The 47,570-nt window shown below is 45.2% G+C and carries 41 protein-coding genes (1 of these 41 only partly in view); 11 read left to right on the top strand and 30 right to left on the bottom strand.

What is annotated here, in order from left to right; translation table 11 throughout:
* Positions 1–43: 43 nt before the first annotated feature.
* From GMES_RS07705 to rimK, 8 genes are all read right to left on the bottom strand, one after another.
* Positions 44–733 (bottom strand): hypothetical protein, encoded by a 690-nt coding sequence (locus tag GMES_RS07705; RefSeq protein ID WP_006992071.1) that lies wholly within the window; start codon positions 731–733, stop codon positions 44–46.
* 617 nt (positions 734–1,350) lie between these two features.
* Positions 1,351–1,536 carry a hypothetical protein gene (locus GMES_RS07700; protein WP_006992070.1) on the bottom strand — a complete coding sequence of 62 codons (186 nt, stop codon included), beginning with the start codon at positions 1,534–1,536 and terminating at the stop codon, positions 1,351–1,353.
* Between the two features lie 360 nt (positions 1,537–1,896).
* Positions 1,897–2,160, bottom strand: a complete 264-nt coding sequence (locus tag GMES_RS07695; RefSeq protein WP_006992069.1) for a hypothetical protein — start codon at positions 2,158–2,160, stop codon at positions 1,897–1,899.
* Between the two features lie 870 nt (positions 2,161–3,030).
* Complete coding sequence (locus GMES_RS07685) at positions 3,031–4,260, bottom strand: ABC transporter permease (protein WP_006992067.1); 1,230 nt, start codon at positions 4,258–4,260, stop codon at positions 3,031–3,033.
* Entirely contained in the window at positions 4,257–4,979 is a 723-nt protein-coding gene (locus tag GMES_RS07680) for an ABC transporter ATP-binding protein (protein ID WP_006992066.1), read from the bottom strand. The genes GMES_RS07685 and GMES_RS07680 overlap by 4 nt, the downstream gene beginning before the upstream one ends.
* Positions 4,979–6,448: an efflux RND transporter periplasmic adaptor subunit gene (locus GMES_RS07675; protein ID WP_039986883.1), complete on the bottom strand. Its 1,470-nt coding sequence runs from the start codon at positions 6,446–6,448 to the stop codon at positions 4,979–4,981. Before GMES_RS07675 ends, GMES_RS07680 begins: the two co-directional genes overlap by 1 nt.
* Before the next feature lie 227 nt (positions 6,449–6,675).
* Positions 6,676–7,716, bottom strand: coding sequence for a succinylglutamate desuccinylase/aspartoacylase family protein (locus GMES_RS07670; protein WP_006992064.1), 1,041 nt, complete (start codon positions 7,714–7,716; stop codon positions 6,676–6,678).
* A 2-nt stretch (positions 7,717–7,718) separates the two neighbouring features.
* Positions 7,719–8,627: a 30S ribosomal protein S6--L-glutamate ligase gene (gene rimK / locus GMES_RS07665; RefSeq protein ID WP_006992063.1), complete on the bottom strand. Its 909-nt coding sequence runs from the start codon at positions 8,625–8,627 to the stop codon at positions 7,719–7,721.
* 153 nt (positions 8,628–8,780) lie between these two features.
* Here rimK and GMES_RS07660 point away from each other — a divergent pair, with 153 nt between their 5' ends.
* The gene (locus GMES_RS07660; protein WP_006992062.1) at positions 8,781–9,680 is read left to right on the top strand and encodes a hypothetical protein; all 900 of its coding nucleotides are present in this window, start codon (positions 8,781–8,783) and stop codon (positions 9,678–9,680) included.
* A gap of 4 nt (positions 9,681–9,684) precedes the next feature.
* On the opposite strand, the gene GMES_RS07655 is transcribed toward GMES_RS07660, so the two are convergent.
* Positions 9,685–11,301, bottom strand: coding sequence for a GMC family oxidoreductase (locus tag GMES_RS07655; RefSeq protein WP_006992061.1), 1,617 nt, complete (start codon positions 11,299–11,301; stop codon positions 9,685–9,687).
* 341 nt (positions 11,302–11,642) lie between these two features.
* On the opposite strand from GMES_RS07655, the gene GMES_RS07650 reads away from it, so the two are divergent.
* A complete protein-coding gene (locus GMES_RS07650) occupies positions 11,643–13,817 on the top strand; it encodes a prolyl oligopeptidase family serine peptidase (protein ID WP_006992060.1) in 2,175 nt (724 codons plus the stop codon).
* A 74-nt stretch (positions 13,818–13,891) separates the two neighbouring features.
* Here the strand turns inward: GMES_RS07650 and GMES_RS07645 are convergent, their stop codons facing one another.
* A complete protein-coding gene (locus GMES_RS07645) occupies positions 13,892–14,116 on the bottom strand; it encodes a hypothetical protein (protein WP_006992059.1) in 225 nt (74 codons plus the stop codon).
* Positions 14,117–14,253: 137 nt separating this feature from the next.
* Between GMES_RS07645 and GMES_RS07640 the strand changes: the two genes are divergently transcribed.
* On the top strand, positions 14,254–14,856 hold the full coding sequence (locus GMES_RS07640; RefSeq protein ID WP_006992058.1) for a DUF4202 domain-containing protein: 603 nt from the start codon (positions 14,254–14,256) through the stop codon (positions 14,854–14,856).
* 31 nt (positions 14,857–14,887) lie between these two features.
* Here GMES_RS07640 and GMES_RS07635 read toward each other — a convergent pair whose 3' ends face one another.
* Positions 14,888–15,826, bottom strand: coding sequence for an AEC family transporter (locus tag GMES_RS07635; protein ID WP_006992057.1), 939 nt, complete (start codon positions 15,824–15,826; stop codon positions 14,888–14,890).
* Positions 15,827–16,163: 337 nt separating this feature from the next.
* Between GMES_RS07635 and GMES_RS07630 the strand changes: the two genes are divergently transcribed.
* Positions 16,164–18,302, top strand: a complete 2,139-nt coding sequence (locus tag GMES_RS07630; RefSeq protein WP_006992056.1) for a M3 family metallopeptidase — start codon at positions 16,164–16,166, stop codon at positions 18,300–18,302.
* A gap of 183 nt (positions 18,303–18,485) precedes the next feature.
* Here the strand turns inward: GMES_RS07630 and GMES_RS07625 are convergent, their stop codons facing one another.
* Positions 18,486–19,814, bottom strand: coding sequence for an amidohydrolase (locus GMES_RS07625; RefSeq protein ID WP_006992055.1), 1,329 nt, complete (start codon positions 19,812–19,814; stop codon positions 18,486–18,488).
* 523 nt (positions 19,815–20,337) lie between these two features.
* On the opposite strand from GMES_RS07625, the gene GMES_RS07620 reads away from it, so the two are divergent.
* The 3 genes from GMES_RS07620 to dgcA all read left to right on the top strand — a co-directional run bounded on the left by GMES_RS07620 (position 20,338) and on the right by dgcA (position 23,497).
* Entirely contained in the window at positions 20,338–21,216 is an 879-nt protein-coding gene (locus tag GMES_RS07620; RefSeq protein ID WP_006992054.1) for a LysR family transcriptional regulator, read from the top strand.
* A gap of 179 nt (positions 21,217–21,395) precedes the next feature.
* Entirely contained in the window at positions 21,396–22,397 is a 1,002-nt protein-coding gene (gene dgcN / locus GMES_RS07615; protein ID WP_006992053.1) for an N-acetyltransferase DgcN, read from the top strand.
* Positions 22,398–22,477: 80 nt separating this feature from the next.
* Positions 22,478–23,497, top strand: coding sequence for an N-acetyl-D-Glu racemase DgcA (gene dgcA / locus GMES_RS07610; protein WP_006992052.1), 1,020 nt, complete (start codon positions 22,478–22,480; stop codon positions 23,495–23,497).
* A 196-nt stretch (positions 23,498–23,693) separates the two neighbouring features.
* Here the strand turns inward: dgcA and GMES_RS07605 are convergent, their stop codons facing one another.
* The 9 genes from GMES_RS07605 to fadR all read right to left on the bottom strand — a co-directional run bounded on the left by GMES_RS07605 (position 23,694) and on the right by fadR (position 35,183).
* The gene (locus GMES_RS07605; RefSeq protein WP_006992051.1) at positions 23,694–24,809 is read right to left on the bottom strand and encodes a HupE/UreJ family protein; all 1,116 of its coding nucleotides are present in this window, start codon (positions 24,807–24,809) and stop codon (positions 23,694–23,696) included.
* Between the two features lie 5 nt (positions 24,810–24,814).
* Positions 24,815–25,927 (bottom strand): tetratricopeptide repeat protein, encoded by a 1,113-nt coding sequence (locus GMES_RS07600; protein ID WP_006992050.1) that lies wholly within the window; start codon positions 25,925–25,927, stop codon positions 24,815–24,817.
* A gap of 73 nt (positions 25,928–26,000) precedes the next feature.
* On the bottom strand, positions 26,001–26,537 hold the full coding sequence (locus GMES_RS07595; RefSeq protein WP_006992049.1) for an Ig-like domain-containing protein: 537 nt from the start codon (positions 26,535–26,537) through the stop codon (positions 26,001–26,003).
* Between the two features lie 10 nt (positions 26,538–26,547).
* A complete protein-coding gene (locus GMES_RS07590; RefSeq protein ID WP_407636007.1) occupies positions 26,548–28,110 on the bottom strand; it encodes a DUF4331 domain-containing protein in 1,563 nt (520 codons plus the stop codon).
* Between the two features lie 251 nt (positions 28,111–28,361).
* Positions 28,362–29,102 carry an anti-sigma factor gene (locus GMES_RS07585; protein ID WP_006992047.1) on the bottom strand — a complete coding sequence of 247 codons (741 nt, stop codon included), beginning with the start codon at positions 29,100–29,102 and terminating at the stop codon, positions 28,362–28,364.
* On the bottom strand, positions 29,099–29,629 hold the full coding sequence (locus tag GMES_RS07580) for a sigma-70 family RNA polymerase sigma factor (protein ID WP_006992046.1): 531 nt from the start codon (positions 29,627–29,629) through the stop codon (positions 29,099–29,101). Before GMES_RS07580 ends, GMES_RS07585 begins: the two co-directional genes overlap by 4 nt.
* A gap of 243 nt (positions 29,630–29,872) precedes the next feature.
* Positions 29,873–31,798 (bottom strand): glucans biosynthesis glucosyltransferase MdoH, encoded by a 1,926-nt coding sequence (gene mdoH / locus GMES_RS07575; protein WP_083879589.1) that lies wholly within the window; start codon positions 31,796–31,798, stop codon positions 29,873–29,875.
* Positions 31,799–31,841: 43 nt separating this feature from the next.
* Entirely contained in the window at positions 31,842–33,584 is a 1,743-nt protein-coding gene (locus tag GMES_RS07570) for an OpgD/OpgG family glucan biosynthesis protein (RefSeq protein ID WP_039986880.1), read from the bottom strand.
* An 888-nt stretch (positions 33,585–34,472) separates the two neighbouring features.
* On the bottom strand, positions 34,473–35,183 hold the full coding sequence (fadR, locus tag GMES_RS07565) for a fatty acid metabolism transcriptional regulator FadR (protein ID WP_006992043.1): 711 nt from the start codon (positions 35,181–35,183) through the stop codon (positions 34,473–34,475).
* Between the two features lie 246 nt (positions 35,184–35,429).
* Here fadR and nhaB point away from each other — a divergent pair, with 246 nt between their 5' ends.
* Positions 35,430–37,010, top strand: a complete 1,581-nt coding sequence (gene nhaB, locus GMES_RS07560; protein ID WP_006992042.1) for a sodium/proton antiporter NhaB — start codon at positions 35,430–35,432, stop codon at positions 37,008–37,010.
* Between the two features lie 71 nt (positions 37,011–37,081).
* Positions 37,082–37,597, top strand: coding sequence for a disulfide bond formation protein DsbB (dsbB, locus tag GMES_RS07555; protein ID WP_006992041.1), 516 nt, complete (start codon positions 37,082–37,084; stop codon positions 37,595–37,597).
* 113 nt (positions 37,598–37,710) lie between these two features.
* On the opposite strand, the gene ctlX is transcribed toward dsbB, so the two are convergent.
* Complete coding sequence (gene ctlX, locus GMES_RS07550; RefSeq protein ID WP_006992040.1) at positions 37,711–38,655, bottom strand: citrulline utilization hydrolase CtlX; 945 nt, start codon at positions 38,653–38,655, stop codon at positions 37,711–37,713.
* 3 nt (positions 38,656–38,658) lie between these two features.
* Positions 38,659–39,750 carry an ornithine cyclodeaminase gene (locus tag GMES_RS07545; RefSeq protein ID WP_006992039.1) on the bottom strand — a complete coding sequence of 364 codons (1,092 nt, stop codon included), beginning with the start codon at positions 39,748–39,750 and terminating at the stop codon, positions 38,659–38,661.
* Between the two features lie 169 nt (positions 39,751–39,919).
* Here GMES_RS07545 and GMES_RS07540 point away from each other — a divergent pair, with 169 nt between their 5' ends.
* Positions 39,920–40,354 carry an Lrp/AsnC family transcriptional regulator gene (locus GMES_RS07540; protein WP_006992038.1) on the top strand — a complete coding sequence of 145 codons (435 nt, stop codon included), beginning with the start codon at positions 39,920–39,922 and terminating at the stop codon, positions 40,352–40,354.
* A gap of 108 nt (positions 40,355–40,462) precedes the next feature.
* The gene (locus GMES_RS07535; protein ID WP_006992037.1) at positions 40,463–41,953 is read left to right on the top strand and encodes a cryptochrome/photolyase family protein; all 1,491 of its coding nucleotides are present in this window, start codon (positions 40,463–40,465) and stop codon (positions 41,951–41,953) included.
* Positions 41,954–42,118: 165 nt separating this feature from the next.
* Here the strand turns inward: GMES_RS07535 and GMES_RS07530 are convergent, their stop codons facing one another.
* From GMES_RS07530 to fadD, 7 genes are all read right to left on the bottom strand, one after another.
* Positions 42,119–42,613 (bottom strand): YcgN family cysteine cluster protein, encoded by a 495-nt coding sequence (locus tag GMES_RS07530; protein WP_006992036.1) that lies wholly within the window; start codon positions 42,611–42,613, stop codon positions 42,119–42,121.
* The gene (locus GMES_RS07525; protein ID WP_006992035.1) at positions 42,603–42,992 is read right to left on the bottom strand and encodes a hypothetical protein; all 390 of its coding nucleotides are present in this window, start codon (positions 42,990–42,992) and stop codon (positions 42,603–42,605) included. Before GMES_RS07525 ends, GMES_RS07530 begins: the two co-directional genes overlap by 11 nt.
* Before the next feature lie 84 nt (positions 42,993–43,076).
* Positions 43,077–43,736 carry a fumarylacetoacetate hydrolase family protein gene (locus GMES_RS07520; RefSeq protein ID WP_006992034.1) on the bottom strand — a complete coding sequence of 220 codons (660 nt, stop codon included), beginning with the start codon at positions 43,734–43,736 and terminating at the stop codon, positions 43,077–43,079.
* Positions 43,737–44,732: a lytic murein transglycosylase gene (locus tag GMES_RS07515; RefSeq protein WP_006992033.1), complete on the bottom strand. Its 996-nt coding sequence runs from the start codon at positions 44,730–44,732 to the stop codon at positions 43,737–43,739.
* A gap of 63 nt (positions 44,733–44,795) precedes the next feature.
* Positions 44,796–45,083 (bottom strand): YcgL domain-containing protein, encoded by a 288-nt coding sequence (locus GMES_RS07510; protein WP_006992032.1) that lies wholly within the window; start codon positions 45,081–45,083, stop codon positions 44,796–44,798.
* Positions 45,076–46,248, bottom strand: a complete 1,173-nt coding sequence (rnd, locus tag GMES_RS07505; protein ID WP_006992031.1) for a ribonuclease D — start codon at positions 46,246–46,248, stop codon at positions 45,076–45,078. Before rnd ends, GMES_RS07510 begins: the two co-directional genes overlap by 8 nt.
* A gap of 78 nt (positions 46,249–46,326) precedes the next feature.
* On the bottom strand, positions 46,327–47,570 hold the 3' portion of the coding sequence (gene fadD, locus GMES_RS07500) for a long-chain-fatty-acid--CoA ligase FadD (RefSeq protein ID WP_006992030.1). Its footprint extends 415 nt past the window's final position; the window shows 1,244 of its 1,659 coding nt (coding positions 416–1,659); its start codon lies off the right edge, out of view; its stop codon occupies positions 46,327–46,329.

The raw sequence follows: 47,570 nt of genomic DNA, 5'->3' as shown, positions 1-47,570 counted from the left end.
ACTCAGTGCGTTTTTTATATCAAGAGATTGTATCGGTAACGTGTTACATCGGTTTAACCGCACCGAAAAATGCGACGGTTAAAATGAGTATCCAGTAAAGATATGCCAGCTTACGTCCAAAGCGAATTGAGCGGTCAAGGGTGGCTTCAACTTCTGCATTTTCGCCCATGGCAAGTTGGCGGAATAACTCGGTCCACTCACGCATTATAAAGCGTAATTTAAGGCCAATAACTAGCGTACATGCATAAAAGAACATTTTGATTGAGAACCATTTTTGTCCGGTTTCTGCCATCAAAGGCCCATCCCCAAATAACGACCATAGGCTGGTGATCATTAACGCTGGGATAACAATAAAGCGAATGCCCTCGTCTATTTTGGTCAAACGAATACCCGTGTCCGTTTCGCGAAAATAGTACGCTGACCAGCACAAACCTAACCACATAGCGAACAGTATCCACATACCCGTTAGCCAGTTTCCACCTAACGGCTGCACACCCCAGATATGTCCCATGTGCAGTCCAAGCGGCAGTAACATGATGATGCCAGTCCTGGCCAAAATATCGATGCGATAGGCTGTCTCCATATGGCGACGACGTTCATCCATTGATAACTTGCGATTAATCACGTTAAACGACGTTTGAAATACGCCCCACTCTCCACCTAACCAATACACCATGGCAACAATATGTAGCCATCTTAAAATGGGTAACTGATACATTTCCAAAAAAGACATAAATTGACCCTTGTAAAATTTAATTATTCTTAGTCGGGGAAATTGGTAATGACGTGTGATTTGCTTACCACCCAACCCTGAATAAAACTCTACGCTAGGGGTAATTAATCCAGAATGATGAATATCAATTTGTCGATGTCAGCGGCTTTTAAACACCGATTAACAAGGTGTTAAAATAAAGCGCAAAGTAAATAAACGCTATTTAAGGGGTTCAAAAGCCAGCAATTTGGGAAGTTAAAACAACCAAATAGATGCCAAAATGAATCAAGTTAAGCTTTTAAAAAGCGCGTATAAAAAAGGATATTCATGGCGCTTTACCGCATTTAATTTGCGTAGATGCAAATAGGCCGGATTAGTAAACGGCCCTGATATGTCCCTTGATCCTTTTTGCTTCAGGCTATTGTAGCTTAGCGCTAATACTGCAGTTGAATTAACTCGCCTTGCGACCGGCCTTGAGCTAATGCAAAGCGTTAAAGACGGAAATTAAAAATTTTAGATTTCACTGCAGACATAGTCGTGGTGAGGTAATTACTCGCTGGCTATAACGCTCAAAGCGCCATTCAGCGGGTAATTGTCTTGGAGAGCCAGCTAATGAAATCACGTTTTTTTATGTGTAATCAAGCTGGTAACTCTACCAAAAGAGTATATGAGGAAATAAATCCTAAGAAATTAGTATTTGCTGAAAGCGAAATAACAAGCCAACCATCTTTTTCCATTTCAGTTATCTGAGCATTCAATAAATCTATATCAGGACTTTCATGCCACCATTTCTTAGTTTTAGAAAACAGAACAACTTTTCTCATTCGATATATCCTCTCGGCGAATTTTGTAAGCTCATAGCGCCCTCAGCATAGGCGCAACTTGCCGAGTAAATTATTGCAGTGAATGTTAGGTTCAAACTTGCCCTGTTGAAGGACAATATTTAGTTAGAGCATCCTGTACTTGGCATACCCGAAATAGTATCAAGAATGGTTTAGCGGGTCGTTAACTTTGTATTTAAGCGTATAAAAAATGACACGTTCTGACTTAAAACTAGCGGTCTCCGAGAGTACAAACTAACAAAAACGTGCAGATTCGGTGACCGCATTTAATTTAGCGCCCGAAACTCGTCCAAGTTTGAGTCTGCTAAAGCAAGCCAGCGTCAGTTCATTCGATAACAGCCATTAATGCGCGAAGACCTGACTTACCCAAGCAAACAGACTTGTACTCTGCTCAGACTTTTTATTGTTGGCCAGTGTATTAGCCTTTTCAGCTTGGGCTTGTTTCCAACGCTTGTTCGTCGCTAAACGCTCTGCTCTTCTTTGCTCAGCTTGGTTGGCTACTTGGGTAAAACGCGCTCGTTGATCCGAACTAAAACTCTCTGCTAGGCTTTTGCTTGAGGTGCTGAGTGGTCGCCTTGAGCCGCTACTTTTTGGTGAACTGCACATTGTCTCTTTTCCTTTTCTAGCATATTCGGCTGCGTCGCCAGCATTAGTTCGTATTGTAAAAGACAGGTCAAATGCAAAATTGCTTTCAATATGTTTAGGGGAAGAGCATAAAAATACGAAAACTAGATTTGAAATAAGCCAAAGAGGCTAGTGCCCTTTATACCGTAAGTAAACCTTGAGGTTGGTATTACTGATAAAAGAACTGTGTTAATTCATACACTTTCAGGATAATTAACACCATGCCAGATACCGTCATGATTCTGCCGCGATTATTCAGTCTTTCTTTACTTATTCTGGTGTTGCCCTTTTGTACCAATTGAAGCCGACTGCCTTGCACTACTAACCAAGAAGCCACTAAAAGTAAAAATACACCAATTGTTAACTCCGTCACTACCACAGGTAAGCCCTCGCGCGTCATTTTATTATTTTTTACTGATAAAACTTAGGACCCTGAAGTGTTCAGAGCGGGTATTCTGACCTGCTCGCCTTCACGATCGCTATGTTGTTCTGTGCCGGATTTAGCAGAAACCATACCAAATGGGGAATATCAGAAAACGTGAGCAACCATCAGGCTTCGCAGGCTGTTGGAATTAAGTACGTACCTCTAACGAAAAGGAGACTCGGTAACTCAGGCAGATCGCGTTGAAAAAATTACACATAAATCAGGCTGTTATCCCGAATGGTTATCAAATCGCGTTTGACTCCTGTGTTAACGGGATTCACCAGCAGCAAATCAACAAGGATTGAAACAGATGGGATATAACGAGACCGCGGCTCAATTAGATAACTGAGCCGCACTGAAGTAAATGTTAAAGCTTGTTCAATATATCACGCGAAAAATCGGTTGATTTGGTCTTTTTGTAGGCGGAGCTACTCGTAACGCAGAGCGTCAATCGGTGCTAATCGCGACGCTTTTAGGGCTGGGTAGTAACCAAAAAAAACACCAATAAGCCCTGAGAAGCCTAAGCTTAACAGTACTACTTGTGTTTCTATGATGCCCCCTGCCCCAATGTCATATTGATTACCCATAAACACAAAACCATAGGCAATCATCACACCGATAAAACCACCCAAGCCGCACAACACGATTGATTCAATCAAGAACTGATACAGTATATCTGAGGGCTTGGCCCCCACCGCCATACGCAAGCCAATTTCTCGCGTACGCTCCGTCACCGAGACCAACATAATATTCATGATGCCGATACCGCCAACCACTAAGCTTACAGATGCAACCCAAGCCAGTAAGGTATTGAATACTTGTATGGTTTCAGCCCGCGTCGCAATCATTTCGGATACATTGCGAATACGGAACATGTCATCGCCGCCCACCGGTATACGCATACGTTGGCGCAATAAGCGTGACATTTCATCTTCAATATAATCCATGTCTTCACCGTCATAGGCGCTGACTTGAATAAAGCGTACCGATTTAGGGTTGGTGGCACTGACCCCAGTAATTTTATTGCGTACGGTTTTAATCGGTAGAAAAATCACATCATCTTGGTCTTCGCCTCTAGCGTCTTGCCCTTTAGCTGCGAGCACCCCGATAATGGTGACATTAAAATTAGTGACTCGTACCGTTTGGCCAATAGGATCACTGGCTCCGAATAGCTCGCTGCGCAAGCGTTCTCCGATAATCGCCACTTTGCTACCACGATTAATTTCGGCACTGGTGAATTCTCGGCCATTGGCCATGTCCCAATTACGCACCACAAAATAGCGGTTATCGATGCCGTCGATTTCAGTAGACCAGTTCAAATTGCCATAAATCACCTGCCCTGAAGCAGATAGATAAGGCGCTGCAGCTTCTACCCCAGGTACTTGTTTTTCAATTAGATTCGCGTCGTCTTCGTTTATTTTGACCACAGATGCCGAGCGCGCCCCACCGCTTTGGCGGAAAGCGCCGGTAACGAAAAACACATTCCCCCCCAATGATTTAATTTGATCATCGACTTTTTGCTGAGCACCAGCGCCCATTGCCACCATAATGATCACGGCCGCTACACCGATAATAATCCCCAGCATAGTTAAACAGCTGCGCAGTACGTTGACTTTTAACGCGGTGATGGCGGTTTTAAGCAGTATGACAATTTTCATGCTTTTCCCTCTAACGCCGCCTGACGCACATTGCTATTTTGCTCATCGCTAATCAGCTCACCGTCGCGAAACGTCAGCTTGCGTTTGGCAAACTGAGCAATATCAGGCTCATGGGTCACCAAGATAATGGTCTTACCTTGCTGATTAAGCGCTTGAAAAAGTGCCATTACCTCTAAACCCGTTTGGGTATCAAGGGCACCTGTTGGTTCATCGGCCAGTATCATCAGCGGATCGTTAATGAGTGCGCGAGCAATCGCCACTCGCTGTTGCTGGCCACCTGAAAGTTGTCCTGGGTGATGCCCCATACGTGACCCAAGACCTACATTTTCAAGGCACTGCGTGGCGCGCTTGTGCCAATCTGATTCGGGCACTTTGCTATATAGAAGTGGTAAAGTGACGTTGTCTAAGGCACTCGTTCTGGGTAACAAATTGAATTGCTGGAATACAAAGCCGATACGCTGATTGCGCACACTAGCCAATTCGTTTTTACTCAAGGACGATAATTCTTGGCCCGCAAAGGCTATACTGCCTTCACTGGCAATATCCAAACACCCCAACAGGTTCATCATGGTTGATTTACCCGAGCCAGAGCTACCCATAATCGCCACAAACTCACCTTGATGAATATCTAAATCAACCCCCTTTAGGGCCCATACCTGCTCATCGCCCATGGCATAAACCTTTTTCGCCTGTCGTACTTTTAGCAAAGGTTGCGACATTACCCAGCTACCTTTTGGGCACGTACAATAACTTTGTCGCCCGCTTGTAAGCCGCGAGCGCGGATCTCGCTGTACTCTAAATCGGCGATACCAATGCCCACTTCCACTTTGCTCGGCTGACCGTCACGCAATACCCAAACAGAACCGGGCTGGAAGTCTCCGGCATCTGCTCTTCGCTGTGCGTTTCGTGACTGCCCTTGCGCTTTGAACGCCTCCATTTGATCTGGGGTCAAAATACTTTGCAATTCGATATTCATCTTGCTACGAATTTTTTTCATTGCATCGTTTGGTGAACCGCCAGGGCCGCCCCTGGGGGCTGATTCACGCGCAGCTTGCATAGCATCGCGCATACTTTTCATGACGTTTTCTACTTGTGCCTGCTGTGAATCATTTAGGCCAAGTTGCTGGGTAAGCTGAGCCAAACGATCACCAGGCCCACTTTGACCAGAGCTTGCGCTAGTCGTCGCCCCTTCTGGGGTAAAACGCAGGGCTGAATTCGGCACGCGTAATACATTTTCGCGCTCACCCAATACCACATCCACGTTGGCGGTCATGCCAGGTAGTAAAAGTAATTGTTCGTTTTGCACACTGATAATCACTTTGTACGTCACCACGTTATTGGTCACCGTAGCCGCTTTTCTGACTTGACTGACGACACCGGCAAACTTGCGCTCAGGGAAGGCATCTACAGTAAAGTTGACCTTTTGGTCTTTTGCTATGCGCCCTATGTCTGCTTCATCCACATCTGCTTCAATTTGCATTTTCACCAAATCTTGCGCAATAGAAAACAAAGTGGGGGCTGATAAGCTGGCCGAAACGGTTTGCCCTGTGTCTACTTGGCGGTCAATAACCACGCCATCCACAGGTGAGCGAATATAGGTACGATCTAAGTCAAGTTTTGTCTGCTCAAGGCTTGATTGGGACTGTTCAACTTGCGCCTCTCCTACCAAGATAGCCGCCCTTGCCGTTTCAATAGCCACTTTGGCGAGCTCATTGCTGGTTTCGCTGATGTCTAATTCTGATGCACTCACCAGATTCCTATCGCGCAGTTCTTTAGTACGATTAAATTCACGCTGAGCTAAGGTCGCTTCAGTCTGCGCTTTTTTAAGGGCCGCTTTTAGCTGGGTGAGGGAGGCTTTGGATGACGCAAGGTCGGCTTCACTTTGGCGCAGCCTAGATAAAATAGTACGATCGTCGATACGCGCGATGACCTGCCCGCTAATCACTTCGTCATTAAAATCCGCATTTAATTGGGAGATTAAGCCTGATAATTCTGAACCCACTAATACTGTGACCACGGGGGAAATCGTACCGGATGAATTGACTGTGCTTTCAATTTTTCCTAAAGACAGTGGTTGAGTGTGATACACAATGTGCTCATCTGACTGCGAAGGCTTTGCAAACCACCATAAGGCCAGTGCTACCACCACCACGCAAACCAATCCTTTTGTTAACCTTGCTTTGTTCATATCGTACTGTCTAATAATCTACTAAATACTGGAATATGAACGGATTAAATCACTAATTAACGGCAAATACTGTAAAGGGAATGTAAAGTTATCTAAAGTTGAGATTTTGACAATCAAGCCTGCACACATCACTCGCTAAATGCTGCATCAGCAACGACAAAACACTGCTTAACACCCAAAAAAAACGCCACACATGTGACGTCTTAATATAAGAAGAATGGCAAATGTTAAACTGACACGCTTTGCGGATCGATATCCGGCATCAGGTTTTCCTGTAACTGATCCATGTTATCTACCACATCTTTAGGATCGTCAAACAAGGCAATGTGGAACATAGCATCCCCTTCTTGCACCAAAGGAATATTCTGCTTACCAATAATAATGCCTGAACGATTGGCCAATAGCGGCTCACTGTAAGTCCCTGTCGGGCTGCATACATCGGCTAACACATCACCACGTTTCACATAATCACCCAGGCTTTTACGATCTCGCACTATGCCGCTTTCAGGTGCGCGTAACCAAGAACTTTTGTAAGCCACCAGCGGCTCAATTTTAGGCAGCGAGCGACGGCGCTTTGATACTACACCCAACGACGCCAACACATTAAAAATGCCCTTTACTCCGGCTCGAATAGACAGTTCGTCAAAGCGTAATGCCTCACCTGCTTCATACAATAGGATTTTAGTCCCCGTTTCATCCGCCGCTTGGCGAAGTGACCCATCGCGTAAGTCAGAGTTAAGCAATACAGGTACACCAAACGCATGGGCCAGCTCAGCCGTTTTCGGGTCTTTCAAATTGGCACGAATTTGCGGCAAGTTACTGCGATGAATCGCTCCGGTATGCAAATCAATGCCGTAATCGCACTTAGATGCAATTTCCGTCAAAAACATGTGCGCCAAACGCGAAGTCAACGAGCCATTGGGTGAGCCCGGAAAACTGCGGTTTAGATCCCGTCGGTCTGGCATGTAACGGCTTTGCATCAACATGCCGTACACATTCACCATAGGCACAGCGATAACCGTGCCTGCAATTAATTTAAATGATGGCGAATCTAGCACGCGACGTACTATTTCGATCCCGTTTAGTTCATCACCATGAATGGCCGCACTGATAAACACAGTGGGCCCTTCTTTTTTAGCCCGTATTACTTCAACCGGAATAGACATGTCGGTATCTGTGTACAAGCGTGCAGCAGACAGCTGCAGCTTAGTACGCGTGCCCGGCTCAATAATGTTATCGCCGATCTTTAATGGGGCTGCTTTTACCATGATTAACCATTACCTCTAGTCTTGGTGCTGTGAGGCTTAGACTTTTTGTTTTCTATAAATTCAATGATCATGTTGGCCACATCTTTCGACGTTGCCGCTTCAATCCCTTCAAGTCCGGGTGAAGAGTTAACCTCCATGACAACGGGGCCATGGCTTGAGCGCAGTAAATCGACACCACATACATTTAAGCCCATCGCGCCCGCAGCGGCTACGGCAGTGGCGCGTTCAACAGCCGTTAACTTAACCAACGTTGCGCTACCACCTCGGTGCAAGTTTGAACGAAACTCACCCGGTGCGCCTTGGCGCTTCATGGCTGCAACCACTTTACCGCCAACCACGAAACAGCGTATGTCAGCTCCGCCCGCCTCTTTAATGTATTCCTGCACCAAAATGTTGGCTTTTATGCCCATAAAGGCTTCAACAATACTCTCCGCAGCTTTGTTGGTATCTGCTAAAACCACGCCTATACCTTGCGTGCCTTCCAGTAATTTTATCACTACTGGCGCACCGCCGACGTTAGCAATCAAATCTTTAATGTTATCAGGGCTATGAGCAAAACCAGTACGCGGCAGGCCGATGCCTTTACGTGAGAGTAATTGCATAGATCGTAATTTATCTCGTGAACGACTGATAGCGACAGATTCGTTGACACTAAAACTGCCCATCATTTCAAACTGACGCACTACTGCTGTGCCGTAAAAGGTTACCGATGCACCTATACGTGGAATAATCGCATCATATTGAGGTAAAGGTTCACCTTTAAAGCGCACAGAGGGCTTGTTACTTGAAATATCCATATAGCAATGCAACGTATCTATGATGTCGACTTCGTGGCCGCGGGCCAAAGCAGCTTCTTGTAAACGACGAGTGGAATACAGCTTTTTGTTACGAGATAAAATCGCGATTTTCATTATTTTTTCTTCTTTGGTTGAATGAGTCTAATAGACGTGAATACATCAATATAAGTCACAACGATGTGTAAAATATATAAGTTACTTTTACGATCAGCTCAATTCATCACTGTATCGTTTAAATAATATGCTAATCAGAAGAGTTCACTCTGTATGAATTTGATTTACATCACTATCTGTCTAATAACAGCATTTTCCCTCTGCCTTTTACGCTATTATGCATCGAGCCTCCAGAAGGCAGCCGATGCTCCAGTTCACTCAAATCTTACATTGCCTAAATTTATGAATTTCAACCAGCTACAACGCGCAATCTTACTTTTCGGGTTAACCCTGATGAGTGTTTTTGCGTTTGCGAATGCAATTACTCCTGATACTGCCACTGAAGTAGACCCAGCCACACAACAAGCGCCGATTATCCAGGCGGTTAAAGTCAACCCATTCAAAGAGCAATTCATCCTTAGCTATGTTGAGTATCCGGGTGCAGAGCCGTACCTAAAAGTAATCCAAGAGATATACACAGAACTTGGATTTAACGTTAAGAGCATTGCCACACCCGCATTAACAGGCATATCACTGCTAAGCGAAGGTAAAGTCGATGGAGACGCCTATCGACTAGGCAGAGTAGTGACTACATTTGATAATGTTATTCTGGTTACACCCGAGTTAGTACGCGCCACATTAGTTTTACTGTGCCTTCCAGATATACAGTGTGATAGAGCAGTATTGAACAACAGTAAGAATACCCTGCTCACCAATGAAAGAGCTTTGGGGTACCTCAAAGATGTGGATATTCGGGCTAACCTGCTAAAAGATGAAGTCATCAAGAATACCGTTGAAATGCTTCATTCGGGGGAAGTAAAATATGCCACATTTATGATTGACGAGCGGCAAATCATTCCTAAAGGGATGCAAATGGTAAAATTAAGAAATATCTTTCTTTACCATGTGATACACAAAAAGCATGCGGCCTTGTTACCCCAGATAGAAAAAAAGATGCGCCAGAAACGTCGTAAGCTGAACACAACACTTCTCAAAGCTAAAAAGCGGCCCTAAGCGCCTATCGATGATGCTGTTTTATAAAATCCGCAGCACGCTCAGCAATCATAATTGTTGGTGCATTGGTATTCCCACCCATTAAGCTGGGTATGACTGATGCATCAACCACCCTTAGACCCACTACACCGCGCACGTTTAATTGATTGTCTACCACAGCCATATCATCGGTGTCTGCGCCCATTTTGCATGTACCTACCGGGTGATAAATCGTTTCTGCATTCGCTCTTAAAAACGCTAATAATTGTTCATCACTTTGCATTGCAGCTCCAGGCTTCACTTCTTCACCTTGATAGTCATAAAACCCTCGAGACTGTAAAATCTCTCGGCCTTGTCTAATGCCATCGATCATCACGTTTTGGTCATCAGGGTGTGACAAATAACACGGGTCAATCACCGCAGGCTCGGCAGGGTCGCTTGAAGCAAGCGTAATCTCCCCTCGGCTTTTAGGATACAAATTACACACGTGCAAACCAAAGCCGTAACCAAATGCAGTCTGTCGACCATGATCTTGTAAAATAGCCGGTAAGAAATGGTATTGAATGTCTGGCAATGAACTAGCGAACTGACTTTTTACAAACCCACCGGCTTCGGCAATATTTGACGAAAGAATGTCGTTACGCTTGCGCCAATAGCGAAAAGCCGCCTTCACATAACGTGGCAACTTACCTAATGAAATGGCATAACTGTGTTTCGATTGGCAGCGGTACTGAATGATCGCATCGAGATGGTCCTGCAAATTTTGACCGACCCCGGGCAAATCCTTTAATACCTCGATACCCTTGTCCTCTAAATGTTGCCTGGGGCCAATCCCCGATAGCATCAACAGCTGCGGTGAATTGATTGCCCCCGCACAAAGCAGCACCTCTTTGGTAGCGTTGAGCACGTGTAACTTGTGATTAATTCGTAAAGTCAGCCCTGTTGCTCGGCCGTCTTTGACAATGACCTTTTCGACCAGCGCATGTGTTATCAAAGTAAAATTTTCGCGATTTTGTGCTAGTGCTAAATAGCCTTTCGCACTAGAGCAGCGCTGCCCATTTTTATGCGTAACTTGATATATTCCCAATCCCTCATGCTGGGTGCCGTTAAAGTCTTCGCTAACAGGCAAGTCGACATTATTAGCCGCGTCAACAAAGGTCTGCGACATAGGGTTTACAAAGCGTAAGTCGGCCACACTCAAAGGGCCGCCCGTACCATGATAGGCATCGGCGCCACGCTGTTGGTCTTCAGATTTCTTAAAATAGGGCAGCACGGCGTCCCAGTTCCAACCTAAAGCACCCTGTTGTTGCCAGCGATCATAATCTTGGGGAACGCCGCGCACATAACACATCGCATTAATAGCGCTAGAGCCGCCTAAGGTTTTCCCCCTTGGCCAAAACAAGGCTCGGTTATTCAATTTAGGCTGAGGCGCCGTATTGTAATTCCAATTAATATTTTTAAAGCGAGATAATAGGGATAGCCCGAAAGGAATATGGATCATTGGATTGCTGTCTTGACCACCCGCTTCAACAAGACACACCCGATACTGACTATTTTCAGTCAAGCGTGCGGCTAACGCGCATCCTGCTGAACCCGCGCCCACAATGACAAAATCAAAAGAGGAAACATTTGCTGAAGACATGATGTTACATACCAAGAAGAAAGAGAAAGGCGTCGAGGTAGGTTCGCCTTCTTAATTGTGCTCTTAATACCTCGACTATTCCGCCGCTGTTCAGCTCATTTCGCTCGCCGAACAAGCCCAATGTAAATCAAATGTAAATAATTGTCACTCAGTATTTTACATAAGCATTTGTTTTTTTTAACTATTATCAAATCTAATTTATATAAATAAGTATTACTTATACATTTTTAGACACAGTTTGAGGTTTATCATAGAGGTGTAGATTAAGGTATTATCAGTGAACAATGCGCACAAAAAGACGCATCACTACTTATAAAAACGACATATATCAGGTTAAATAAATGAAATTAACGCTTATCGCAGTCAGTATCAGCGCACTACTTATGGGTTGTAGCAACGCGAACCTTTCTACCAACCAAACCTCAGCGACAATGAATACTTCTACTACGAGTAACCAACTACAAGAAATGAACTTATCTTATCCAAAAACGCAAAAAGGTGACGTGACCGACACCTACTTCGGCAAGCAAGTGGCCGACCCTTACCGCTGGTTAGAAGACGATATGAGCAGCGAAACCGAGCAGTGGGTACAAGCTGAAAATGCCGTTACCCAAGCCTATTTAGCGCAAGTACCTTCACGCGACAAATTAAAAGAGCGCCTGAAAGTGTTGCTTGACTACGAAAAAGTTGGCGCCCCTTTCAAAGAAGGCAAATATACCTACTTCTTCAAGAACGACGGCTTGCAAAACCAAGCGGTATTATATCGCCAATTGGACGATGGTGAAGCTCAGGTATTTTTAGATCCCAACTCATTTAGTGAAGATGGCACGACCTCTTTGGCCAGCATCGATTTTTCAAAAGACGGTAGTTTAGTTACTTATTTGATTTCAGAAGGCGGCAGCGACTGGCGCAAAGCGATAACGATTGATGTTGAAACCATGCAGCCTGTTAGCGAAACCCTAAAAGACATCAAATTCAGCGGCATATCTTGGTTAGGTAATGAAGGTTTTTATTATTCAAGCTATGACAAACCAGAGGGTAGCGAGCTGTCTGCGAAAACGGACCAGCACAAACTCTATTTCCATCGTTTAAACGATAAACAAACCCAAGACACTCTTGTTTTTGGCGGTACTGATGAGCAAAAAAATCGCTATGTGTCAGGCCAAGTGACCGAAGATAACCGCTATCTATTAATCAGTGCTGCGGTTTCCACCTCAGGTAACAAACTGTATTTAAAAGATTTAAGTAAACCAGATAGTCCTTTGGTGACTATCTTAGAAAACACAGATTCAGACACAAACCTGCTGGATAATGAAGGTAGCACCTTGTTGTTTGTGACTAATTTAGATGCGCCGAATAAGCGTGTGGTCTCTGTTGATGCGAGTCAGCCACAGCCTAAAAACTGGCAGGATTTTATTGCCCAAACCGACAACGTATTAGACGTATCCACCGGCGGCGGATACATTTTTGCCAGCTACATGGTTGACGCTATTTCAAATGTGAAGCAGCTTGATATGAGCGCTAAGCTGGTGCGAGAAATCACGTTGCCAGGGGTGGGCACTGCCAGTGGGTTCGATGGCAAAAAAGACCAACAAACCTTGTACTACAGCTTCACCAATTATAAAACGCCTAGCACCATTTTTAGCCTCAATGTGGAAAGCGGCGAATCATCGGTTTATTTAAAGTCGAAAGCGAATTTTGACAGCGACGCTTATGAATCTAAACAGGTCTTTTATACGTCTAAAGACGGCACCAAAGTCCCTATGATCATTACCCATAAAAAAGGCCTAAAACTGGATGGCACCAACCCAACCATGCTTTATGGCTATGGCGGTTTTAACATCAGCTTGCAACCCGCTTTCAGTAGTGTCAATGCCGCATGGCTTGAACAAGGGGGTGTTTACGCGGTACCGAATTTGCGCGGCGGCGGTGAATACGGTAAAGCCTGGCATGACGCTGGCACGAAATTGCAAAAGCGAAATGTGTTTGATGACTTCATCGCCGCAGCCGAGTATTTAATCGAGCAAAACTACACCAGTGCTGATTACTTGGCGATCCGCGGGGGATCAAATGGTGGTTTACTGGTAGGCGCCACTATGCTTCAACGCCCAGACTTATTTAAAGTCGCCCTGCCTGCTGTAGGTGTGCTGGATATGCTGCGTTATCATACCTTTACCGCAGGCGCTGGCTGGGCTTACGATTACGGCACCTCAGAAGACAGCAAAGAAATGTTTGATTACTTGATGACCTATTCACCGGTGCAAAATGTGCGTGGAGGCGTTAACTACCCTGCCACGCTTATTACCACCGGCGATCATGATGATCGCGTGGTCCCCGCTCATTCGTTCAAGTTTGCCGCCCAGCTGCAAGACAAAAATACAGGCCCTAACCCTATGTTGATACGTATCGAAACCAATGCGGGGCACGGTGCGGGTACGCCCATCAGCAAAACCATAGAGCAGTATGCTGACATCTTTGGTTTTACCCTCTATAACATGGGTATTAAGGTGCAATAACGAACTTATACCTTCAAAAGCCAAAACATGCTAACCCGCTGTTTTGGCTTTTTCTATTATGGCTTACTGCTTTACTATCGAAGCCTGTTGTACTGTTGCTTGCCCATCAAATTCAATCCCCAGGCATAGCCGAAAAACGGAGCATCACTGGTGGCAACAATATTCGTATTACCTTCAATATGAGAAACGCTGTACTGTAAAAATTGGCTCGTATCTAATTGGCTTATTACACTGCTTACACTCTCCCCATGAAAAAAAGTGCCACACAAATAAACAATCTCTTTTTTGCCTCTAGCCACAAAACAACACCTACGAATATGCCCCCTGCTATCACAGTAATAACTGCAACATAAGCATATAATTAACCATGCGCTTTAGGCTAAAATAGCGAAAATTGTCTATCCGTACTTATTCTCATCCATCCATGGAGCCCCACATGACTCAAGCCGCTTACGAACAAGCCGTCAATCTAATCGATAGCGCTAACAGCGAAGATCCTAATATAGAACAAGCCGAGGGCAAAGATTGGCCAAAAGAGCTGCTATACAGTTTACGCATGTCTAACATGTTAGAGCGCTATCGAAGCGATGCGGATCACGTGGTCAAACTGGCCATTCGCGGGCAACACATACAGCGCTGGCAATCTCCGCGCAGCGCTTACCCTATGGATCGTCAGGGTTACCATAAATGGCGCAGCGATTTGTACACCTTTCACGCTGATAAAGTCGCTGAGGTAATGCAGCAAGCGGGATTTGATGAAGCGGACGTTGCAAGAGCAAAAAAAGCTGTGGCCAAAGTCGCTATAAAATCAAACCCAGATACACAACTACTAGAAGACGTGGTGGGTCTGGTCTTCATTGAACACTATATGCTGGCATTTGCCGCCAAGCATCCTGACTACACTGAGCAAAAGTGGATAGATATTATTCGCAAAACCTGGATGAAGATGTCAGATGATGCACACGCGTTTGTGTTGGCGGGTAAAGTGGCGTTGCCAGAGTCTTTGACGCCTATCATTTTAAAAGCGGTGCAAGCCTAATGAAGTTAATACAGACACTACCCGCATCTGCTCAAACCCAGCTCAGCAGGTGCAGTAAAAACAACCCAAGGGTGGTGGTAAACATCGAGAACAAGGTACTGCCAGCGATAATCGCAGCAGTAAGATGATGGTCACCACCAATCGCGCGTACCATTGGGTAAGCAGCCGCTGCGGTGGGTGTGGCCATCATGATATACAACACCCCTAACTCTTCATTCTTAAGCCCACAATAATAGCCAATAACAGTCGTGAACAGCGGGATAAACACAATCTTGCTGGCAATAGCGATATACAGCAACTTAGACGCTTTAAATTCTTGTAATCGAATAGATGCGCCTACGCATAACAGCGCTAAAGGTAACGTCATTTGCGCTAGATAACTGCCAGATTCGTACAGTAAATCAGGCAGAGGAATAGGCACAAGGGCAACCAATATGGCTAGCGCAATGGCAATCGCTAACGGGTTTTTGATCACACTTAAGCTGACTAATTTCAATGAAGCTGTGGCTGCTTGGTGGTAATACAGAGTTAAAATGGAATACACGTTATACAATATGACAATGGCCGCTAAATACATGGACGCCAACGCCTGAGCGGTCTCGCCAAATGCGCTAACCGACAGGGCCAAACCGATAATCGCCATATTGCCCCTGCACGCACCTTGCGCGAATGCACCTCGAGCCTCTTTGCGCCTAATCTTCAAGGCGATTAAATTAAACAACAAAAACGTGACGGTAGTTGCTATCGCCGCAAACACTAACAAGTAAGTAGGCGTGGTCACGCTCAAGTCGGTTTTGGCAATATTGACGAACAGCAAGCAAGGTAAGGTCACGTTAAATACCAGCCGTGAGCCAATAATGGCAAATTCTTCGTTTATCCAGCGGATGCGCTTGAATACGATCCCCAGCACAATTAATAAACTGATGGGTAAAGTCACTTCAACGGCAAACAGCAGTGATTGGATCGGCATGTAAGGTGGCGTCCCTCGGGCAGCAAATATGAAAATAGAGTAAGTTCCAGGGGATAAGCTTAAAGACAATTCAGCAGGCTGACAATAAGGTACGCAAAACCATCTGAAACAGCATATTAGGGCCCAAATGTTACATCAGTCACACTTGTTACAATTGCTCGCACTTTAGTGAGCCTATTTGCGATAAACCTCAGCATTACCGGGCCTGAAAGCATTGTTAGCACTGGGCAACGCTTGATAGAGTAGCCGAGTCTTATATGCCTGTTGTTTTCAGTTTTTATTTTCAGTTTTTTCAGCCATTTTGGGCTTGGCATATTATTAATATTATGGAGTTTCAATGCGTATATCAATTATCGCCGCCGCCGTAGGTGCCACCTTGGTGCTAGGTGCCTGTTCAACTAACGTGGTCAATCACCAACAAACCAACACAGAGCAAGCTAAAGCCATGGCAACATCCACCAGCAATGTATTGTTTAATAAAAGTTCGTTGACGTATCAAGCACCGCAATTCGATAAGCTCACCATGGCCGACTACGAACCCGCTTTTGCAGCCGGCATAGAACAGCACAATATCGAAATCGCTAGTATTACTGACAACCCAGCGACGCCTACATTTGATAATACTATTGTGGCCATGGAAAAATCAGGCGCTCTATTAACGCGCGTCAGCAAAGTTTTTTACAACCTATCAAGCGTGATCTCCAACGATGACTATCAGCGCATCGAAGCACAGATGGGCCCTAAGCTCACCGCGCACGATGACAACATTTATCTTGATGCGAAACTATTTGCCCGCATTCAAAGCATTTATTCTGACAAAGCTTCACTAAATTCCATCGATCAGCGCTTAGTTGAACACTACTACCAGAAATTTGTGCGCGCAGGGGCAAAACTCAGCGACGCCGACAAAGCAACCGTGCGCGAGATCAATGGTCAACTTTCAAGCTTGGCCACTGAGTTTTCACAAAACTTACTCAAGTCGTTCAAACAAGACACCATTCTCGTTGCCGATAAAAGCCAACTACGTGGTTTGTCTGACGCTGAAATAGCGACCCTTGCGAGCGCGGCAAAAGAAGCGGGCAAAGACGGTTACTTGATCACGCTTGTGAACACCACTCGTCAACCCATTCTTGGCAGCTTAGCAAATCGCGATCTACGTAAAAAGATTTGGCAAGCATCTGCGCATCGCGCCATGGCCAGTAACGGTCCAGTGCTTATCAAACTTGCTGAGCTGCGGGCACAAAAAGCACAGCTGTTAGGTTACCCAACCTGGGCGGCCTATGTAACGGCTGACCAAATGGCTAAAACCCCAGCGGCAGTTTACGAAATACTCGACGATTTAGCGCCTAAAGCGGTCGCAAAAGCGCAAACAGAGGCGCAAGCCGTTCAACAGCAAATCAAAGCTGATGGCAAAAATTTTGCTGTACAACCATGGGATTGGGCGTTTTATAGTGAGAAAGTACGCAAGGCGAAATACGATCTCGATGAGAGTACAATTAAGCCTTATTTCGAACTTGAGCGTGTACTGAATGATGGCCTTTTCTTTGCGATGCAAAAACTGTACGGCATTACCTTTAAAGCCCGTGAAGATTTGCCGGTATACCAAGAAGATGTGCAAGCCTTTGAAGTGTTTAATGAAGACGGTAGCAGCATTGGCCTGTTCTACTTTGACCCTTATGCCCGCGAAGGCAAAGGTGGCGGCGCATGGATGGACGAGTTTGTCACCCAAAGCGACCTGCTCGGTCAAAAGCCCGTTGTGTACAATGTACTCAACATCCCTAAACCCGCCGCTGGTCAGCCGACACTGCTAACCTTTGATGAAGTGACCACCTTGTTTCACGAGTTTGGACACGCCGCACACGGGCTATTTTCTCAGGTGAAATACCCAACCTTGGCGGGCACCTCAACAGCACGTGACTTTGTGGAGTTCCCGTCTCAGTTCAATGAAGATTGGGACATCGACCCAGAGGTAATTGCTCATTATGCCAAGCATTATCAGACGGGGGAAGCGATCCCAAACGACTTATTAGAGAAGCTCCTGGCTGCCCATCACTTCAACCAAGGGTTTGATACCACTGAGTATTTAGCGTCCGCTTTGCTGGATATGGAATGGCATTCAATCCCGGCCGGTACCAAGATCACAGACGTGGCTGATTTTGAACAAAAAGCGTTGGCTAAACACGGTATTGATTACGCGCCAGTGCCACCACGCTATAAATCTGCCTACTTTAGCCATGCGTTTGCCGGTGGCTATTCTGCGGGATATTACGCCTACTTATGGACTGAAGTATTTGCAGCTGATGCCTTTGCCTATATGGCTGAGCATGGCGGTTTAAACCGTGATAACGGCGACAAATTCCGTAGTCGGGTGCTATCCATGGGTAACAGCCAAGATTTGATGCAAGACTACCTCGATTTTCGCGGCAGCAAGCCCAGCACAGATGCGTTATTAAAACGCCGAGGCTTAGACGAGTAGTCTTGCGGCTTGAACCTGCACGCTAGCATTGTGTATCACGCAGACGTGACCTAATAGAAAGGCGAACAATGAAAAAATAAAAGCCCCGTGATGAAGCGTTAATCACGGGGCTTTTTTATTCTTGGCATGAAGTGCGATGCCTGTTCACGCGCCCCATCCTACATCTGATTTGCTGGGTACTAGTCAGTTCTTATGCATGATATTCAATGCTACGGCCGTCAGCGCTTCTGTGGCGGTGGTTATTACCGCATCCGCCTCTGGTGCCCAATAAGGGCTGTGTAATGATGGCAAAGATGTGCCATCTTCTTTTGCTTTATCCCAATCACCTTGCTCTACCCCGCCAACCCAGAAGATAAGGCTTTGAATGTTCTTATCGGCACGATAAAAGCGACTAAAATCTTCGCCGCCCATAACCGCAGGGGTTTGAACAACGCGCTTTTCGCCGAAACGTTGAGTAAATACCTTAGCCATTTTGTGAGTAAACTCAGGCGTGTTGTAGGTTGCTGGGGTGTATTCGTCTTTAATATTCACTTCTGGCATCAGTGCTTCAGGCATGCCCGCAGCAATGGCTTCGCCTTTGGCGATACGTGCGATGCCATCCAGTAATGCCTGACGAGTTTCATCAGAGTAACTGCGCACAGTCAACAACATTGTGGCCTTGTCAGAGATAATATTGTGCTTCGCCCCCGCATGAAAGCTACCGACTGTGACTACGGCTGAATCTTGTGGGTCTAGCTCTCGGCTCACCAGCGTTTGCAAAGCACTCACAATGCGACTGGCCAACACGATAGGATCTTTAGTGGTATGGGGATAAGCGCCATGACCACCCGCCCCTTTAACTATCACATCAACACTGTCAACGTTAGCCAAGGCAAATTCTGGGGTATAACCTATGGTGCCAGCGGGTAAACCCGCAGCATCATGAAATGCCAGTGCATAGTCAGGTTTTGGGAATCGCTCGTAAAGCCCATCGGCCAGCATGTCACGTGCCCCCTTGCCGCGCTCTTCTGCTGGTTGCAAAATCATCACTAACGTACCAGACCATTTATCTTTCATCGAAGTTAACGCTTGCGCCGTACCGACCCAACTAGTCATGTGGGTATCATGGCCGCAGGCGTGCATCACGCCAGATTCGATGCCATCTTCTGTGGTAGCGCGCACCTTCGAAGCGAAAGGCAAACCGGTTTGCTCCACCACTGGCAGACCATCCATATCAGCGCGGATCATCACCACTGGGCCTGGGCCATTTTTGAGTACCGCGACCACGCCAGTACCCCCGACATTTTCGGTCACATCAAAGCCCAAAGCTTTGGCGCGTTTGGCCAGTTTAGCTGCGGTATTTACCTCAAAGCCACTTAATTCAGGATGAGCATGCAAGTCTTTATACAAGGCCATAAGTTTAGGCATATCACTACTGACTTTTTCACTCACGCTATCAGCATGGGCGCTGAGACTGAGGCTAAACGTAAATGGAATGGCGGCAACGGCTAAATAAAGGCGACGTAGTTTCATGTTAATTCCCTTGAATGTGGTGGTTATTAGGGGCTGTTGATCTTCGATATATGTGTTTGCAGCGAGTTGTGCGGTATTTATACAATAATGCACGAGAGTGATGTAATTATTCTACGTGAGTAAGTACTGAAGCAGTAGAAATAACGCACAAACGCTGTCCGAAGGATTCTGCCTAAACGCTTTTTACTCTTTGTTGCTGTTTTTTGACTTAGCCCACTAGGCCTACAAAACAGCGCCGCGATTAAAAAGCGTTTAGATTGACCAAAATTTATACCACAAAGATAAACAGCCCCTAGCTTGGCTAAAATCGAGTAATGATATATAAATAATCATGATGTTTAACACGTTAGCATGAATCCGCCTCACTCAACCAGTAAAGCCCAATCGATGACCAATCGAAAACTGCACATTTGCTCTACTGTGAAATATCCACAACAATTTGTCTTAAATACGAGATTTAGCCGCAGGCTTTGTTTAGGATAGTCAGTATCAAAGTCGTTACTCTTTTCACGAGATCTTATATTTGCGTTTACGTCACATAGAAATATTTCACGCTATTTACACCACGGGCTCAATTACCAACGCGGCTAAAGTGTTACACGTGTCTCAACCTGCTGTGAGTAAAGTGCTGCTCCATGCAGAGCAGCAGCTAGGCTTTTCGTTATTTACCCGTAATAAAGGCCGCTTAATCCCAACCCCTGAAGCAAATATGCTATTTGACGAGGTCGACAAAATTCATCAGCAAATGCGCAGTATTGATAACACTGCGCACAACATAAAACATGCGCACTCGGGCAACATTAATATTGGTATTACTCCGGCATTGGGGTTTGACGTATTGCCAAGAGCCATCGCTCGCTACCATCAGCAGCACCCTAATGTGAGCTTCAGCATCAATACCGTGCACAACGACGCTGTCTTACAAAGCCTTATTGAGCATAAATCTGATGTGGCGGTTTTGTTTCAACCAAGTCCCAAATTGGGCGTAGACAGCATAGAGTGTGGGCAATCCGAGTTGGTAGTGGTCTATCCCAAAGTGTTATTTCCCGAATTACCTTCACTGCTTAGTATTGAAGCGCTGGCGAGTGTTACCTTTATTGGTATCAGTGATTCAGGCCCCCTGGGGGATATGCTATACAGCCGTCTGCAGAGCGAAAACATGCAGCCTCATAGTCCAATACAAGTACAAACCTATTTTATTGCCGCCAGATTAGTGGCACAGGGCTTAGGTGTATGCGTGGTGGACAAGCATACTGCGCTGGGAAATCTAAACGATAACACTGCCATCGCATCGTTCACCCCGCCCCTTAGCTTTTCTATAAATGCCCTGCATTTACAAAACAGACCACTGTCTAAAGCGGTACAGGGGTTTCTGCCCTATCTACAAGCTGAAATAAACTAAAGGCACAGCGTTAGGTTGTTCAGACCATGAGTGAAGCCCAAACCCCGGTTACCTTAAGTTTATAAGCAAAGCCATAACCTAAAGTTATATCCCAGCTATACATAGTCACTTTATTTTCTCGACCAGCGCGCTAGGATTACCCCATAAATCAGTAAAATAGCGTTTTTAAGGATATTCTCATGGTGATCCAAGCCCCCTATTTGTTATTTATCGGTGATGCTACCGATGCTCTGTCGATTAAAATGGCTCAAAGTGTCGCCCACTGGCGCCCTGACTTATGCGTCGGTGAATTCAGTGTCGAAGGCTGCACCGTAAGCACCGGATTAAACAAACTAAGCATTGAAGAAGCCGCTAAAAACGGCGCTAAAAGCTTGGTGCTTGGCTTTGCAAACAGTGGCGGTATCTTAGATAAAAAATGGTTGCCGTTAATTGAATTAGCCATCAAAAAAGGCATGCATATCGTCAGTGGTTTACATCAAAGACTGACCAGCTACCCTGAGCTAGTTCATTGCGCACAGCAGTATGATGTTGAGTTGCTCGATATTCGCCATCCCACCACGGTATTTAGCACCGGCACTGGTCGCAAACGGGCCGGTAAGCGCTTATTAACCGTCGGCACAGATTGTTCGGTAGGTAAGATGTATACCTCGTTGAGCCTTGAACACGCCATGGCTAAACAAAACATAGCGGTTGATTTTCGCGCCACCGGTCAGTGCGGTATTTTGGTGGCAGGCGCGGGTGTGGCAATTGATTGTGTCGTGGCTGATTTTATCTCAGGTGCGGCTGAGTCATTATCCCCTGATGCCAGTGACGACCACTGGGATGTGATTGAAGGACAAGGCTCATTGTCACACCCGGCTTTTGCAGGCGTCAGCTTAGGCTTATTGCACGGCTCGCAGCCTGATGCATTGGTTATTTGCCATGCGCTTAATCGCACGCACATGCGCGGTTTGCCCAATACCGCCTTTCCAAGTATTGAGGCCACCATTGCCCTTAACTTACAAGCCGCTCGATTAACCAACCCCGATGTGGTGGTAGCAGGTATCAGCGTGAATACGTCAGCCGTCAGCGTGGAAGAAGGCCGTGCTATTTGTCAGCAACTAAGCGAGCAGTTTTCGCTCCCCTGTGTTGACCCGCTTCGCGATGGGGCCGATGCCATCGTCGCCGCATTGCCAATCTAAGCTAAAGGCTTCACATAAACTCAAGACATAAAACTAGGGGCTATGCCCTCAGAAAACGCAAAAATACAGGAGAAAACAGCATGGGTTTTCAAGTTGAGGCTTACCAACAAGCGCTGCCTCTGAAAAGTGTATTTCGTATTGCACGAGGTGCTAAAACACAAGCCGATGTGGTGGTGGTCACCTTAACCGATGGTGTACACACAGGCTGGGGTGAATCAGTTCCTTATGCCCGCTATCAAGAATCAGTACAAAGCGTACTGGAGCAAATTGACCAAACGGCTAAGAGCTTGGCTACATTTGAGGGCGATTTAAGCGGAGTTCGCGCGCGCATTAATGCAATGCCCTCAGGTGCTGCGCGCAATGTGATGGACTGCGCCCTGTGGGATTTAGTGGCGAAATCACAACAAAAATCTGTGGCACAACTATTGTCTTTATCAACCCCGGCGCCATGCGTGACGGCGCAAACCCTAAGCATAGATACGCCCGAAGCCATGGCCGCAGCGGCGAAAGCTCTGGGTCATCCTCCACTGATTAAAGTGAAATTAGATAACCAAGACATTGTAAAGAAGATGCAAGCCATACATTTAGCTTCTCCCGAAAGCCAGTTTATCGTGGATGCCAACGAGGGTTGGTCTATTGACGATCTAAAAGCCTGCGGTGATAACTTAAAAGCACTGAATGTAATTTTAATTGAACAGCCATTACCGGTAGGTGACGACGCAGGTTTAATTGATTACAGCTGCCCCGTGCCACTGTGCGCCGATGAAAGTTGCCATACTCGTGAAGAATTGGCTTACCTTAAAGGTCGCTATGATGCAGTCAATATCAAGTTGGATAAAACTGGTGGCTTAACGGAGGCCTATGCCCTCGCCCAAGAAGCCCAAGTGATGGGCTTTGAAATAATGCTCGGGTGCATGGTGGGTAGCTCTTTAGCGATGGCGCCTATTTCTTTGTTAAGTGACTGTGCAAAGTACGTGGATTTAGACGGCCCACTGTTAATTAAGACCGACAGAGAAAACGGCTTTGCGATTAAAGACGGCGTGATGCAGCCATTAAACCCCGCGTTATGGGGTTACCCACAAAGCCAAGTGATTTTATAAAGATAGAGTGGTTTCACCAAGAAGCCTAACGCTCTAGAACTCCCTTCTTGGCCTAGCTGAGCGAGCTTTAATTTAAATACTCTGTGATGTTTGGACATAAAAAGACCCCCAGTAATTGGAATGTCCAACTATTGGGGGTCACTTCAGAATCGGTTCCGGCTTTTTCATGAGCGAGATGTTTATATCACGTGTTTTATCAAAAGCGCTCTATCGCCCAGTTTAACGCCACTAATGCAATACCAATGGAAACACCAGGCATGACCCAGCGACGGTACAGCGCTGTTTTTGCAAGTAAAATAAGTAACGGTAAAGCAACTAACACGATCGCTAACTGGCCAATTTCTACCCCTAAATTAAACGCTAAGATAGAGAGTAATTTCTGATCCCCCGGTAAACCGAGTTCACCCAAGACGCCCGCAAATCCCATTCCGTGTAGCAAACCGAAAGCAAAAGTGAGCCAACCCAAACGCAAGATAATGGGCTTCACGTTATTCAGGGCTGCAAATAACACCGAAATCGCAATACCAAATTCCACCCAACGACTGCTCGGTATTATCCAGCCTAACGCTGTTGCAGTCAGTGTGATTGAATGTGCTAACGTAAATGCACTGATTATCCACACTGTGGTGCTCAGTACGTTCTTTAATTGTGGGTTTCGTTGCCATTGCCCGCCTTGACGCAGCAATACACAAGGCAACAGTAGTGCCAACAAAAACAGGATATGATCGGTACCAATCCAGATATGGATGATCCCTTGATAAACAAATTCTTTAAACGTGACCCAGCGACTGCCATCCGTTAAATCCACATCAATTTGGCGCTGGGTGCTATCCAGCACGAAGCTCTGGGTATTGGCTTCATCACTGATATTGACGACGACTTCGTGACTGTCGTCTTTAGCGAATATCGCACTGTAATCCACGGTGAATATACCTGCTAGCGGACACTGAGCACTAAAATCAGTTACCGCAAACACTGAGTCCGCGTGATCTTCTAATCTATCTAAACCGGCAAATTGAGTCGCGCAGGCTGACCCGCCCCGCTTAAGCGTTAAATGTTCAGATAAATAAATGGCGATATCGTTGCGCCTTTGAGTCACCTCTCCCCATGTCAATTGACCGTTTAGGTCCGTGTCTAGCCCTAATACCAATTCTAAATCCGTTAAACCCAGTTGCCATTCACCTTGAATACGGCCTGTTGCATCTACGTTGGCAATGATATACGCCGTGCTTAATTGGTGACCAATACTAGGCAAACTGATCACTAAGCCCAACACCATCAATAGGCTTCTAATCATATTATTATTTTTCACCAATGTTACATTCCTGCTGACTGATTTGTTCTTTTCTCTGGGGCATATTGTACGTCCATCGCTCGCTCGAGCAAGCGCTTATCGTCATCTAACCTAGCCTGTTGCCAGTTGATTTTGGCCCAAAAAAGCGCTTTTTTACGATCTGGTGCTATGTCCAAAAAATAACGCGCAATATCAGCGGCATGGGCCGTATCTTTACGTTGCATACGAATATTAATTCGCTGAGTCAAACGTGGCGTCCAGCGGGTGTGCTGATCGCTGATTTGGTTTTCAGATAAGGCTAAACGTATTAACAAAGCATCATCAAAACTGTCAGCTTGCTCAACGATTGGCCCAAGTATTCGCAGTACACGCTCAGGCTTATTCAGAGCCAGTTGAATATCTGCCCACAAAGCCAAATAGCTCACAGGCACTTGAGTTAATTCAAATGCAGCTAAGTGGGTAAGAGCTTGATTATACATACCTTGTTTTGCCGCCAGTTCTGCTAATATTTGTTGAACCCAGCGCTGTTGCTCAACGTTAGTATATTGGTGCAATGAAGAGCGCTCAACTAGGCTCAGTAGCTGTGCATAGCTATCAGCAACACTATCATTGTTCCCACTTTGGGCATTGACTTCTAATGCGCAAGCACCACCGATCCACAATTCAGCCTTGCCAAGTAGTTGTAAGCATGTTTGTTTCGCTGCAACTAATCTTCCCTGTACCAGCAAAATATTGGCTTTTAGGAGTAAAGCGGAAGGATGGTTTTCTTGGCGACGTAAAATGCCCGTTAATATTGATAGAGCCGTATCAAAGCGGTGGTAATGTTGGGCGATTTTTGCCTGATAAAATGACAGTTCAATATCATTTGGGGTATCTCGCAGCAGCGTTTCCGTTAACGCACTAGCTTGACCATAGTATCGACTGGCTAGTCCTGGTAAGTTGGCTTTGCTGAGTAACAGTGCGACCCGCTCTTTAGGGGAGTCACTCTTATCCACTACTGTCCATTTGGCTACCACGATATTTTCTGAGGCGGGCACGTAACTCTTTGCATTTGCAGTGCTTACCACTATGCTAACTAACGCTAAAAGCACCCAAATGAGCGCCTTATTGTGTAAAGCAAACACTTGCTTTTTCACGGGTAAATCTCCTTGAAGGGGCGCCTTCCATGGCGCTATCAAACTTTTCATTAATATGTTTATTGCAGTCCTTTTAGTCCTGCAACAAATCATCATAAGCGTCAGGATCTTCCACATCCTGAGTGAACGAGCGACCATTGGTCGACAAAGGCTCATCCTGCGGGTCTTGGGCAAAGGCCGCTCGACTGTAGCTGCTAAAAGATACGGTTAGCGCTTCAATCGTAATGTTCACTGAACCACTAACCGGCTCATTTATACCGTCAGTAACGGTGAAAGTGAAACTGTCGCTGCCCGTCACTTCAGGGTTAGGCTGATAGGTGAAATCACCATTGTCACCGACCATTACGGTGCCTGTCTTAGGCTCATCTACCAAACTAAAGGTTAAGCTGTCGCCGTCCTCGTCAGTTGCAGTGAGCATATCCACTATGGCGGTTTCGGTTTGAGTAGTTAGGTCAACCGAGACTGCACTCGGGGCAACATTTTCATCGTTGTCATCGCTGCCAAAATCACATCCGGCTAAGACAATGGTCATCGCCAAACCTAAACTCATTACCCGTAATTGGCTTGTTCCCTTTTGATGGGGCAGCCTCTTCATTTTTTTATTTCTCATATTCTTCTCCTTACTCTGCGCCAGAACCTGGTAGTGGCATGGCTAAATAGGGAAAGCTGCTATCCATCATTGAGGCATTGCTTGGGGCACCATCAGTAAACGGCACGTTACCTACGCTGGCATCTTCAGGTGCACACAAACCTAGGTCAACCTCTTCACCGTTAACTGGAATGGGGTAACATAAACGACCCATTACTACGCGCAAGGCAATATCCACTACGTCATCACCAGGGCGACGACCATTTGGGAAACCTGCTAAGTCATCACCTGCTACACCGAAAGCCGACTGCATATCAGCACTTTTTGCTTCAATGCCAGTGTTTAAACGCAACATTTCCGACGGAGTCACCACGGACAATTGGTTTACACCTTCAAAACCGGTTAAAAATGCAGTGACCAAATCGGTACGTGGAAAGTGAGTCGGGGCTAATGTTTCAATATCTGTACCTAAAGTCGTGTTAACCGCATCTCTAAACAAGATATTAAGTAATTCAGGCAACGTAGGGTGAGTGACATAATCTGCAAATTGCCCGTCGTCTTGTGGAGCTGCACTTGAGAACGTGTCTTTATCCGCTAAACCAATCACTAACTCATTAACCAAAGGCGAGCCTAAACGCGAAACTTGTGTCATAGCACCGCCGTTGACTTCGCTGTTAGCAAAACTAGCATTAGGGTTCAAGATACGTGCTTGTGGCAAACTTGCGGTAGTCCATGCACCTATGCTGCCGTTTCCAGAGCCAATCAAACACGCTTTTGGTACCTCAATGGCGATACTAGTGACATTTTTATCAGCCAAGTCGTCATTGTCAGTTGATTGAGTGATGCCTCCAGGGAACCCGCCTTCGTCACCTGCACCTGGTGCACTGTCGCCTTCTACAGGAACAAAGTTAACCAAATCAAATACCTTGCCTAAGTTAACGGTGAAGGGGTCTTTACGCTGACCAACGAACACTTTAGCGGGGCTATCACAGCCTGGAATCGTGGCACTGTAAATAAAGCTATCGGCGTATGCTTTGTATTGTTCAGCACTAGCAAACGTTTTATTGCCGATGTAATCCAATGGCTTTCCAAAGCTTGCACTGCCAGATGTGTCGTTCATTACTGCTGCACTGGTACCTGTGCGCATAGGGCCTGATACCAAATTAACTGAGTAGTTTTCCTTAAAGTTTGCATTGGCTTGATCGCTAGCACTGATACCGCCGACATTCTTAAGTGGCACGCCTACGGCTTTTTGCTCACCTTCTGGGCCGACCATTAAAGTCACACCGGCATTGTCATTCGGTAGGGTTTGGCTGAATTTAAAGGTAAAGCTCATGTCTTCAACCGCATCGCCATCGTTATCAATATGGATCGCGTATAACGCTGCAGGGTCCATAGCGAAATAGTTTGGCCCGCCGTAAGCATCTTGCAGGGGAATATAATTAGCAATAAGAGTGACATATTCGCCTCTCCCTTCTTCGTAGCTGTTAAATGCGTAAAAATCGGTTGAATCAACCGTGGGGGTGCGTGTGATATTCGGTGCTTCTCTGTGACTAGAAGCCTGTGCAACCTGACCAAAGGTTAGACTCAACATGGTCGAGGCTAACAATGTTAATTTTGTTTTTTGCATGACGTTTCCTTTTTATTTACTTGTTGAATAGATATCAAATCCATCAAATACGTCTCACACTTGGCTAGCGTATATATTGGCGCTGATACTCATTAAACGACTCACTCAAGTAACTGGATGCAAACAAACCTGGTTTTTAAAATTTAGTTAAAAAAAAAAGCGAAACCAAGGTTTCGCTGTTTATAAAAATTTGAATTATTTAGTTTTTACTTCTTTTACAGAATAACTAATTTTCCTGTGAATAACACTTCAGTGGGTGAACCGTTTGGTGAACCTCCCAATGGCTCTAAACTAACCGCCAAGGCAGCAATATTGATTTGCTCAAATACCAGAGGCTTAACCAAAGTGCTGGCCCCATCTTTTGGCAGCAAGCCCAAGGATACAGGTGCGTTACCATCCTCTGGAACGATCCAAAGCTCGTAGTCAACACCCTGCTTCGCTTGCAAGGCTTTGGTTGCTCTGACTGCTATTTCTTCATCGGTTATTTCGATGCTCCATAATAGATCTGCTTGCTGATTATTGATAACCGCTATCTGGGTGACCTCTGAAATCGGTGCTGGCTGCATTTGCACTAGCAATACAGCAAGCACTACAGCGGCCGCTGAAGCCAAACCTGCAAGGGCTTGCCATAAGCGAGGCTTCTTCTCTGGTATGCGTACCACATTGCTAGGTTCAAACTTACTTGTCGGTGCTGGTTCTACTTGCGAAGCGATCTTTTGCGCTTGAATAAAACCTAAGCGCTGCTCTATTTTTCGCCAAACGTCGTTGTCTGGCGCCACATCAGGTAACTGTTCACCTAAAGAGTTTAAATACAACTCCCAGCTATTAACCGCTTCGCTGATTGCGCTGTGTTGCATTATAAGCCTGCTAAAACGTCGTCGAGCAGGGCCCCGCAGTGTACCCAATACGTATTGGGCAGCAAGTGCATTGTATAGATCAGGGTTTAAATAATTCATAATTTCAAACACCTTTGTAATGATAGTAATCCTCGGCGGATCCAGCTTTTAATCGTACCAAGCGGCAGATCCAAGTGGGCGGTTACTTCGTGATGTGACATCCCGTTAAAATATGCTAAATGAATCGCTTGGCGTTGCTGCACGTCCAGCGCTCCCATGCATTTTTCCAACAAACCTTGTTGGGTTTCTGTCATGGGTTCACTTGAAGTTTGCACGCCGACTTCATTATCAGTGAGGGGTTCTTCTTTGCGCACTGAATGGTAGCGCAGTATATCTAACGCTCGATAGCGGGCAATACTGATCATCCAGGTGAGCACTGTGCCTTTACCGGCCCGATACTGAGAGGCATTGTGCCAAATTCGCACGTAAGCTTCTTGAAGTGCTTCTTCTGCCAGCTCTTTGCGCTTCAACATTTTCAAGCTCACAGCATACAACTGCTTACTCGACGCTTGATAAAGCTTAGCGAATGCGGCTTTATCTCCCTGAGCTGTGGCACTGAGCAAACTCAACATCGGATCTTGTTTCATAGTGTCCTCTCGCATTGGTTATAAATAAGGTAATACGTTTAAACGTGCAAGAGGGTAATCTGGATTCAATTAATTACAATCTATTTTCGCTACACCTCACCACAAAAAAAGCCGACCATAAGGTCGGCAAAAGGTGCAGCGTTAAATGTGGTACATATTCGCGGCTCAGCCGCTAAAGCCATACGTGGCTAATAAGCTTGCTAGGCGTAACACGCTATAGTCGAGCCACCAGCCACAATCGAGTTACTGTTGCTTGTTATCACTCGCCAGTCGCTGTATCGGCATTTCTACACTGGATGACAAAAACTCAAAACTTTGCTCCGGCATGTCTTGCCACTGCTCAGGCGGCATAAGCGGACTAGATAACAATATTTCGTCCTGGTGCTGCATGTTGGCCAGGCGGATCCTTAATGTGCGCAGTGCCGGGATTTCCTCCACTTCGCTAGGGCTGACAAACATACCTAAACTGCGGCTCAATTTGCCTAAATACAGACTGCTGGAAAACCGAATAATGGGTGCTGCGAGTAATAAACCAAGTAACACTGGCGCCAACCACCAAAACAAAATAGGCGTTAAAGACAAAGTGATACCGCCCCAAGCAATAGCAATAGCGCTGGCGACCCAGGTACGTTTAAAGGCTTCTTTCCAAGGCACCATACGGCCTTCTCTGCCTTGAGCGTCCCAGCTGACATTCTTGCCAACAAGTACGTTAAGTACAAAATAGGCGTGATAAAACATCATTAAAGGAGCAATGATAATGGCGATAGTCGCCTCAATTAATGCGCCGGTCATTAACGCTAATCCGCCGCCAAATTTATCTCTGCGCCTAACTAAGGCCACTATAGCGCCCAGTAATTTTGGCCCCAAGAGCATGATTGCTGTAGCACTTAGCAGAGTAATGATGTATTCAGTTTTCACCACAGGCCACGATGGAAACAAAGAATAATTGGAAGCAAAGAACACCGTTTCTGTGGTCGCCCTTACAACGGCGTCTATTGTGCTTAGCACTAACATCACCAACCACACTAATGACGACATATAGGCCAACGCACCAAAGAGAAAGTGCAGACGATTGACCGTGTGCAAACCCTTACCATTGATAATGCCAAGATGCTGAATATTGCCTTGCACCCAACGTCTGTCTCGCGTGGCGTAATCAATAATATTACTAGGGATCTCTTCGTAACTGCCTTCTAAATCGGCCAGTAGTAGTACGTCCCATCCTGCACGTCTTAACAGTGCAGCTTCAACAAAATCATGGCTTAGTATGTCACCACCAAACGGCGCTTTACCCGCTAAAGTGGGTAAACCACAATGTTGAATAAATGCGTCCACACGGATAATGGCATTGTGCCCCCAGTAGTTTGCGCTGTCGGTTTGCCAGAATGCTTGACCGGTTGCCAGCATCGGGCAATACAAGCACGATGCGAACTGTAAAAACCGCCCAAACAAGGTTTGTGAGCGCACTGGAATAGGCACGGTTTGAATTAAACCTGACATCGGGTTTTGTTGCATTGCCTTAACGAGCGTCAACATGCACTCACCTGTCATCACGCTATCGGCATCGAGCACGATCATTGATTCGTACTGGTAACCCCAGCGCTGACAAAAGTCGGCTAAGTTACCTACTTTACGATGGGTGTTTTTTTCGCGGCGGCGGTAATAGATATTTTCTGATAATGCCCCCAGGCGCTGACAAAGCTCATTCCACGCGGTGAGTTCAGCTTGAGCCATATCAGGGTTCTGAGTGTCACTTAACATATAAAAGTCAAAGTGATCTAGCTGCCCCGTCCGTTGTAAATCGACTAAGCACGCCTCGAAGCCCGCCATGATGCGATCTGTGTCTTCGTTGTATACGGGCATGACAACAGCATGCCTGTCTTTCACAGTGACATTGTCTAATTGCCCAGCAAAATGTTTATTGCGCTTAAGCTTCAGGGGGTCGATGTCAAATATCTGCAAAATGAAACCGATAAAGGCGCTCCAAAACGCGGCAGAGATCCACAAAAAAGTAATACTAAACAACACCAACAAAACCACTTCAAGCACGGTTATACCGCTTTCTGAAAAGATTTCGTACATCATCCAGCTGCCCGCAATAGAAGTGATAAACACCATTAATGCGTATATCCATTTCCGGACGGCCTTACCCTTGATATTTATTAACATGGTCTTGCCCTCGCTGTTATCTCGATTGCTATAAAGGCTAAAATTACTCAACCTCGTTGGCGCTCCATACGTAATTCCACACTTCACTCACCTGAGTATCCCCAAGGGTAAGAAACAGGCGCATATCTATCGCATTGTCGTTTTCAGGCACTAACTTAAATTGAGCGCGCCACGTTTTCTTGTCAGGTAGTTGAATCACTTCTAAATCTTTATACGAACCTGACGACAGTGATAACTGCGGCGTTAAACGAATTGAATCGGTCAAATGCGCAAATGCATCAGTACTAAAATCAATCACCATTTGACGCTCGCTTCTCTCTGGCGCGTTATCTTGACCGGGTAAGGCTGCCCAACTGTTGAATACTTGAGTCACGCGAGCGACTTCTTCGTGACGAAGAGCTCCGTTTACTGTCTTCAAGGTGTAATCGAACTGACGCATTTCCCCTTTTTTAAAGGGTTTAGCCGGTACCCAGTAACTAACAATGTTGTCATTTGTTTCTGAGTTAGTTGGTATTTCAACCAGCTCTACTCTTCCTTTACCCCAATGGTTGTTGGGGGTTATCCACATACCAGGTCGTTGATCATAGTGAGCTTCAGCATCTTGATAGCTCTTAAAGTCTTGGTCACGTTGCAGTAGCCCGAATCCCTTAGGTTGGTCGTCTTGCAAAGAAGTAACCCGCAGGTCTTTAGGATTATTCAATGAGCGCCATATCCACTCACCGCTAGATGTTTGCATTGATAAGCCATCAGAGTCGTGCACTTCAGGCCTGAAATCGTCAAACTTGCGCGTGTCGTTTTCGCCGCTGAGGTACATGCTGGTAAGTGGGGCGACACCTAACTTTTTAACGTCTTCACGGGCGAATATAACGCTTTGCACGTGCATGACAGAATCTAACCCTGGAACAAGTTCAAAACGATACGCCCCAGTCACTGATTTACTATCAAGCAAGGCAAAGAACACGAGTTTGGTATCATCCCCTTTGGGCTCTAGCATCCAGAATTTGGTAAATGCTGGAAATTCTTCTCCGCTGGCCTCGGCTGTGTCGATTGCAAGTCCACGGGCTGAAATACCGAAAACTTGCCCAGGGCCTATCAATCGAAAATAAGACGCACCTAAGAAGACTGCTACTTCATCTTTGTAGTGGTTAGTTTTTAATGGGTAATGCACTCTGAAACCGGCAAAACCTGCGTCTTTAGGCACCAACCCTTTCAGGGCTGCAGCATCCTTTTCATAAATAAAGCGGTCTGTTTCAAACAACATGTTTTTAGTGCCACTGTTGTCATCGACTATTTTAATGCCCACCGGTGAGCGGTATAAAAAACCTGGATGGAACAATTGCATTTCAAATTTGGCTTTGTTTTTCCACTGGGCTTTTTCTGGGTTAAAGCGAATGGCGCGGTACTGCTGATAATTCATCTCCGCTAATTCAGCTGGAAGGTCTTGTTTAGGTGGCACATATGACTTAGCAGCAAGAGATTTCGCTTGCTCTGTGACTAATGAGAATACGCGCTCTTCGCTGGTTTTCTCTGCTGGTGCCTCAGCGGGATCAGCAGCCGCGTCTAAAGGCTTAGCTTCATTGTCTTGCTTATCTTTCACCTTAGACTGAGTTTGCTTTACCGGTTGCGTTTTTTTGTTGTCAATAGGTGCTTGTTCTGGTGTCTGAACTTGGGTAGAAGCCCCCACACTGACGATTAAACACACTAAACCCACGAGACGTGACAGAGTACTCCTTTGACGAGATACCGCCTTGAGGCATTGACGATTGACGGAATTCTGGGTTGTCATTTTATTTCTGGTCCCTTTACTGATTTTGGCGTTTTTACAATTCTGGGGATGGTCGTTCCCAGTGATTGGCAGTTTTTTCAATACTTGAACTCGTAACGTGTGAAAGCGCTACGTTTCACCCACGGATTGCAACTTTCGAACCACAAATTAAATATGTGCCAAACTCGCCGAATATTAGACTAAAGGATAAGATAGTAACGACTCTCCCCTGCGTAAACCTGAGGATCGAAAACACTTAAATGAATAAAAAAAGAAGTTACACAGTTAGAGCGGTGTGGTGTCTGTGACTGTGCCGGAGCCCTTTGAAATTGCCCCGTGCGGAAAATCCCAAGGTAGTATTGGTATTAGAAAGCCGAGAGATTAACCTGAATTTTCACCCGAGACATGTCGCTGTAAAAATGAATAATGCCTTATACACACTACCTCCGCCACGCGCTCAAAAATTTTTGCCCGTCGCAAATTAGTTTCACATTCAAGCATTGGTATTATGTATAAGATAAATGAGCAGCAATTCTGTTGCTTATTACGGACAGTGGTACGCTGAAACGGGTATAACCTTTGAAATTTAATGACTTATAAAATAAAAGGCGAGAATAACCTAGTCTGTTTTGAGAAACAGCCGTGGTACTTTAATCTACTTCACCGCCAAGTCTTAAAATCATGAAAATACAACATCCGTGATATTTTTGACCCGATTTTGTAATTTTTACCCAATAGTACTACTCCAAAGACAACCAGGGATGACGGATAATCGGCAAGATCTGAGGAATCGAATAGCGAGTTTAAAGATTGACGGGCAAGGTGGCGCAACAAAACAAAATAGCCGCAACAATTGCGGCTATTTCAAATCAGATAACACTTTATTGGCACAATATCTGTGCGCTCACGTTAGTCAACTAAGCCCTTAGGCATTTCATCACGCATCTCGTTCCACAGTTTACCGCTGGCGATACCGTACTTGCGAATCACTAATAACACACTTTCGTAATCGCCTTTTTCAGCAAGCGCGAGCAATTGCTGGTAATAATCATGGGTCAGAGCACGAGATTTCTCGTTAGAGAAGTAGTAACCGCCGATGCGTGAATACAAACCTTTAAAACCATTCATCATCAGAACATAAACAGGGTTTCCAGATGCAAAGGCTAAGTCATGATTTAATTGATAATCTTGAACAGCAAATGCAGTTCCATCTTGCTCTACTTCTTTATATTGCTGCAGAATTTCAATGGTTTTTTGTTGGTTATTACGGATGGCTCCGCGGATAAATACCGCACTTAAGTTAGTACGCGCCGCCAACAGATGATCCACCAGTTCTGAAATCCCATCCTCGTCTAAACGAGCCAAGGTTTCCAATATGTTCAGACCTGAGGTTTCCCAGAAGTTATTCACTTTTGTAGGCTTGCCATGTTGGATAGTCAACCAACCGTCTCGAGCTAAGCGTTGCAGTACTTCGCGTAATGTTGTCCGGGTTACCCCAATTAATTCTGATAGTTCACGCTCTGCAGGAAGTATGGTACCGGGAGGGAAGCGACCGCTCCATATAGATTCAACTATATACTCTTCGGCAAATCCAGCTGGACTCTGTGCCTTATAAATCATTTCATTGCTCGCAAGGTTATCAATATTATTATGCTATTAACTGATTGTACCAGATGATTTTTCTCGGGAACAATGAATCTTTAACAAGATGTTAAGTTATATACTGAGTGTCACATTCATCAATTAAACTTTTGGGCACTTTATTTTAAGTTAAATGTAGCTAAGCATGCGATTTACCTTGCATTTTTACGTTACAGAATTTAAAAAGTAGTTATAAAAGCTAGAAAAATTTAAAGGTTTGAATCTATGCAACAATCGACCATCGGCGCAGTTTATAGCAATTTCTTGGGTCAAGCCCCTGATTGGTATAAAAAATCTATTATCGCCTTCCTTATTTTTAACCCAATCCTATTTATGGCAGACCCGTACATAGCGGGCTGGGCGTTAGTATTAGAGTTCATTTTTACTCTTGCTATGGCGTTAAAATGCTATCCATTGCAACCCGGTGGCCTTCTGTTAATTGAAGCGCTGTTTATCGGTATGACCTCCCCGGAACACATGAAGCATGAAATAGTTGTCAATATAGAAGTGGTTTTGCTGCTGGTCTTTATGGTGGCGGGGATCTATTTCATGAAAGACATGCTGTTGTTTATGTTTACTAAACTACTGCTCAAACTTAAAAACAAGATTGCTTTGTCGATGTCGTTTGTTGCGGCATCCGCTTTTTTGTCGGCCTTTTTAGATGCATTAACGGTTGTGGCGGTCATTATCGCTGTGGGTATGGGCTTTTATTCTATCTATCATAAAGTCGCATCTGGTAAAGACTTTCACTCTGATCACGACCATACCAGTGACGATCATGTTGACCACCCAAAGCGCCAAGATTTGGAAGATTTTCGCGCGTTTCTGCGTAATCTAATGATGCATGCTGCGGTAGGTACTGCATTAGGCGGCGTGATGACAATGGTTGGTGAGCCTCAAAATTTAATTATTGCAGATAAGGCCAGCTGGAATTTCGGTGAATTTTTCGTGCGCATGTCGCCGGTCACCATTCCAGTATTTTTCGCCGGAATTGCTACCACTTTTGCTTTAGAAAAGTTAAAAATATTCAGTTATGGCGCGCAGTTGCCTCAAGTTGTTCGCGATATTTTAACCGCTCACAGCCACGAGCAAGAAGCCATCCGCACTAAACAAGACAGTGCTAAATTGTGGATCCAAGGTTTCATCGGCATATGGCTTGTGATTGGATTGGCAGGCCACTTCGCTGCGGTTGGTTTAATTGGTTTGTCTATTATCGTTTTGGCAACATCCCTGAACGGCATCATCGATGAGCACTCAATTGGTAAAGCATTCGAAGAAGCGTTGCCGTTTACAGCTCTGCTATGCGTTTTCTTTGGCGTTGTAGCTGTCATTATTGACCAAGGCCTATTTACACCTGTAATTGACTGGGTACTTACCTTTGAAGGCCGCTCGCAACTGGTGATGTTCTACTTAGCCAATGGGGCGCTGTCCATGGTCAGTGATAATGTGTTCGTTGGCTCTGTTTATATTACCGAAGTTGCTGCAGCGCTTGAACATGGTCATATCACTCGCGATGAGTTCGATATGTTAGCCGTTGCGATTAATACAGGTACAAACTTACCCAGTGTGGCAACACCGAACGGGCAAGCCGCTTTCTTGTTTTTGTTGACCTCTGCTATTGCACCGCTTTTACGCTTGTCATACGGCACGATGGTTTATATGGCGCTACCCTACACCATTGTACTGACTATTGTCGGCCTAGCTGCTACCTACTTCGGTTTGGGAGATTTAACCAACTGGCTGTATGATATGCATCTAATAGAGCACCACAGCGCGACCTTAGGCGGCGAACCCGCAGCGCACTAAACTAGTTTTGTTTAACAAAGCACCGCTACATTGCGGTGCTTTTTTGTTTTAGTTATTTTACGAGTAGCAACATGACCTTTATTTCAAATCTTGCTGACACCCGCCTTGCTTGGGGCCTGTTATTTTTATCTTCACTGGTATTGGTGGCGTATGCCCTATTTAGCCAGCATGCAATGGGGCTACAGCCCTGCATCATGTGCATTTACCAGCGCACTGCCATCTTTGGCATTATGTTCGCCTGCGTACCCGTACTCATCGCCAACAATATGCTAACGCGTTTATTGGCGTTTGTTGTTTGGGGTATATCTGCAATTTGGGGGGGCCTGATTGCATGGGAACATTACGATATTCAAAATGCGGCTAACCCTTTCTTTGCAACCTGTGAAATTGTACCGAACTTCCCCTCATGGTTGCCGTTACATGAATGGTTACCTAATTTGTTCGCAGCCACAGGTGATTGCGGCAATATTGATTGGGTCTTTATGGATATGAGTATGCCCCAGTGGATGATGGTCGTGTTTGCGATTTACTCAGCCATTTGGTTCGTGGTGCTGAGCGCGCGTTTAATCACAAAACGCTCACTCTAACTAGCAATAACTATTCTGTGTAAAGGGAGTGTACGCTCCCTTTTTTTAGCTATTAATACACAATTGTAACCCAATTTAGAATCATGATGACTCGGGGTGAGCACGCTGGGATGTTAAACAGGGCGTGGCGCTAAGTGAATTCCCGCCAACATACAACGAATTGAACCTCCAGCGGTTTCAATTGCCGAAACTTCTAAAGGCAGCAAGGTGACACTTTTTTCCAGTATTTTACGTTGCTCTGTCTCCATTGCATTATAAGCCCTTTGTGATAAAGCTAACAATCGTTGCTCATCACTTTGAAGCTCAAGTGCATTGCCACAAAATTCTGCGATTTGTCGGCTGCTTAGCATAATGACCTCTCGCCCTGAGTCTTCGAACCGTGTGATAATCTCATTACGACGAATAGGATTTTTGATCATGTCTGCGCCCAGCATGACAAAGTCAGTTCCAATACACATCAAGACATTGGTGTGATACACAGCCACACCATTTTCATCAAAGGCATCGAAGAGCATAGGCTCGTAATTAAAATGACTACAGAAGCGCTCAAGCGCTAATGGGTTCGTTCTATTCGATTGCACTGCGTAGGCTACGCGCTCAATGTGATCCAGCACCATAGCGCCAGTACCCTCCAAATACAGCTGGTCTTGCTCAAGGCCTGAATAATCAACAATATCCTGCACTCGATACGCTTGTTTGAGCATATCTATGATATCGCCGCGTCTTTCTTGACGGCGATTCTGGGCGTGCATAGGGTAAATGGCGACATGCCCGCCACTGTGAGTTGAAAACCAGTTATTAGGGAATACTGAGTCCGGAGTATCTTTACTTTCATCTTCAAAAATATGCACATCGATACCATAAGACTCTAGGATATAGGCCGCATCAGTCACTTGCTGATAAGCTAATCTGTCCAGTTCCACCGTCGCTGCTGAACTATCGCTGGCACAAGCCAATGCTTGAAAGGCATTGTCTCCCTGCGTTTGCGGATTTGCGTAAAAATGATGTGGGCGAATCATGACAACCGCTGATGGCGCCTGAGGATTGCGTTTTCTCATGAGCTACCCTACTTTTCTGATAGTCGTTGATCGTGCAAATAAGCCGAACAGGTTACGTGGGTCTTTCGGGGTAGCGATTAACTCAAGCTCTTTTAATGGCAAATGCTGGGTCATAAGCTGATAGACATAACGCAACGCTGAAAAATCCTCTATGGCAAACCCAACGCCGTCGAAAATTATTAACTGAGCAGGTGACGTTCGCCCCTTCGCTTCGCCATTAATCACCCTATGCATTTCAGTGACTGAAAAATCCCTGCTGAGTTGCTGTATGTCGCCCTCAATACGCGTTTGCTCTTCGTATTCAACAAACACATCGGCTCGCAAAAGAAGCGCTTTATCTAATTCCGTTTTACCTGGGCAATCTCCTCCTATGGCATTGATGTAAACACCGTCTTTGACCATAGCTGAGGTTAAAATAGTTGCATTTCGTTTATCTGCAGTGCAAGTCGTTATTATGTCCACTCCCTTTACGGCCTCTTCAGGCGTAGCACAAATGGTGACGTCAAAACCGTAAACGCTCAGGTTTGCCTTACATTTTTCGCTGGCGTTAGTATCTACATCATAAAGACGTAACGTATTTATTCCCAATAATGTACGAAACGCAAACGCTTGAAACTCTGATTGCGCGCCATTACCGATTAATGCCATAGATTGGCTATTTGCGGGAGCTAAATAAGTAGCCATTAGCGCAGATGTTGCACTAGTGCGCAGTGCCGTTAGCACAGTCATCTCAGACAGCATCAATGGATAGCCTGAATCCACATCCGCCAACACGCCAAAAGCAGTGACGGTTTGAAGTCCTTTTTGGGTATTTTTAGGGTGGCCATTCACATACTTGAAACTAAATTTTTGCCCATCACTTGTGGGCATCAATTCAATCACGCCTTCAGGTGAATGTGCGGCGAAACGTGGTGACTTATCAAAAGTTTCCCAACGCCGAAAGTCGTCTTTAATGTACTTAGCAAGGCCTTTTAGAAATGCTTCCATGCCGATTTTAGCCACTAAATCCAATATGTCTTGGACACTCAGAAATGCGACTTGCGATACGGGGCTTTCTGCTTCGTTACGTACTGTATTTTTGTTAGGGATTTGCATGACTGGCTCACTGTTCAAAGGTAACGGTTGAAATAGTTGCTCAGTGTAATCAGCTAGTCAGCCAGGATAAATGCCATTAAATTACAATTTTTGTTAGGATATAATACAAATAGTTAATAGTGGATGTACAATATGCTAACTTATCAACCACCGGCTAAATAATATCTTCATGAAAGAGACTCAAATCCTTGACGATTTAGATATCAATTTGATTGCCATTTTGCGTAAGGACGGTCGCGCCCCTGTGGCTAAATTGTCACAAATATTAGGGGTATCTCGCGGAACCGTGCAAAACCGCTTAGACAGATTACTCAGCTCCGGTGCTATTCTTGGATTTACAATCCGCGCGCACCACGAGGTAGAGCAGAACCTCATCAAAGCCGTCATGATGATTGAAGTGGCTGGAAAATCGACGTCACAAGTCATTCAAAAACTTCGAGGGCTCCCCGAGTTAACGCATCTGCACACCACCAACGGTGCTTGGGATTTAGTTGCCAATATACAAACCACGACCCTGACAGAGTTCGACCGTGTACTGCGCATGGTGCGTATGACACCGGGTGTAATAAATAGTGAAACGAGCATCCTTCTTAGTTCAATTTAATAGACTAGGTGCACCCAAGACAGCGAACTTTAAACGATCCAAAGCTTCCCTGTTACGTACAATGGCATGTAATTTTTAATTTTGAGTGTTTGAAAAAAGGTACATGCTGTGCAATCAACTTGGGTTATTTTTCCGCAACAATTATTCGTTGAGCATCCTTGTCTAAGTCATACCACTAATCGTGTCTACTTAGTTGAAGACGATTTATTTTTTGGGGATAGTACTTATTCTCAATGCTTTCATCAGCAGAAACTGCAACTCCATTTTGCATCTATGGCGTATTACCATGATTATCTACGCGCTAATAAGTGTGATTGTGAGTATTTAAAATTCCAACCAAATATTCCTAGTCAAACCCACCTGTTTGCGCAACTGACAAAGCAGAATATTACCCAGATACACACGGTTGATCCGGTAGATTATATTCTGAAGCAGCGCTTAGAGAATAATGCAAAGGCGAATAATATTGAGATCACTTGGCATAAAACGCCGGGATTCTTAAACACTCAACGTCAAAATAGCGCCTACCGCGACAGTAAAAAACGTTGGTTTATGGCGGACTTCTACCGCCATCAGCGCACTCGCTTTAATATTTTAATGGAAGGAGACAAACCCATTTCGGGTCGTTGGAGTTTCGATGAAGAGAATCGCAAGAAAATTCCGAAAAAAGAAATAACAAACATTCCAGCAATGCAATTTAGTGTAAAGACTCAATACCATACCCAAGCTATCGAGCGCATTAATGCTGACTTTTCTGAACACCCAGGCAATGGCCAAACGGTCATCTATCCGGTCACACATGAGGACGCTCAGTTGTGGCTGACCGCCTTTTTTGAACAGCGTTTTAAACATTTTGGCCCCTTTGAGGATGCCATAGTAGAGGGGCAAAATTGGCTTTATCACAGTGTACTTACCCCTATGCTAAATATCGGGCTTTTAACTCCAAAACAAGTCATTAGCCAAGCGATAGAATACGCTGATGAGCATGAAGTGGATCTTGCAAGCCTCGAAGGATTTGTTCGGCAAATCATTGGGTGGCGAGAGTTTATGCGCGCGACGTACAGTGACATCGGTGTATCGATGCGCACGCAGAACCATTGGCAACATAAGCGCAAAATACCTAGCGCCTTTTATACCGGTGACACAGGCATAACCCCTTTAGACGATACCATCAAGCGGATAATACAAACGGGTTATTGCCATCACATCGAGCGGTTAATGGTATTAGGCGGCTTTTTCTTTTTATGCGAATTTGAGCCAGATGAAATCTATCGCTGGTTTATGGACATGTTTATCGACAGCTATGATTGGGTGATGGTACCCAACGTATATGCGATGAGCCAACATGCAGATGGCGGACAAATCACAACTAAGCCCTATTTCAGTGGCTCTAATTACATCATTAAAATGAGCCACTACAAGAAAGGCGCTTGGTCGGATATATGGGATGCACTGTACTGGCGATGGATAATAAAAAACCACGCTGAGCTAAAGAGAAACCACCGCTGGGCTATGATGTGCAGCCAAGTAGATAAGATGGAGCAAGATAAAAAGAACGCTTATCTGACGCAGGCCAACACGTATTTATCTGGGTTATAGCCCTAAAAAATCGGCTTTCTGGTACTGCTATTCATAGGGCCTTTTTAGACTTGCCCACACCCTTGGGGAACAATCCAGTGTCAACCAAGCGATGGGGAAAGCATTGTAATATTCACGCTCATGACGTTTCCCTAGTGCGCATAAAATCAGTTAGTTACTCCTGACTTAATCCGTATCTTCCAGCGGCCATATGGCAATATAGTCTTCAAAATCTTCCAGTTCGACGTCATGATCAAATACGGTTTTACCACGAACGGACATACCCACTTTATGCATTTTGGCTTTTTTACCTTTATTTAAAAGTGGATGCCATGAGGGTAGACCGCGCCCTTCATGTAACCGACGATAGCTGCAACTGGTTGGCATGAAAAATATGTCATCTATGTTTTCTTTGCTCAGTTTGACGCAATCCGGGACCAATATCGTGCGCTCTTCGTAGCGAGTACAATTACAGGTTTTGGTGTTCAGCAACCCACATGCAATATTGGTGTAGTGGATCTGTTCACCACTGTTTATATGTGCCGTAGGGGCAGCAGTTTCTGCTTCATCGTCATCAATAAACTTGTGCAAACAACACTTGGCACATCCATCACAGATTGATTCCCACTGTGCTTCGTTCATTTTTTCAAGTGGCGTATCAAGCCAAAATTTATCGTTCATAATTATATAATAACCAGGCTATAGCCTTACTTTTAGATTCAAAATTTCTAATCGGCAAACTGAATTTCTGACTGATATCCGCAATCAAGGCATGGGTATGACCAAGATCGACTTTTGGCAAAAGGCGCGCAACTCGCAACAAGCCCAACCAATCTTCGTCTCTCATTCTCAGCAGAATATCCATTAGGCGCACATTGTCGTATGACAATTCTACCTCAGACAAATCCAATAAAATCCCTTTTAAATTGTGCACGTGAGCCAAATTTATCGCTTTCTTTAAGACAATTTCCATATTATCAACATGCTCTACATGACCCACAGCTTCAACAATAACCACTTTATTGGTTAAGTCTAAACGATGGTGCTGGGTGAAAATCATTCTTTTCTACTCTTATTCAAGGCGCTTATTCAATGCTCTTATTCAATGCTTTATCGTTGACGATTATCCGGCGGCTACTTTGCTTTAAACAACACGTGTCTGCACAGAAAAATGTTGTGATAAATTAACACTAATGTCGTCGCCCGCATTTAATGGCCCGACACCCTTGGGCGTACCTGTTAAGACAATATCGCCAGGCAGCAAAGTGAAGGTTTTTGTTATATTTTCCACTAAAGATAAAATGCTATGCATCATATGAGCGCTGTTACCTTGTTGCCTTACTGTATTATTAACCGACAGACTAAACTCGATATTTCGTTCAATATCAATCTCCTGTGCTTGTACAAATACAGATATAGGGCAGCTAGCGTCAAAACTCTTCGCTCGCTCCCACGGCTGACCTTTGGCCTTAAGGCGGTCTTGTACATCACGTAAAGTAAGATCCAACCCTAACCCCACGCCGATTATGCTTTGTTTGGCCTGTTTTTCATTACAATGATTTAGGCGTTGCCCAATCAAAATAGCGATTTCAAGCTCGTTATGACAACTGCCTACACCTTTAGGGATAACAATCGGCTCGGCTAGGTTACACAGCGCGGTATTTGGTTTAATAAACAACAAAGGCTCATTGGGTACTTCATTATTTAACTCTTGAATATGTTCGAGGTAATTTCGTCCAACACACACCACCTTTCCAAGGGGCAAGTCGATTTTGCGACCATCGATGAATTGATGTTGATACATTTAACGCCCCTTTTTTATTCGATCAGACAAATACCCGACCGCCACACCGAAATAGCTAGAGCGATTCCAGCCCATTAATGTGTGAAAATTATCATAAACCAAGTAAATGCGGCCTTTTTCACCATCAGGCATTATCAGCGAGGCCTTCACGTTCACATTTGGCAAAGCACTTCCGTCGTATTTGGTCACGCCGAGGCCTTGCCACTCATCCAGTGTACGCATTTTTGCTTTGTCTAAGCCAGCCAATGAAATATCAAAGCCATCGTGCAATTTAACCTGACGTCCCCAGGTCCCCTTGTCGCTCCAACCTTCTGTCTTTAAAAAGTTGGCGATAGAGGCGAATACATCTGCAGGGTTGTTCCAAATGTCCTTTTTTCCGTCACCATCGAAATCGTAGGCATAGTGTAAAAACGACGTTGGCATAAACTGGCTCTGACCCATTGCGCCTGCCCATGAACCCAAAAATTCATCTTGGTTAATATGGCCTTGACGCAAAATATCCATTGCCGCGTAAAGTTGTTTCTTAAACATCTCTTCACGACGACCTTCATATGCCATCGTCGCCAGCGATGAAATCACTGGGTATTTACCCATAATTTTGCCAAAGTTACTTTCGTTGCCCCAAAGCGCGACGATAAACCGCGCTTGAACGCCAAACGCTTGCGCAACATCTTCGAGTAACGCCCGATGTTTTGCGAATAAGTCGAGCGCTTGCTTGACCTTCCAATCAGGTACGCGTGTTGCCAAATAAGTATCTAGGGTGATTTTCCGTTCCGGCTGGTTTTTATCTGCTTTAACCACACGTTGGCGAAACGTCGCACCGGTAAAGACTGAGTCCAAAAACCCTGCATCGTATCCTTTGCTTAGGGCTTCTTGTTTAAAGCTTTTAATATACTGCTCAAAGCCCGCTTGACTTTTCTGGGGTTCCCCGAGCAAGGATAAAGGCGTTAACGAAACGCAGATAAGCATCATCATGGAAAAAACAAAGCGAGACATGCACTCTCCTTTTAGTAAAAATGAAATGACAAAGTAGATGAAGAAGGCTAGCAGCCCAAGAAGTTAATCCTTGGGGACTTGAGCGGCAAGATGTTGTTTCAGTAGATTTTCTTCAGGTGGCGGCAACTGCAAATAGAAACCATTTTTGGTTAGTTCATCGCGTAGGGTTTGAATATCGACTTGCCCCAATGTGCGATCTTTTTTGATTGGCATAATCATAATGAAGCGCGGCGCGCCAAACATTTTCATCAAAGGCTCTGGCACACGTGAAAAGTCATCCCGGCCAGGCACATAAAGGTAGGTATCCACTTTCTTGGAACTTTTATATACAGCGCACAGTAAATTAAGCATGGGTTGAGTCCTCACTGATTGATTGGGCTATGTTTAAACCATCGACCTTAGTCAGTGCTGCCTGCAAATGCTCACCACGCCAGCCCTCTAATAAGTCTGGCAACAAGCCTTGCGCACGGGTATCGTCATCACGGAACCAACACCACTTTATCAACTGGTTAATTTGCTTTTTTGAACCTATAAGTTCAACCGGCACACCAAGCTTCTCAGCCGTTTGCACGCAGACTTGGCGCACTGCTGCGGCTACCTTCTTAAAGCGTGAAAAATCGACTAGGCGCTCAACTGGCTGGGGATAAACTGATTCATCCACTTGCTCTGCCGCGGCCACGATATCAAGCATTGCTTGACCGTTAATACGAATTTCTTGAGGTGTCAATCCGCTGATTTGATGTAACGCATTTTTACTTGCCGGAAGACGTTTCGCCACTTCCAACAAATTTGCTTCGCGAACCACAAAGTTCAAGGCTAAGTCACGCTGCTGCGCTTCTTTGGCTCGCCACGCCGTTAATTGCTGTAAAACATATAGAGATTTGCCAGTTACGTGCCAATTATTCTTAATATTTAAGTAAAGTAATTCGTAGGGAATTTGACTCAGCTTTTTGCGCGTTAAGTTTTCCATTTCAGCAAACACCCAAGCTTGGCGACCTTGAGCAAGCGTTTTATCGCGCAGCGTGGGGTAAAGTTGAAACAAATACAACACATCATAAGCCGCGTATTGGCACTGCTCTGGCGATAAAGGTCTGGCAAGCCAATCGGTGCGCGACTCTCCTTTATCGACCTGTATATCTAGCATCACCTCTACCAACTTAGCATATCCTAAAGACGGCCCCATGCCGGTAATAGCAGCAGCGAATTGACTATCAAAAATGGGGCGAGGAACGATATCAAGAGCACAAATAAAGGTTTCGATGTCTTCTGAACACGAGTGCAACACTTTAACGATATTTTCGTTCGTCAGAATCGCTTTTAGCGCAGTGAAATCACTTATTTCCAGTGGATCGATAAGCGCGATTTGCAGCCCATCGTAAACCTGAATTAAGCCGAGTTGTGGATACAAAGTGCGTGTTCGCACAAACTCTGTATCTACGGCAATCGCTTGGGCTTTTGCCAATTGAGCGCAATACGCGTTCAACGCTTCATCTGTGGTAATTGAAATATATTGCACGTGTTTCCAAACAAATAAAAAAGCCAGCAAAAGCCGGCGTTTATCTACAAAATAATAATGTTTGCCCTAGGGCCATTATTATTTCTCGTCGCGAAGTTCTCTGCGGAGTATCTTACCAACATTCGATTTTGGAAGCTCGTCTCTGAACTCAACTTTTTTCGGGACTTTATATCCCGTTAGGTGTTTACGGCAATGTTCGATAACATCTTGCTCTGACAAACTGTCTTCACGGCGCACGGCATAAAGTTTCACAACCTCACCAGACGCTTCATGGGGAATGCCTACGGCAGCCACTTCGACAATATGGTCATGCATCGCTGCAACTTCTTCAATTTCATTCGGGAAAACATTAAAGCCAGAGACTAAAATCATGTCTTTTTTGCGATCGACAATGTAGAAATATCCGTCTTCATCACAGCGGGCGATGTCCCCTGTGGCAAGCCAACCATCTTGCATAATCTCTTCTGTGGCTTCAGGCCGGTTTAAATACCCGACCATGACTTGTGGTCCTTTTACTAACATCTCACCTGCTTCACCGGGTGCAACGTCGACGCCGTCATCATCCACTAAGCGAATATCAGTAGAGGGTAAAGGCAAGCCAATAGAGCCATTGTATTGCTCTAATTGCGGCGGGTTTACACTGACAATGGGGCTACATTCAGTTAAACCATATCCTTCAAGTAACACATGTCCTGTTAACTTATACCAGCGTTCTGCGACTGAGCGCTGCACCGCCATACCACCGCCCAAAGAGAATTTGACCTTAGAAAAATCTAGTTCGGCGAAACTTGGAGTATTAAGCAAACCATTGAAAAGGGTGTTTACCCCAGTCAGCACAGTAAACGGGTACTTACCCAACTCGGATACAAACGCCGGCATATCTCTGGGGTTGGTAATTAATAAGTTGGCACAGCCCAATTTTAAGAACAATAGGCAGTTCGCCTGTAAAGCAAAGATATGGTAAAGCGGTAATGCCGTGACCACTAGCTCTTTATTAGGCACAGTGACGGTATTTAAAATAGCAGAAGCTTGCTCTAAGTTGGCCACCATATTTCTGTGACTCAGCATAGCGCCTTTAGATACTCCAGTTGTGCCGCCAGTGTATTGCAAGAATGCGATGTCATCGCCGGTTAAAGTTGGGCGCTCATAGCTTTTGCTCGCCCCTTCTTTCAACGCGTCCATAAAATGTATGGCTGACGGTAAAGAAAAAGAAGGCACCATCTTCTTAACGTGTTTTACCACAAGATTAGTCAGCCACTTTTTTGGAAAACCCAACATATCGCCAATTTGGGTCAGCATGACCGTTTTAACTGGCGTGTCGT

This window comes from Paraglaciecola mesophila KMM 241 (genome assembly GCF_000315015.1).
Taxonomy (GTDB): Bacteria; Pseudomonadota; Gammaproteobacteria; order Enterobacterales; family Alteromonadaceae; genus Paraglaciecola; species Paraglaciecola mesophila.
Note: the sequence above shows the minus strand (reverse complement) of the source record. Positions and strands in the feature narration are given on the sequence as shown.

Bases quoted from the DNA above. Each gene is read 5' to 3' on its own strand.
- GMES_RS07705 (WP_006992071.1), bottom strand. From the start codon at position 733: ATGTCTTTTTTGGAAATGTATCAGTTACCCATTTTAAGATGGCTACAT.
- GMES_RS07700 (WP_006992070.1), bottom strand. From the start codon at position 1,536: ATGAGAAAAGTTGTTCTGTTTTCTAAAACTAAGAAATGGTGGCATGAA.
- GMES_RS07695 (WP_006992069.1), bottom strand. From the start codon at position 2,160: ATGTGCAGTTCACCAAAAAGTAGCGGCTCAAGGCGACCACTCAGCACC.
- GMES_RS07685 (WP_006992067.1), bottom strand. From the start codon at position 4,260: ATGAAAATTGTCATACTGCTTAAAACCGCCATCACCGCGTTAAAAGTC.
- GMES_RS07680 (WP_006992066.1), bottom strand. From the start codon at position 4,979: ATGTCGCAACCTTTGCTAAAAGTACGACAGGCGAAAAAGGTTTATGCC.
- GMES_RS07675 (WP_039986883.1), bottom strand. From the start codon at position 6,448: ATGAACAAAGCAAGGTTAACAAAAGGATTGGTTTGCGTGGTGGTGGTA.
- GMES_RS07670 (WP_006992064.1), bottom strand. From the start codon at position 7,716: ATGGTAAAAGCAGCCCCATTAAAGATCGGCGATAACATTATTGAGCCG.
- rimK (WP_006992063.1), bottom strand. From the start codon at position 8,627: ATGAAAATCGCGATTTTATCTCGTAACAAAAAGCTGTATTCCACTCGT.
- GMES_RS07660 (WP_006992062.1), top strand. From the start codon at position 8,781: ATGAATTTGATTTACATCACTATCTGTCTAATAACAGCATTTTCCCTC.
- GMES_RS07655 (WP_006992061.1), bottom strand. From the start codon at position 11,301: ATGTCTTCAGCAAATGTTTCCTCTTTTGATTTTGTCATTGTGGGCGCG.
- GMES_RS07650 (WP_006992060.1), top strand. From the start codon at position 11,643: ATGAAATTAACGCTTATCGCAGTCAGTATCAGCGCACTACTTATGGGT.
- GMES_RS07640 (WP_006992058.1), top strand. From the start codon at position 14,254: ATGACTCAAGCCGCTTACGAACAAGCCGTCAATCTAATCGATAGCGCT.
- GMES_RS07635 (WP_006992057.1), bottom strand. From the start codon at position 15,826: ATGCCGATCCAATCACTGCTGTTTGCCGTTGAAGTGACTTTACCCATC.
- GMES_RS07630 (WP_006992056.1), top strand. From the start codon at position 16,164: ATGCGTATATCAATTATCGCCGCCGCCGTAGGTGCCACCTTGGTGCTA.
- GMES_RS07625 (WP_006992055.1), bottom strand. From the start codon at position 19,814: ATGAAACTACGTCGCCTTTATTTAGCCGTTGCCGCCATTCCATTTACG.
- dgcN (WP_006992053.1), top strand. From the start codon at position 21,396: ATGGTGATCCAAGCCCCCTATTTGTTATTTATCGGTGATGCTACCGAT.
- dgcA (WP_006992052.1), top strand. From the start codon at position 22,478: ATGGGTTTTCAAGTTGAGGCTTACCAACAAGCGCTGCCTCTGAAAAGT.
- GMES_RS07595 (WP_006992049.1), bottom strand. From the start codon at position 26,537: ATGAGAAATAAAAAAATGAAGAGGCTGCCCCATCAAAAGGGAACAAGC.
- GMES_RS07590 (WP_407636007.1), bottom strand. From the start codon at position 28,110: ATGTTGAGTCTAACCTTTGGTCAGGTTGCACAGGCTTCTAGTCACAGA.
- GMES_RS07585 (WP_006992047.1), bottom strand. From the start codon at position 29,102: ATGAATTATTTAAACCCTGATCTATACAATGCACTTGCTGCCCAATAC.
- GMES_RS07580 (WP_006992046.1), bottom strand. From the start codon at position 29,629: ATGAAACAAGATCCGATGTTGAGTTTGCTCAGTGCCACAGCTCAGGGA.
- mdoH (WP_083879589.1), bottom strand. From the start codon at position 31,798: ATGTTAATAAATATCAAGGGTAAGGCCGTCCGGAAATGGATATACGCA.
- GMES_RS07570 (WP_039986880.1), bottom strand. From the start codon at position 33,584: ATGACAACCCAGAATTCCGTCAATCGTCAATGCCTCAAGGCGGTATCT.
- fadR (WP_006992043.1), bottom strand. From the start codon at position 35,183: ATGATTTATAAGGCACAGAGTCCAGCTGGATTTGCCGAAGAGTATATA.
- nhaB (WP_006992042.1), top strand. From the start codon at position 35,430: ATGCAACAATCGACCATCGGCGCAGTTTATAGCAATTTCTTGGGTCAA.
- dsbB (WP_006992041.1), top strand. From the start codon at position 37,082: ATGACCTTTATTTCAAATCTTGCTGACACCCGCCTTGCTTGGGGCCTG.
- ctlX (WP_006992040.1), bottom strand. From the start codon at position 38,655: ATGAGAAAACGCAATCCTCAGGCGCCATCAGCGGTTGTCATGATTCGC.
- GMES_RS07545 (WP_006992039.1), bottom strand. From the start codon at position 39,750: ATGCAAATCCCTAACAAAAATACAGTACGTAACGAAGCAGAAAGCCCC.
- GMES_RS07540 (WP_006992038.1), top strand. From the start codon at position 39,920: ATGAAAGAGACTCAAATCCTTGACGATTTAGATATCAATTTGATTGCC.
- GMES_RS07530 (WP_006992036.1), bottom strand. From the start codon at position 42,613: ATGAACGATAAATTTTGGCTTGATACGCCACTTGAAAAAATGAACGAA.
- GMES_RS07525 (WP_006992035.1), bottom strand. From the start codon at position 42,992: ATGATTTTCACCCAGCACCATCGTTTAGACTTAACCAATAAAGTGGTT.
- GMES_RS07520 (WP_006992034.1), bottom strand. From the start codon at position 43,736: ATGTATCAACATCAATTCATCGATGGTCGCAAAATCGACTTGCCCCTT.
- GMES_RS07515 (WP_006992033.1), bottom strand. From the start codon at position 44,732: ATGTCTCGCTTTGTTTTTTCCATGATGATGCTTATCTGCGTTTCGTTA.
- GMES_RS07510 (WP_006992032.1), bottom strand. From the start codon at position 45,083: ATGCTTAATTTACTGTGCGCTGTATATAAAAGTTCCAAGAAAGTGGAT.